At 45.9% G+C, this 52,962-nt stretch carries 54 protein-coding genes, 9 tRNA genes, 1 rRNA gene, 1 pseudogene and 1 riboswitch; of the genes and pseudogenes, 58 read left to right on the top strand and 7 right to left on the bottom strand.

The window, feature by feature from the left end:
* Positions 1 to 325 precede the first annotated feature (325 nt).
* The 21 genes from AB1L08_RS08645 (at position 326) to AB1L08_RS08545 (ending at position 19,920) form a co-directional block, all read left to right on the top strand.
* Positions 326 to 820: a sigma-70 family RNA polymerase sigma factor gene (locus AB1L08_RS08645; RefSeq protein WP_413064260.1), complete on the top strand. Its 495-nt coding sequence runs from the start codon at positions 326 to 328 to the stop codon at positions 818 to 820.
* A 108-nt stretch (positions 821 to 928) separates the two neighbouring features.
* Positions 929 to 2,506 (top strand): PucR family transcriptional regulator, encoded by a 1,578-nt coding sequence (locus AB1L08_RS08640; protein ID WP_413064259.1) that lies wholly within the window; start codon positions 929 to 931, stop codon positions 2,504 to 2,506.
* A gap of 154 nt (positions 2,507 to 2,660) precedes the next feature.
* A complete protein-coding gene (locus AB1L08_RS08635; protein WP_413064258.1) occupies positions 2,661 to 3,596 on the top strand; it encodes a DUF1177 domain-containing protein in 936 nt (311 codons plus the stop codon).
* 22 nt (positions 3,597 to 3,618) lie between these two features.
* Positions 3,619 to 4,425, top strand: coding sequence for a nitrilase-related carbon-nitrogen hydrolase (locus tag AB1L08_RS08630; RefSeq protein ID WP_413064257.1), 807 nt, complete (start codon positions 3,619 to 3,621; stop codon positions 4,423 to 4,425).
* 21 nt (positions 4,426 to 4,446) lie between these two features.
* The gene (locus AB1L08_RS08625) at positions 4,447 to 5,775 is read left to right on the top strand and encodes a purine-cytosine permease family protein (RefSeq protein ID WP_413064256.1); all 1,329 of its coding nucleotides are present in this window, start codon (positions 4,447 to 4,449) and stop codon (positions 5,773 to 5,775) included.
* Positions 5,776 to 5,874: 99 nt separating this feature from the next.
* Positions 5,875 to 6,969: an S-methyl thiohydantoin desulfurase family protein gene (locus AB1L08_RS08620; RefSeq protein ID WP_413064255.1), complete on the top strand. Its 1,095-nt coding sequence runs from the start codon at positions 5,875 to 5,877 to the stop codon at positions 6,967 to 6,969.
* On the top strand, positions 6,969 to 8,531 hold the full coding sequence (locus AB1L08_RS08615) for a hydantoinase/oxoprolinase N-terminal domain-containing protein (protein ID WP_413064254.1): 1,563 nt from the start codon (positions 6,969 to 6,971) through the stop codon (positions 8,529 to 8,531). Before AB1L08_RS08620 ends, AB1L08_RS08615 begins: the two co-directional genes overlap by 1 nt.
* Positions 8,532 to 8,684: 153 nt before the next feature.
* Positions 8,685 to 9,020 (top strand): L,D-transpeptidase, encoded by a 336-nt coding sequence (locus tag AB1L08_RS08610; RefSeq protein ID WP_413064253.1) that lies wholly within the window; start codon positions 8,685 to 8,687, stop codon positions 9,018 to 9,020.
* 83 nt (positions 9,021 to 9,103) lie between these two features.
* Complete coding sequence (locus tag AB1L08_RS08605; protein WP_413064252.1) at positions 9,104 to 9,733, top strand: histidine phosphatase family protein; 630 nt, start codon at positions 9,104 to 9,106, stop codon at positions 9,731 to 9,733.
* A gap of 36 nt (positions 9,734 to 9,769) precedes the next feature.
* A riboswitch (cobalamin riboswitch) is annotated at positions 9,770 to 9,950 on the top strand.
* Between the two features lie 127 nt (positions 9,951 to 10,077).
* A complete protein-coding gene (locus AB1L08_RS08600; protein WP_413064251.1) occupies positions 10,078 to 11,043 on the top strand; it encodes an ABC transporter substrate-binding protein in 966 nt (321 codons plus the stop codon).
* A gap of 87 nt (positions 11,044 to 11,130) precedes the next feature.
* Complete coding sequence (locus tag AB1L08_RS08595; RefSeq protein WP_413064250.1) at positions 11,131 to 12,603, top strand: adenosylcobinamide amidohydrolase; 1,473 nt, start codon at positions 11,131 to 11,133, stop codon at positions 12,601 to 12,603.
* On the top strand, positions 12,600 to 13,562 hold the full coding sequence (cbiB, locus tag AB1L08_RS08590) for an adenosylcobinamide-phosphate synthase CbiB (protein WP_413064249.1): 963 nt from the start codon (positions 12,600 to 12,602) through the stop codon (positions 13,560 to 13,562). The genes AB1L08_RS08595 and cbiB overlap by 4 nt, the downstream gene beginning before the upstream one ends.
* A complete protein-coding gene (gene cobD, locus AB1L08_RS08585; protein WP_413064248.1) occupies positions 13,537 to 14,616 on the top strand; it encodes a threonine-phosphate decarboxylase CobD in 1,080 nt (359 codons plus the stop codon). The genes cbiB and cobD overlap by 26 nt, the downstream gene beginning before the upstream one ends.
* On the top strand, positions 14,598 to 15,155 hold the full coding sequence (locus AB1L08_RS08580; protein ID WP_413064247.1) for a bifunctional adenosylcobinamide kinase/adenosylcobinamide-phosphate guanylyltransferase: 558 nt from the start codon (positions 14,598 to 14,600) through the stop codon (positions 15,153 to 15,155). Before cobD ends, AB1L08_RS08580 begins: the two co-directional genes overlap by 19 nt.
* On the top strand, positions 15,152 to 15,898 hold the full coding sequence (locus tag AB1L08_RS08575) for a cobyric acid synthase (RefSeq protein WP_413064246.1): 747 nt from the start codon (positions 15,152 to 15,154) through the stop codon (positions 15,896 to 15,898). The genes AB1L08_RS08580 and AB1L08_RS08575 overlap by 4 nt, the downstream gene beginning before the upstream one ends.
* Positions 15,895 to 16,662 (top strand): adenosylcobinamide-GDP ribazoletransferase, encoded by a 768-nt coding sequence (gene cobS, locus AB1L08_RS08570; protein WP_413064245.1) that lies wholly within the window; start codon positions 15,895 to 15,897, stop codon positions 16,660 to 16,662. Before AB1L08_RS08575 ends, cobS begins: the two co-directional genes overlap by 4 nt.
* Positions 16,620 to 17,246, top strand: coding sequence for a histidine phosphatase family protein (locus tag AB1L08_RS08565; RefSeq protein ID WP_413064244.1), 627 nt, complete (start codon positions 16,620 to 16,622; stop codon positions 17,244 to 17,246). The genes cobS and AB1L08_RS08565 overlap by 43 nt, the downstream gene beginning before the upstream one ends.
* Entirely contained in the window at positions 17,198 to 17,617 is a 420-nt protein-coding gene (locus tag AB1L08_RS08560) for a hypothetical protein (RefSeq protein ID WP_413064243.1), read from the top strand. The genes AB1L08_RS08565 and AB1L08_RS08560 overlap by 49 nt, the downstream gene beginning before the upstream one ends.
* A gap of 521 nt (positions 17,618 to 18,138) precedes the next feature.
* Entirely contained in the window at positions 18,139 to 18,732 is a 594-nt protein-coding gene (locus tag AB1L08_RS08555; protein ID WP_413064242.1) for a cob(I)yrinic acid a,c-diamide adenosyltransferase, read from the top strand.
* The gene (locus tag AB1L08_RS08550) at positions 18,722 to 19,210 is read left to right on the top strand and encodes an ECF transporter S component (protein WP_413064241.1); all 489 of its coding nucleotides are present in this window, start codon (positions 18,722 to 18,724) and stop codon (positions 19,208 to 19,210) included. Before AB1L08_RS08555 ends, AB1L08_RS08550 begins: the two co-directional genes overlap by 11 nt.
* On the top strand, positions 19,207 to 19,920 hold the full coding sequence (locus AB1L08_RS08545) for an ATP-binding protein (RefSeq protein ID WP_413064240.1): 714 nt from the start codon (positions 19,207 to 19,209) through the stop codon (positions 19,918 to 19,920). Before AB1L08_RS08550 ends, AB1L08_RS08545 begins: the two co-directional genes overlap by 4 nt.
* On the opposite strand, the gene splB is transcribed toward AB1L08_RS08545, so the two are convergent.
* Positions 19,913 to 20,941 (bottom strand): spore photoproduct lyase, encoded by a 1,029-nt coding sequence (gene splB / locus AB1L08_RS08540; RefSeq protein WP_413064239.1) that lies wholly within the window; start codon positions 20,939 to 20,941, stop codon positions 19,913 to 19,915. The genes AB1L08_RS08545 and splB overlap by 8 nt on opposite strands.
* A gap of 70 nt (positions 20,942 to 21,011) precedes the next feature.
* Entirely contained in the window at positions 21,012 to 21,254 is a 243-nt protein-coding gene (locus tag AB1L08_RS08535; RefSeq protein ID WP_413064238.1) for a transcriptional regulator SplA domain-containing protein, read from the bottom strand.
* 260 nt (positions 21,255 to 21,514) lie between these two features.
* Between AB1L08_RS08535 and AB1L08_RS08530 the strand changes: the two are divergent.
* From AB1L08_RS08530 to AB1L08_RS08505, 6 genes and pseudogenes are all read left to right on the top strand, one after another.
* Positions 21,515 to 22,138 (top strand): annotated as a pseudogene (locus AB1L08_RS08530) (sigma 54-interacting transcriptional regulator); the annotation flags it as partial.
* A gap of 432 nt (positions 22,139 to 22,570) precedes the next feature.
* Positions 22,571 to 23,749, top strand: coding sequence for a formamidase (gene fmdA / locus AB1L08_RS08525; protein WP_413064237.1), 1,179 nt, complete (start codon positions 22,571 to 22,573; stop codon positions 23,747 to 23,749).
* 14 nt (positions 23,750 to 23,763) lie between these two features.
* Positions 23,764 to 24,033 (top strand): zinc ribbon domain-containing protein, encoded by a 270-nt coding sequence (locus AB1L08_RS08520; RefSeq protein ID WP_413064236.1) that lies wholly within the window; start codon positions 23,764 to 23,766, stop codon positions 24,031 to 24,033.
* Positions 24,034 to 24,502: 469 nt separating this feature from the next.
* A complete protein-coding gene (locus tag AB1L08_RS08515; RefSeq protein ID WP_413064235.1) occupies positions 24,503 to 24,889 on the top strand; it encodes a ferritin-like domain-containing protein in 387 nt (128 codons plus the stop codon).
* A 131-nt stretch (positions 24,890 to 25,020) separates the two neighbouring features.
* Complete coding sequence (locus AB1L08_RS08510) at positions 25,021 to 25,539, top strand: hypothetical protein (protein WP_413064234.1); 519 nt, start codon at positions 25,021 to 25,023, stop codon at positions 25,537 to 25,539.
* Positions 25,540 to 25,872: 333 nt separating this feature from the next.
* A complete protein-coding gene (locus AB1L08_RS08505) occupies positions 25,873 to 26,061 on the top strand; it encodes an Lmo0850 family protein (RefSeq protein WP_413064233.1) in 189 nt (62 codons plus the stop codon).
* A gap of 47 nt (positions 26,062 to 26,108) precedes the next feature.
* Here the strand turns inward: AB1L08_RS08505 and AB1L08_RS08500 are convergent, their stop codons facing one another.
* From AB1L08_RS08500 to mgtE, 3 genes are all read right to left on the bottom strand, one after another.
* A complete protein-coding gene (locus AB1L08_RS08500; RefSeq protein WP_413064232.1) occupies positions 26,109 to 26,699 on the bottom strand; it encodes a YqaA family protein in 591 nt (196 codons plus the stop codon).
* A gap of 117 nt (positions 26,700 to 26,816) precedes the next feature.
* Positions 26,817 to 28,109: a hemolysin family protein gene (locus tag AB1L08_RS08495; protein ID WP_413064231.1), complete on the bottom strand. Its 1,293-nt coding sequence runs from the start codon at positions 28,107 to 28,109 to the stop codon at positions 26,817 to 26,819.
* Between the two features lie 181 nt (positions 28,110 to 28,290).
* Positions 28,291 to 29,649, bottom strand: coding sequence for a magnesium transporter (gene mgtE, locus AB1L08_RS08490; RefSeq protein WP_413064230.1), 1,359 nt, complete (start codon positions 29,647 to 29,649; stop codon positions 28,291 to 28,293).
* A 199-nt stretch (positions 29,650 to 29,848) separates the two neighbouring features.
* On the opposite strand from mgtE, the gene AB1L08_RS08485 reads away from it, so the two are divergent.
* From AB1L08_RS08485 to AB1L08_RS08460, 6 genes are all read left to right on the top strand, one after another.
* The gene (locus AB1L08_RS08485) at positions 29,849 to 30,619 is read left to right on the top strand and encodes a hypothetical protein (RefSeq protein ID WP_413064229.1); all 771 of its coding nucleotides are present in this window, start codon (positions 29,849 to 29,851) and stop codon (positions 30,617 to 30,619) included.
* Between the two features lie 261 nt (positions 30,620 to 30,880).
* Positions 30,881 to 31,927, top strand: coding sequence for a D-alanine--D-alanine ligase (locus tag AB1L08_RS08480; protein ID WP_413064228.1), 1,047 nt, complete (start codon positions 30,881 to 30,883; stop codon positions 31,925 to 31,927).
* 12 nt (positions 31,928 to 31,939) lie between these two features.
* On the top strand, positions 31,940 to 33,343 hold the full coding sequence (locus AB1L08_RS08475; protein ID WP_413064227.1) for a UDP-N-acetylmuramoyl-tripeptide--D-alanyl-D-alanine ligase: 1,404 nt from the start codon (positions 31,940 to 31,942) through the stop codon (positions 33,341 to 33,343).
* A gap of 151 nt (positions 33,344 to 33,494) precedes the next feature.
* Complete coding sequence (gene cshA, locus AB1L08_RS08470; protein ID WP_413064226.1) at positions 33,495 to 34,937, top strand: degradosome RNA helicase CshA; 1,443 nt, start codon at positions 33,495 to 33,497, stop codon at positions 34,935 to 34,937.
* Positions 34,938 to 35,429: 492 nt separating this feature from the next.
* A complete protein-coding gene (locus AB1L08_RS08465; RefSeq protein WP_413064225.1) occupies positions 35,430 to 35,906 on the top strand; it encodes a PH domain-containing protein in 477 nt (158 codons plus the stop codon).
* A complete protein-coding gene (locus AB1L08_RS08460) occupies positions 35,899 to 37,353 on the top strand; it encodes a PH domain-containing protein (RefSeq protein ID WP_413064224.1) in 1,455 nt (484 codons plus the stop codon). The genes AB1L08_RS08465 and AB1L08_RS08460 overlap by 8 nt, the downstream gene beginning before the upstream one ends.
* Here the strand turns inward: AB1L08_RS08460 and AB1L08_RS08455 are convergent.
* A complete protein-coding gene (locus tag AB1L08_RS08455; RefSeq protein ID WP_413064223.1) occupies positions 37,331 to 37,933 on the bottom strand; it encodes a rhomboid family intramembrane serine protease in 603 nt (200 codons plus the stop codon). The genes AB1L08_RS08460 and AB1L08_RS08455 overlap by 23 nt on opposite strands.
* Before the next feature lie 95 nt (positions 37,934 to 38,028).
* Between AB1L08_RS08455 and acpS the strand changes: the two genes are divergently transcribed.
* The 14 genes from acpS to AB1L08_RS08385 all read left to right on the top strand — a co-directional run bounded on the left by acpS (position 38,029) and on the right by AB1L08_RS08385 (position 50,473).
* Positions 38,029 to 38,427, top strand: a complete 399-nt coding sequence (gene acpS, locus AB1L08_RS08450) for a holo-ACP synthase (RefSeq protein ID WP_413064222.1) — start codon at positions 38,029 to 38,031, stop codon at positions 38,425 to 38,427.
* A 355-nt stretch (positions 38,428 to 38,782) separates the two neighbouring features.
* Entirely contained in the window at positions 38,783 to 39,799 is a 1,017-nt protein-coding gene (locus tag AB1L08_RS08445) for a LolA family protein (protein WP_413064221.1), read from the top strand.
* 175 nt (positions 39,800 to 39,974) lie between these two features.
* Positions 39,975 to 41,132, top strand: a complete 1,158-nt coding sequence (alr, locus tag AB1L08_RS08440; RefSeq protein ID WP_413064220.1) for an alanine racemase — start codon at positions 39,975 to 39,977, stop codon at positions 41,130 to 41,132.
* Positions 41,133 to 41,315: 183 nt separating this feature from the next.
* Entirely contained in the window at positions 41,316 to 41,597 is a 282-nt protein-coding gene (locus AB1L08_RS08435) for a CopG family ribbon-helix-helix protein (RefSeq protein ID WP_018709208.1), read from the top strand.
* A gap of 4 nt (positions 41,598 to 41,601) precedes the next feature.
* Complete coding sequence (locus tag AB1L08_RS08430; protein ID WP_077111417.1) at positions 41,602 to 41,952, top strand: type II toxin-antitoxin system PemK/MazF family toxin; 351 nt, start codon at positions 41,602 to 41,604, stop codon at positions 41,950 to 41,952.
* A gap of 1,321 nt (positions 41,953 to 43,273) precedes the next feature.
* Positions 43,274 to 44,110 carry an STAS domain-containing protein gene (locus AB1L08_RS08425; RefSeq protein WP_413064219.1) on the top strand — a complete coding sequence of 279 codons (837 nt, stop codon included), beginning with the start codon at positions 43,274 to 43,276 and terminating at the stop codon, positions 44,108 to 44,110.
* On the top strand, positions 44,107 to 44,463 hold the full coding sequence (locus AB1L08_RS08420) for an STAS domain-containing protein (RefSeq protein ID WP_413064218.1): 357 nt from the start codon (positions 44,107 to 44,109) through the stop codon (positions 44,461 to 44,463). The genes AB1L08_RS08425 and AB1L08_RS08420 overlap by 4 nt, the downstream gene beginning before the upstream one ends.
* Before the next feature lie 3 nt (positions 44,464 to 44,466).
* The gene (locus AB1L08_RS08415; RefSeq protein WP_413064217.1) at positions 44,467 to 44,868 is read left to right on the top strand and encodes an anti-sigma regulatory factor; all 402 of its coding nucleotides are present in this window, start codon (positions 44,467 to 44,469) and stop codon (positions 44,866 to 44,868) included.
* A gap of 15 nt (positions 44,869 to 44,883) precedes the next feature.
* Entirely contained in the window at positions 44,884 to 45,891 is a 1,008-nt protein-coding gene (locus AB1L08_RS08410; protein WP_413064216.1) for a PP2C family protein-serine/threonine phosphatase, read from the top strand.
* A 74-nt stretch (positions 45,892 to 45,965) separates the two neighbouring features.
* Positions 45,966 to 46,295: an STAS domain-containing protein gene (locus AB1L08_RS08405; RefSeq protein ID WP_413064215.1), complete on the top strand. Its 330-nt coding sequence runs from the start codon at positions 45,966 to 45,968 to the stop codon at positions 46,293 to 46,295.
* Positions 46,296 to 46,769 carry an anti-sigma B factor RsbW gene (rsbW, locus tag AB1L08_RS08400; protein ID WP_413064214.1) on the top strand — a complete coding sequence of 158 codons (474 nt, stop codon included), beginning with the start codon at positions 46,296 to 46,298 and terminating at the stop codon, positions 46,767 to 46,769.
* Entirely contained in the window at positions 46,747 to 47,541 is a 795-nt protein-coding gene (gene sigB / locus AB1L08_RS08395) for an RNA polymerase sigma factor SigB (RefSeq protein ID WP_413064213.1), read from the top strand. The genes rsbW and sigB overlap by 23 nt, the downstream gene beginning before the upstream one ends.
* Positions 47,538 to 48,134, top strand: coding sequence for a PP2C family serine/threonine-protein phosphatase (locus AB1L08_RS08390; RefSeq protein WP_413064212.1), 597 nt, complete (start codon positions 47,538 to 47,540; stop codon positions 48,132 to 48,134). Before sigB ends, AB1L08_RS08390 begins: the two co-directional genes overlap by 4 nt.
* A 164-nt stretch (positions 48,135 to 48,298) precedes the next feature.
* The gene (locus AB1L08_RS08385; protein WP_413064211.1) at positions 48,299 to 50,473 is read left to right on the top strand and encodes a Tex family protein; all 2,175 of its coding nucleotides are present in this window, start codon (positions 48,299 to 48,301) and stop codon (positions 50,471 to 50,473) included.
* A 24-nt stretch (positions 50,474 to 50,497) separates the two neighbouring features.
* Here the strand turns inward: AB1L08_RS08385 and cmpA are convergent, their stop codons facing one another.
* Positions 50,498 to 50,611: a cortex morphogenetic protein CmpA gene (gene cmpA, locus AB1L08_RS08380; RefSeq protein WP_413064210.1), complete on the bottom strand. Its 114-nt coding sequence runs from the start codon at positions 50,609 to 50,611 to the stop codon at positions 50,498 to 50,500.
* 82 nt (positions 50,612 to 50,693) lie between these two features.
* Between cmpA and AB1L08_RS08375 the strand changes: the two genes are divergently transcribed.
* The 11 genes from AB1L08_RS08375 to AB1L08_RS08325 form a co-directional block, all read left to right on the top strand.
* On the top strand, positions 50,694 to 51,137 hold the full coding sequence (locus tag AB1L08_RS08375) for a SprT family protein (RefSeq protein ID WP_413064209.1): 444 nt from the start codon (positions 50,694 to 50,696) through the stop codon (positions 51,135 to 51,137).
* Positions 51,138 to 51,238: 101 nt separating this feature from the next.
* Positions 51,239 to 51,329 (top strand) — tRNA-Ser (locus AB1L08_RS08370).
* Positions 51,330 to 51,341: 12 nt separating this feature from the next.
* Positions 51,342 to 51,413: transfer RNA gene (locus AB1L08_RS08365), tRNA-Glu, on the top strand.
* A 181-nt stretch (positions 51,414 to 51,594) separates the two neighbouring features.
* Positions 51,595 to 51,670: transfer RNA gene (locus AB1L08_RS08360), tRNA-Asp, on the top strand.
* Positions 51,671 to 51,736: 66 nt separating this feature from the next.
* Positions 51,737 to 51,811, top strand: a tRNA-Gln gene (locus AB1L08_RS08355).
* 5 nt (positions 51,812 to 51,816) lie between these two features.
* Positions 51,817 to 51,889 (top strand) — tRNA-Lys (locus tag AB1L08_RS08350).
* 87 nt (positions 51,890 to 51,976) lie between these two features.
* Positions 51,977 to 52,063, top strand: a tRNA-Leu gene (locus tag AB1L08_RS08345).
* Positions 52,064 to 52,069: 6 nt separating this feature from the next.
* A tRNA-Arg gene (locus tag AB1L08_RS08340) sits at positions 52,070 to 52,146 on the top strand.
* A gap of 23 nt (positions 52,147 to 52,169) precedes the next feature.
* Positions 52,170 to 52,246, top strand: a tRNA-Pro gene (locus AB1L08_RS08335).
* 15 nt (positions 52,247 to 52,261) lie between these two features.
* Positions 52,262 to 52,335: transfer RNA gene (locus tag AB1L08_RS08330), tRNA-Gly, on the top strand.
* 85 nt (positions 52,336 to 52,420) lie between these two features.
* A 16S ribosomal RNA gene (locus AB1L08_RS08325) occupies positions 52,421 to 52,962 on the top strand; the annotation flags it as partial.

Raw genomic sequence — 52,962 nt, 5'->3', positions numbered from 1 at the left:
TGTAATCATCCATAAATCCCCCTAAATCATGATAAACACAGTTAAATTATCCCATATTTATCAAAATTTAGGGGGTAAAATAAGTGAATTATCTCGAAGAATTTTTACTCCTCAAAGCTGAACTTTCAACGTGCTTTAAAAATGGATAAAACTTCAATTTCCCTATAGCAACATGAACAAATTCAGCCCGTTTTTTTTTCCAAAAAGCGATTTTTGACCCTATTTCCGAAAAAATGTCTGCTCGATCAATAACAAGCTTTCCGATAAGTTGGATATACCCGGGAATACAACGGAGAGCGCGCTTTCCAGGAAGGATTTTTCCGGAATGGAAAGGTTTGAAGAGCTGGCTGTAAAATATGAGCCGATGATTTATCATGTTATTCATTCGCTTCATATTTACAAAAACAGGGATGAGTTTTATCAAACGGGGCTGATTGCCTTATGGGAGGCATATTTGCGGTTCGATGCAGAGAAAGGAAATTTCGGCACGTACGCCTATTCCTTTATAAAAGGCCGCATGCTGACAGAGTTGTCGAAACAGCGCCGAAACGAAGTGCGTACCGTGTTTCCGAAGGAGGAAACATTTTGGGACATGAAGAAGGATGATAATGACTGCCGGCCGCTTGAACTGTTGACACTGCTTTCATATTGTCACGGGCTTACGGAAAAGCAGAAACAATGGGTCGTATATACGTTTTATGACGGCATGTCTGTAAGGGAAATTGCCGAAGTTGAAAAAGTGTCCCAATCGGCGGTGAAAAAATGGAGGGCCGGGGCAATGGAAAAAATCAGGGTGAATATTGAAGAAGGATTATGTTGAGGATCGGAAAGGGGCGGGTCCAAGGTCAAGGTTGACCCGCCCGGTATTTTAGTCAGATTCTGTTCCTTTTTGTATAATAAAAAAGAAGGAATGGAAAGGAGAATCTCGGTGAACGTTCGTAAGGTGTTGGAGGTTGCACGGACAATGGATGGGAGCCAGTTGGCAGGAAAAGGGGGCCTGGAGCGGAAGGTCCGTTTTATCGAAGTGATGGAAGTGCCTGAAGTGGAGTCGTGGGCGACAGAAGGTGTCCTCGTTATTACAAATTTTTATTCTGTAAAAGATGATGATAACCAACAAGTGGCGATCATCCAGGCTTTGATCAAGAAAAAAGCAGCCGGGATGATCATCAAATTGGGAAGGTTCGTTGAACATCTGCCGCCAGAATTAATCGAATTGGCTGACAAGAACAAATTTCCAATTATCACGATTCCAAAAGATGTCGCATACATTGATCTGCTTACACCGCTTTATGAGATGCTGCATGACGAGGGAGATGCACCTGCTGATAATGATGCACTGCATTCATTCAAAGACATGAAGTTTGATTCCGTCGAAAAAGCTTTGGAACATCTGTCGACGATTTTAAACGGCAGCGCTGTCTATATTGAAGATGCACAAGGGCTGCTTTTGTATGCCAGCGGCAGGTTTTTTCGCGATCCATGGAGGAAGGCCGCCGTTCTGTTTTCCGCACCTGCTCACCAAACATACAAAGAGAACTTGAAAAAGTGGAAAAATCGCATCGAAGACGATGGCCATTCTTTCATTTATTTGCCGGGGAAATTGAGCCGGCTGATCATTCCGCTTTATACAAGGAATGAGATTTTTGCGTTTATCCATTTGCCGTCTCATCATCAAACGCTCCTAAATTCATTAAGTAAAAAATCGATAGAGGCGATCCAGCGTAAAATGTATGAAATATTGATGTCTGAATGGATCGAATTGCAAAAGCAATGCATGTCGCAGGCAGACGAATTCCAAAGATGGATCGCCGATACAAGCAATCGACAGGCAAAAGTGGTTCTTTACTTTCAAAATGACCGAACGTTCCTCCCGGGTGCTTCCAGGATCTTGGATTACGATTGCTTGCTGCAAAAAAAGTGGAAAAATCTGATTGAAGAGATACCAAAGGTGGAAACATCTATCGTATTCGAAAGACAGAACGGAATGTACGCACTCGTGACCTTTTCTGAAATGCTTCCGATGGAACAGCTTGCCGATGAAATTGAACAAATGCTTGGGCGCTTTCCCATACAAGGAACACATGTGGGAATCAGCCCGGTTTTTTATCATTATGACGAGCTGGAGGAAAAAATCGGGGCCGTAACAAAGATGATGGATTTCGGGCGCGAATTTCATCCGGGGAAAAAAATTTATTCTTATCATGAAATTGGCATCTATGAATTTTTAATCAAATTGAGCCAGGAATCTACCGCACTGGAATATGCCGATCAAATGCTTGGGGCACTCGATCAGGAGGATGATTCGGATTTGATGGAAACGCTCATTGTTTATTTGCGGGAAAATGGAAATGCTTCAAAAGCGGCCGAAAAACTGTTTATTCACCGAAGAACGATGACAAATCGGCTTTTAAAAATTAAAGCCCTGCTGAATATGGATCTGGATAACCCTGAGCATATATTTATATTGCAATTTTGCTTGAAGATTAAAAGGTTGAATGAGCAATAAGCTTGTTCGGCTTTTTTTATGCACAAAATGGGCATCATCAGATGCCAATGAATTCCCACTCTGTACATATACAAGGAAACCCTAAAAACTTATAATTTTTGTCAATAACACAAATAATAGACAGAATCTTTAGATGAAGGGAAGCCGCATAGAGATGTCTTTGAAATATACGATGGAAATCATGGAGTTATTGGATGATCCGAAAATCAACGGTCAAATGATTGTCAATTTGTTTAAAGGTATGCCGCACTGTGAAGCTTCTTTTGAAACCGTTACAGGAGCAGAGGGAGCTTCGACAGAATTTGTTAAAATCCTGATCAAAGGAACAGAGGGGAAAAGGGAAGGCGGATCAGCCCCGACATTGGGAATTGTCGGAAGACTCGGAGGACTTGGTGCCCGCCCGTCCAGGATAGGGTCCGTTTCCGACGGGGACGGCGCCATTGCCGCCGTCACTGCTGCGTTTAAGCTCGTACAAATGGCCGCAAAGGGAGACCGTCTTCCGGGTGATGTGTACGTTACGACCCATATCTGCCCCGATGCCCCGATTGTACCGCATGAACCGGTCGATTTTATGGGATCGCCCGTCGATATGATGGTCATGAACCGCCACGAAGTACTGGAAGAGATGGAAGCGATTCTTTCGATTGATACGACGAAAGGCAACAAAATCGTTAATCATTTGGGGTTTGCCATTTCTCCAACTGTAAAAGAAGGTTATATATTGCGATTCAGCGATGATCTTTTGCGCATCATGGAAATCACGACGGGAGATTTTCCGGTAACTTTTGCCGTGACGATGCAGGATATTACACCGTACGGTAACGGGCTGTATCATTTGAACAGTATTTTACAGCCATCCGTTGCGACGGATGCCCCGGTTGTTGGTGTTGCGATCACGGCCAAATCAACGGTCCCGGGATGCGGAACGGGCGCCAGCCGCGAGGTGGACATCGCTGAAGCCGTCCGTTTTGCCATCGAAGTGGCCAAGGAATACACGAGAGGGAAATGCGAATTTTATCACAAAGAGGAATTTGCACGGATAAAAGCGTTATACGGCTCAATGAAAAGATTGCAGACGCTTGGCAAATAGTCTTCGGAAAGGAGCATGAAAGATGAGCGAGAGAAAAGTAAACATCGGGATTATCCAGTTTGCCGGCATACTCGGCGATGTCAAATACAACGTTAAAAAGGCATCCCGCCAGATTAAACAGGCGGCCGAACAAGGGGCCAATATTGTGTGTCTGCCCGAACTTTTTTCAACTGGCTATAATGTTGATTTGCTCGGAGACGATATGAGCATGCTTGCCCTCAAATACTTTGACTATACTGTGGAAAAAATGGCGGCTGCGGCCCGTGAAAATAACGTGTATGTGATCGCCCCCTTTGGCGAAAAGCGGGAATTGGAAGGCATTTTGTATAACTCGGCACTCGTTTTTGACGACGAAGGAAAACAGATCGGAAGCTTTGCAAAAACGCATCTTTGGGCAAAGGAAAGACTGTATTTTAAAGAAGGCTCCGATTATCCGGTGTTTGCTACGAAATACGGCAAGTTTGGGATTGCGATTTGCTATGACATCGGTTTTCCGGAATCATGCCGTTCTCTGTGCCTGAATGGTGCCGAATTTGTATTTATGCCTTCGGCATGGAGAGTTCAGGATAAGGATATGTGGGAATTGAATGTTCCCCAGCGCGCATTGGAAAACATCTTTTTCACGATCGGGGTAAACCGCGCTGGCCGCGAAGGGGATTTGCAATTGTTTGGCAAAAGCCTTGTGTGCAACCCGAGAGGGCATGTGATTGCACAGCTTCCGGAAGATGAAGAGGCTGTCGAAGTGGTGACGATCGATTTGGGTCAACTAAACACATTCAGGACGCAAATTTCCTATTTGCGGGATAGAAAACCTGATATTTACAATTAATAAAGAAAGGTGGAGAAAGGTGTGAAAAAAGAAGAAGATTTGACGATTGCGGAAAAGTATGATGATTATGCGTTATCAAGGGTGCCGACAAGTGAGAGAAAACATTGGTTTGGCATTGCAACGATGCGTTTTGGCCAAATTTCCGCATTATCCCAGTTTTTGCTTGGGGCTGCTCTTGGTTACGGGATGGATTTTTGGACCGCTTTTTGGGCCATTACATTGGGAGCGGTTATTTTGGAAGTTGTGTCCATCTTCGTCGGGGTTGCCGGCATGAAAGAGGGGATGAGCACGACGTTGTTGGTCAGATGGGCAGGCTTCGGCAAGCTGGGTTCCATTTTGTTGAGCCTTGTGATTGCCATCTCCATGATCGGCTGGTTTGGGATTCAAAATGAAGTGTTTGCCAACGGAATCCACCAAATTGTCGGCGGACCGGTTTGGCTCTGGTCGATTGTGACGGGCGTTTCCGTGACGCTCATCGTTTTGTTTGGCATTTTGTCTTTGGGATTTACCGCTTATGTAACCGTGCCGTTGTTTTTACTTGTCGTTTTCTATTCAATCAGCAATGTGTTAACCCAATTTTCAATTGGAGAATTGATCAATTTGCCTGTTCCCGGGCCGGAGATCCCGCTGGCCGTCGGTGCAAGTATGGTAGCAGGCGGGTTTATTGCCGGTGCCATTATCACTCCGGACATGAGCCGGTTTAACCGTTCCGTCGGCGACGTCATTAAGCAGACGGTAATCGGGATTACGTTTGGGGAATATATTATCGGTTTGATTGGTGTACTACTTGCCCATGCGGCCAAAACGTCCGATGTTATTTCCATTGTTATGGGGACGAGCGGAGTCATTGGAACCATCGTGTTAATTACAGCTACGCTAAAAATTAATGACTGGAATCTATATTCTTCTTCATTGGGTGTTGTAAACCTGATCGACCTTGGTTTTGGAAAGCGCGTCAACCGGACGGTTGTTACGATCATTCTTGGATTAATCGGAACGCTGTTTTCCGTGCTGGGCATTTTGAGCGCATTTGAAAGCTTCCTCGTTTTGCTTGGTGTTGCGCTTCCGCCTGTTGGTGGCATTTTGACGGCTGAATATTTTATTGTAAAACGCTATGCGAAAGAACTGAAAGAGTCGCGTGAAAAAGGTGTTCTTCCGGACTCGTACGAGGCATGGAACCCGGTGACCCTTGTCGCGTGGATCGCTGCCATTATTGTCGGATTGACGATCGACTGGGGCATTCCTTCCGTCAACTCGCTCGTTGCCGGCGGCGTTTTATACTGGCTGATCAGCGTTTTTGTCAACCGCGGAAAAAAAGTGACATACGGCGAGGTAAAGACATACCAATAAAGGGATTTTGGCAGATCATTTCATAATAGGGCATAATTTAGTAGATGGCTAAATTGCCTCCTAATTGATACTAAAAAACCAGCAAAGAGGGATCAACATATGAGATTTATTGGAAAAGAAGAAATTGAAGATATTGCTGTTGGTGCAGCATTGCTTGGAACCGGAGGGGGAGGGGATCCCCATATCGGAAAGCTGATGGCGCTGCAGGCAGTGGAAGAAAACGGGCCGATCAAGCTGTTATCGATTGATGAAATTGGCGACGGTGATTTAGTCGTTCCAACAGGCATGATGGGCGCGCCGACCGTTATGGTAGAAAAAGCGCCGAGCGGTGCGGAAGCATTGACGACATTTAAAACGCTCGAGTCGTATCTTGGGGAAAAAATTGTGGCAACGATTCCGATTGAAGCTGGCGGCATTAATTCGATGCTTCCGTTGGCACTTGCAGCTACGCTCAAACTTCCTGTCGTCGATGTCGATGGAATGGGTCGTGCTTTTCCGGAACTGCAAATGACGACCTTTTATTTGGACGGGGTGTCCGCAACACCTTTGGTCATTGCCGATGAAAAAGGAAATGCCTCGCTTTTAAATACGATTGATAATATGTGGGCGGAACGAATCGCGAGAAACGCCACAATCCAAATGGGCGGCTCCGTCATGATGGCGATTTATCCGATGAGAGGTAAAAATTTAAAAGAAAGCGGCATCCATAATATTTTACAGCTGGAGGAAGAAATCGGCCGCTCGATCCGCCTTGCCAAAGCGGAAGGCTATGACCCGATCGGAAAAGTGCTCGAACTGACGAACGGCTTTGAGTTGTTCCAGGGAAAAGTGACAGATATTAACCGCAAAACGGAGACCGGTTTTACAAGGGGAATGGCGACGATTGAAGGGCTGGCCGGTTATAAAGGCGAAGCGCTCGAACTTCGCTTCCAAAATGAGCATCTGATTGCGAAAACGAAAGACCGGCTGTTGTGTGTAACGCCTGATTTAATTGCAGTGCTGGATGCGGAAACGGGCCTTCCGATCACAACGGAAGGGTTACGATACGGTGCGCGCTGCGTTATTATCGGCATGCCGTGCGATCCGAAATGGAGAACGGAAAAAGGTATTGAAACGTGCGGTCCGGGTTATTTCGGTTATGATGTCGATTATGTCCCTGTTGAGCAGCTAATGACGGAAGGAGCTGGGAAATAATGAGCATTTATCGAATTGGCATTGATGTCGGCGGTACGAATACGGATGCGGTTATTTTGGATGAAGATTTTAATGTGATAGCAGAAACGAAAACGCCGACAACAGAAGATGTCAGCTCCGGGATTTATAAAGGGATGCGGGAAGTGATAAATGCTTCCAATGTTCCGCTTGACGCCATCAAGTATGCCATGCTGGGGACCACCCATGCGACAAATGCCATTGTGGAAAGGAAAAGATTGAATGCCATCGCGATCATTCGCCTCGGTGCTCCGGCAACGCTTGCGGTAAAGCCGCTCATTGGCGTGCCTGATGACTTGCGGGAAACATTGGGGAAACATGTATACATTGTACAGGGCGGCCACGAATTTGACGGACGGGAAATCATGCCGCTCGATGAAAAAGCACTGTACAGAATCGCGGAAGAAGTGAAAGGCCATGTTGATTCCGTTGCCATCACTTCCGTGTTTTCGCCGGTATCGCGCGATCACGAAGAACGCGCTGCCGAAATCATGAGAGAAGTGATGGGCGAAGATTTGCCAGTTTCGTTATCATGTGAAATTGGCAGTGTCGGCCTGCTTGAACGGGAAAATGCCACGATTTTAAACGCTTCGGTCGTAAATGTCGCCAAAACGACGATCAACGGCTTTGTCAATGCGTTAAAAGAAGAAGGCATCCACGATGCCCGCATCTTTTTGGGGCAAAACGACGGAACGCTCATGTCTGTTGATTATGCGTTAAAATACCCGATTTTAACGGTTGCCTGTGGACCGACGAACAGCCTGCGGGGGGCTTCGTATTTGTCCGGGCACGACAATGCGATCGTAGTGGATGTCGGCGGAACGACAACGGACGTCGGCGTCCTGGTCGGTTCTTTTCCAAGGGAATCCTCCCTGGCTGTTGAAATTGGCGGAGCTCGGACAAACTTCCGGATGCCTGACCTTGTTTCTGTCGGATTGGGCGGCGGAACGATTGTCCGGATCAAAGGAAACGGAGAGTTTACGATCGGCCCGGACAGTGTCGGCTACCGTTTAACGGAAAAAGCGCTCGTTTTCGGCGGTGATACACTGACAACGACAGACGTTGTTGTGGCGCTCGGAAAAGCGGAGATCGGTGATCCGGAAAAAGTCCGCCATTTGGATCGTGCGTTATTGGAGGCCGTTTATGAAGAAATGACTTCCATGGTGGAATTGGCAATCGACCGCATGAAAACAAGTGCTGATCCGGTGCCGGTCATCCTGGTTGGCGGCGGCAGCATCCTTGTACCGGAAGCATTAGAAGGAGCGTCGGAAGTCATCCGTCCTACAAACCATGGAGTCGCCAATGCGATCGGTTCGGCGATTGCCCAAGTAAGCGGGCAGGTCGAAAGGGTATTTTCCCTGGATGAGCTTGGCCGGGAAAAAACACTGGAGCTCGCCAAACAAATGGCGATCGACGAAGCCATCGAGGCAGGGGCTGATCCCGATCGTTGCGAAATCGTCGATATTGAAGATGTTCCGCTTGCCTACCTGCCGGGAAATGCTACGCGTGTCAGGGTAAAGGCAGCCGGGGATTTGGCGAAGTAATATTGATTTTAATAAGAGGAGCCTGCCGGAAATTGTTTCCTGCAGGCTTCATTCATTGTTGGAAGCAGATAAATGAAGGCTCTCGTCATTTTCAGGGGGCTTTTTTCTTATGCCCTACATACGATATTCCAAAATCACTTTGGGGGATTTGAAATGGCTAAATGGATTGATGTTTCAACAACGAAACACCAGCTCAAACTTTTTGACGGGAACAAGCTGATCAAGACGTATCCGATTGCTGTCGGCAAAATGTTAACCCCGACGCCATACGGAAATTTTGCGGTCATCAACAAGCAACGGAATCCGGGCGGACCGTACGGTGCGATGTGGATCGGGTTGTCAAAACCCCACTACGGGATTCACGGGACGAATAACCCCTCCTCCATTGGAAAAAACGTTTCCCGTGGATGTATTCGCATGCATAACCATGACGTCCTGGACCTTTCCCGCAGAATCCCGATCGGAACCCGGGTGTTGATTCATAAATAGGGGCAGAAACCTTCTTTTCTTTTATGGATGAGTAGGCTATTCTTAAGAAAAGAGAGTTCATTGTCATTTGAAAGAGGGTACTTATGCTATATTTATATTTTGTGAGACATGCGCAAACGGAGTGGAATGTAGCGGGCAGAATTCAGGGCCGCCAAGATTCCGGTTTGACGGAAAAAGGGATAGAAGATGCCAAGCTGCTTGGAGAAAGATTCAAAAATATGAATTGGCAAGCGGTTTATGCGAGTCCGAGCAAGCGGGCCTTAAAGACGCTCGAGCTCATCCGTGGAGAAAGCTTTTCTTCCTATATTGTTGATGAGCGGCTCATGGAGATGGATCTCGGGGATCTGGAAGGAAGGACGATGGAAGAAATCAAGGAGCTTTACCCCGAGCAATATCATCATTACTGGCATCAACCGGGCCAATATGCTCATACGTCCGGAGAAAACTTTTACGATGTAAAAGATAGAGTCGAAGTTTTGATCAGGGAGCTGCTCGCCGCCTATCAATCCGGCCATGTTTGCATTATCACCCACGGGGTTGTCGTGAAAATGGTACAGTTAATTTTCCGTGATCTTGATATGGATCAGCTTTGGCAAACTCCCTATATCGAGGGAACAAGCGTTACAGCCTTAAAAGTGGTCAACGGCCAGATAGAAATCCTTTCAGAAGGGGATTTGAGCCACCTTTCAAAGAAAGATTCATCTGTACATTGAGAGGAGATCATGTATACTAAAGATGAGGCCAACAATTTTATATGGATAGAATAAGGTGTCTGACAAAAAGACTTAATAGGGAAGTTGGTGAAAATCCAACGCGGTCCCGCCACTGTGAATGGGAGTGTGCTGTTTATCCACTGTGTATCATGCATGGGAAGGAACAGCGATCACGATGACCATGAGCCAGGAGACCTGCCTGATTCTTCGCGCCATAACCTACGAGGATAGGGAGGTGTATCGGTAGAATTCGTTCTCTTGCATGGAACGATCTATCATCATCTGCACATCTCTCACGAAGAGATGTTTTTTTGTTTTACAAAGGAATGTAAGGGGGAAAAAAGGTGAAAAAATTACACGTTTTATTTTTATCCATTTTCATGGTTTTCGGCCTTATGGCCGGGTGCAACCAGGCTGCCGAAAATGAAAAAACGGATCAACCGGCAGACCAAAAAACTGCACAATCGGAAAAATCGGCTTTTCCGGCCACATTGACCGATGGCAACGGGGAAGAATTCACGATTGAAGAGAAGCCCGAGCGGATCGTTTCCGTACTTCCGAGCAACACAGAAATTGCGTTTGCCCTTGGGTTGGGTGATAAAATTGTCGGGGTGTCCGACCATGACAATTATCCTGAAGAAGCTGCCCAGAAGGAAAAAATCGGCGGCCTTGAGTTGAACATTGAAAAAATCCTTTCCTTGGAACCGCAGCTTGTGCTTGCCGATCCGTCCAACGATCAAAAAGCCTTGCAGCAATTAAAAGATGCGGGCATTCCTGTTCTGGTTGTGAACAGCGCAGAGAATCTGGATGATGTCTATAAATCCATCGAAATGATCGGCACAGCAACTGGTGCAGTGGATGAAGCGGAAAAAGTCATTGAGGAAATGAAGAGAAAAATTGCGGATATTGAAACCAAGGTACAGGGGATAAAAGACGAAGACAAGAAAAAGGTTTTTATTGAAATATCTCCGGAACCGGAAATTTACACAGCAGGAAACAATACGTTCATGGATGCGCTTTTATCCGTCATCCACGCAGAAAATGCTTCTAAAGAAATCGACGGTTGGCAGCAGGTCAACGAAGAAGCTGTCATCAAGATGAATCCGGATGTCATTATTGCGACATATGGTGATTTTGTGGACAACCCGGTTGATCAAGTATTAAAACGTGACGGCTGGGGAGATATGACAGCCATGAAGGAAAAGCAGGTTTTTGCTGTCGACTCTGACCTCATCAACCGTCCCGGACCCCGTTTGCCGGATGGAGTGGAAGCACTGGCCAAAGCGGTTTATCCGGATGTTTTTAAGTAGTTGACGGAAAGGGCAGGAACCCCCTCGCCCTTTCCATTCGTGCAAATGCATAGCAGCCTTATACTAAGCATGAAAGAAGAGATTCCCATGATTGAAGTCATTCAAGCTTCCGGAGGCTATTGGAAGAAGCCTGTCGTCAAAGATGTTTCTTTTCAAGTACAAAAAGGGGAATTTTTCGGCATTATCGGTCCGAACGGAAGCGGCAAAACGACGCTCCTCAAAATGATGAGCAACACGATGCCGCTTCAATCGGGCGAAATCATGCTCGACGGCCGCCCCATTTCGTCTTTTTCATCGAAGGAATTTGCCAGATTGACGGCTGTCCTGCCGCAAATGTCAGATTTGGCTTTTAACTATACCGTGAAAGAAACCGTTTCTTTAGGGAGGTATGCCCATCAAAAAAACTTGTTTCACACTTTTGCTGAAGAAGATGAACAGATTGTTGGAGAAGTGATGGAGCAGACAGGGGTTCTTCATTATGGCGATACGCCGTTGGAGGAACTCTCGGGCGGGGAAAGACAGCGCGTATTTTTGGCACAGGCTTTGGCGCAAAAACCGAAAATTCTTCTTTTGGATGAGCCGACGAACCACTTGGATTTGGCATATCAAAAAGAGCTGCTCGATTTATTGAAAAAGTGGACGCTGGAAGAAGGACTCACAGTCGTTTCCGTGTTCCACGATTTGAATTTGGCCGGGCTGTACTGTGACCGCCTCCTGCTGTTGCATGAAGGGGAGAAGCAAATATGCGACTCCCCTGATGAAGTGTTAAAAGAAGGACGAGTCCGGCTTATTTACAAAACCAATATTGAGAAATATCCTCATCCAAAAGTGCCGAAGCCGCAGATGATGCTCGTTCCGGATAAATGTCCAAATGGACGGATTCCGTTATTTCTTCGGGAAAGCATGCTGGAAGTATCGAGTGAGAAAATCACGTTTCAGTCCCCGGTCCCGCTGCGGACGATGTCGTCGGGTGTCACCGGCTCGGGTGTAGGCTGGCACCGGTCCTTTGTCAACCGGCATGTGGATAAGCACTATCAATGCGATAACTTTAAGGAAGAGATGATCCATTACTTAAAAGAGCATGGTTTTGACCCAAATGAAACGGTTGGGATGATGACAGCGGTCCATTTGCAAGATGTTTCCCATCACATTTTTGAAGAAGACGGCCTGTCAGTGCTTATTGTCGTGACGGCAGGTGCCGGGAATGCTGTCGATGTGTCGCTGGGTGAAACCCGCGGATTTATTGTTTCTCCCGGAACGATAAATACGTGGGTATTCGTGAACGGAAAATTAACCGAAGAAGCGTTTATTCAAAGCGTTATGACCGCAACGGAAGCAAAGGTGAAAGCGCTCCATGAATGTCATGTTGTGGATCCTTTGACAGGCACGCCGGCGACAGGAACATCCACGGACAGTATTTTAATTGCGGCGACTCAGGAAGGGCCGTTTCTTCCTTTTGGCGGCTCGATCACGCCGCTGGGCAGGCTGATTGGAAAAGGCGTCTTTTTTTGTACAAAAGAAGCATTGCACAATCATTTGAAAAGGGGCGGCAATCATTGACGGCTCATTTGACGGCCATCGTCCTGGCTTTTTTCATCGATTTGGCCGTTGGGGATCCTCCCCGCTGGCCCCATCCTGTTAAATGGGTTGGAAAGATGATTTCTTTTTTGGAACGCCTCTGGAATCTGGGGGAAAACCGGAAATTAAAGGGAACAGCAATGGCCGCGGCTGTCATCGGCATTGTATTGGGTGCGAGCTTTTTTCTCGTCCTGCTTTGTTACAACCTTCATCCCGTTATCGGAATTCTTGTTGAAGCCGTCATGATTTCAACTACCATTGCGCAAAAAAGCCTGGGGGAGGCCGCCCGCGAAGTGTATGGGCCGTTACGGTCCGGAGACCTCCCGGAAGCGCGGAAAAAGCTATCGTATATCGTCGGCCGTGATACAGAGGAGCTTCCGGAGGCGGAAATCGTCAGGGGAACCGTCGAGACGGTTGCCGAAAATACAAGTGACGGGATTACGGCCCCGCTTTTTTGGGGTTTTGTCGGCGGAGCGCCGCTTGCGCTCGTTTACCGTGCGGTTAATACGTGCGATTCAATGGTCGGCTATCAAAATGATCGCTACCGGGAATTTGGCTGGGCATCCGCGAAATTGGACGATCTGTTGAACTGGGTTCCGGCCAGGCTTACAGCCATTGTGATGATGTGTGTCACGAAACCGGTGAAAACATCGTATCGCAAAGCGTTGTCCGTTTTGTTCCGGGATGCCAAAAAGCATCCGAGCCCGAACAGCGGCTGGGGGGAGGCGGCTGTTGCTGCACTCCTCGGCATCCGCTTGGGCGGGGTGAATGTTTACAAGGGAAAAAAATCGTACCGGGCGGAAATGGGCGACAGCTTGGAGAGCTTGGAAATTCACCATATACCGCAGACAGTGATGATCATGGAGCGGACATCCCTGGCATTTCTGCTGCTGCTGTTATTAGGAGGAGTCGCATGTGAATTGGCCTTTACACGGATCTAATCCGAAATATATATATGAATCCCTTCATCTATCCAGTCCCGGGCATGTGCTGGATTTCAGCGTGAATCTCAATCCGTTCGGGCCGCCCCCTTCCATCAAAGAACATTGGGAGAGCTGGCTCGATCATATCGCAGATTATCCTGATCCGAAGGGTGAAAGACTTGTTGAGTTGATTGCCGAAAAGGAGCGGGTACAAAAAGAGTCGATTCTTTTGGGTAACGGCGGAGCGGAGCTTTTTACCTTGCTTGGGCAACTGTTGGCGGAAAAACGGGTCGTCATCGTCCAGCCGACTTTTACGGAGTATGAAAAAATATGCCGGGCCCACGGGTGCCATGTATCTTTTTTTCAACTGGAGGAGGGAGATGGCTGGAAGCTTCACACGGATCTTTTACTGGAAAAAATAAAAAATGCCGATGCTCTGTTTGTATGCCATCCGAACAATCCGACAGGGACGGCTTATCCGGAATCCGTTTTGCTGGAAATACTGGCGGCCTGCCAGACACATGACTGCTTTTTCATCGTGGACGAAGCATTTGCAGATTTTCTTGACGAAAATCGTACGCTTGCATCATATATCAAGCATAACGCCCATCTCATCATTGTCCGCTCGGTAACAAAAATGTACGCGATCGCTGGTCTAAGGCTCGGGTTTTTGCTTGCTTCTCCACAAGTAGTTGCCAGATTGAGAAGCTTTCAGCCGTATTGGGCTGTCAATGCTCTCGCCTTGCTGGCCGGGGAGCATTGCCTGCAGGAAGAAGGGTATGCCGGGCAAACCCGCCAATGGATCGGGAGGGAACGCCAGCGCATTTTTGAATCTTTGTGGTCTGCCGGCTACATCTTGTCCGCCAGCAAAGTGAACTTTTATTTGTTAAAGGATCCGTCGCTCGATGATCAATTCCCGCTTTTTATTTTTTTGCTGAAAAAAGGAATTGTCCCGCGGCACACGATGAATTACCCTGGTCTTGAAGGACGCTGGCTCCGGTTCGGGGTGAGGCAGGCAAAGGAAAATGATATTCTTTTGGAGGCTTTATGGCAATGGAAACATCAACGCTGATTTTTATTACCGGAGGTGCAAGGAGCGGAAAAAGTACGTTTGCAGAGCGGACTGCGGCAAGTTTGGCGAAAAAGGAAAGGTGCAGTTTGCATTATATTGCCACAAGCAGGCCAGCGGATGAAGAGATGGAGCAGCGAATCCGCCGGCACAAGGAACAAAGAATGGAAAGCGGCTTTGAGTGGAAAACGTGGGAATGCCCCACAGATTTGAATGCTGTTGTTTCCCATTTTGGCCCGAAGGATATCGTGCTGCTGGATTGTTTGACGATTTTGCTGGCGAATGAGTTATTTTCCGATAGGCACAAAGAAGAACAGGTGATGGAAGCGATTTTACCGCCTATCGCTGACTTGAAAAATAGATGCCGGGCACTTGTGATTGTTTCGAATGAAGTGCTCAACGAGCCGCTGCAGGGCCAGCTGCCCACCCTGACATATGCCCGGCTGCTTGGACGCCTGCACCGGGAGCTTGTTCAAAGGGCGGCAGCAGCCTATTTGGTGGAAGCGGGAATTCCTGTGTTGATGAAGGGGATAAAACCATGAAGATCATGATTTTGGGGACAGCTTCAAATGCCGGAAAAAGTTTCATCACCTCGGCGATTTGCCGATTGTTGAAAAAAGAGGGATGGAAGGTGTCTCCCTTTAAATCCCAAAATATGACAAAAAATACGTTTTTAACGAAAGAGGGCCATGAAATCGGCTTGTCACAGGCAATTCAGGCGAAAGCTTCAGGGATTGAACCGCTTGCCTTCATGAATCCGATTTTATTAAAGCCGGTGGACGGGCGGACGGAGGTCATTTTGTGCGGCAAAAAGACAGATTCGTTTTCATATGAAAAGGGATTGGCTGCGATTGAAGAATCACTGCACGAATTGGCAAAACGTTATGATGCCATCGTGCTGGAAGGGGCAGGAAGCCCGGTTGAAGTCAATTTAAGAGAAAAAGAGCTTGCCAATATGAGAGTGGCAAAAATCGCGGATGCTCCCGTTCTGCTCGTGGCCGATATCGACCGCGGCGGGGTGTTTGCCAGTATTGTTGGAACGCTTGAACTGCTTGCGCCGGAGGAAAGAAAACATATAAAAGGCATCATCATTAATAAATTCCGCGGCAACGTTTCGCTGTTTCAAGACGGAGTGCGGTGGATTGAGGAGAGGACCGGCATTCCTGTTGTCGGGATCGTTCCCTTTATGGATGCCGGGCCGTTGGAGGATGTGGCCGAAAGCATCAAAGCGCATCTCGACTGGCCGCGGATTAAAGAGATCATGGTGCGGTGGAACAGGCGATGAGAAGCTATTGGTTCGGTTTCCTTATCGCGCTTCAGTTTTTTACTTCCATTCCGATCCGCAAAGAAATACCGATGAATCCGGTGTATGTCGAGCGTACCGTTCGGATGTTGCCGCTTGTGGGAATCCTTCAAGGCGCGATCTATTCCGGCTGCGTATACATTCTGTTGGAATGGTCGCCGTTTTCGGATTTGGCTGCGGCATTCACCATTTGGCTTCTGGCCATTGCTGTAACGGGCGGACTTCATCTGGATGGCTGGATCGATAGCAGCGACGCGTACTTTTCCTATCGGGACCGGGCAAAACGCCTTGAGATTATGGCCGATCCGCGGATCGGCGCTTTCGGTGTCATCAGTGTCATCGTACTGCTGGCAGCCAAATTCCTCTTTATGTATGAAGTTGTTCAAAAGGCAGAGGGTATGACGTATGTATGGATCATGGCGATTCCTTTTTTGGGAAAAATGGTTGCCGGGCTTATGCTCATGTTTGCGCCTGCAGCGAAAAACGAGGGTCTTGCCCATTTTTTTCAACAGGCATGCCGGCGCCAAACGGTGTGGATGTACCCTGTTTATCTGTTCTTTTTTCTGTGGAATAAAGAAATGTTCTTGATGATGATTTCTGCATTTTTGCTCTTTGTCATAGGGAGAAAAGTAGCGGTCAAGGCTTTTGGCGGGATAACCGGTGATGTCGTCGGGGCGGCTGCGGAAGGGACGGAAGCTGGATTATGGATGATCGTCTGGTTGTTACATTATGGCGCCACGGGATGACGGATGAGAATGAGAGGGCGGCCTATATTGGCCGGACCGATTCTCCCTTGAATGAAAAAGGGAGAAAGATGGTGCAGAAGTTTTCAAAGCATGTGGCGCGGCCCGATCTTATTTTTTCCAGCAGTGCCATTCGTTGCCTGGAAACAGCCCAACTGTTATTCCCGGGGCAAAAAATTGAGCAGTTCGCCGAGTTACAAGAAATGCATTTTGGCGATTGGGAAGGAAAAACATATAAAGACTTGAAGCATTTAACGTCTTACCAAGCATGGCTGGATGACCCTTTTTCAAGAGGGCCCGATGGAGGAGAATCGTTTGCGCAGTTTACGGAACGTGTGCAAGCAGGCTGGCATTTAATAAAAACGCACAGCGTGGCATGTCGTGTAAAAAACATTGCCGTCATTACGCATGGGGGAGTGATTCGCTCTTTGTTGTCGGCTTTTGCGCCGGAAAAAAAAGCTTTTTTTGAGTGGCGTGTCCCGTTGGCAGGCGGATATGAATTAGTGTGGAAAAAGGAAGATTTCAGGAGGGATGGGGCATGCATTTCGTTACGGGAGGTGCCTTTAACGGAAAAGCCGAATGGGTAAGGACATTTTACAGGCTTCATGATCAAAATTCCAGCCGCTGGTACTCCGCTTACCGGGGGGATGCCCTTCCGAAAGATCTTCCCGGGAGCCGTCTCGTTGTGCTGGAAGGCATCGAGCAATGGATTTTGCAAACGGGTGAAGCATTTAACCGGAATGCGGGCAAAGAATGGCTCGCAGCCTGGCTTGCTTGGGAAAAAAGTGGGGAGCGAAAAATCGTTTTAATCGGAACGGATATTTCTAAAGGAATTGTGCCGATGGAAAGAGAAGTAAGAGAGTGGCGTGATGTGACCGGCAGGTTTTATCAAGATGCAGCCAAATGCTGTAACCGGTTTGATTGGATCTGGTATGGTGTCGCAAAACGTTTGAAATAGACATTTGAAAAAGTCGCGAGTAATTCCGGAATCCTAATAGTATTTTTGGAAAAGTCGCGAGTATTTCCGAAAACGCGAGAGTAAATCGGAAAAGTCGCGAGTATTTCCGAAAACTCGATAGTAAATCGGAAAAGTCGTGAGTATTTCCGAAAACTCGATAGTAAATCGGAAAAGTCGCGAGTATTTCTAAAAAACTCGATAGTAAATCGGAAAAGTCGCGAGTATTTCTAAAAAACTCGATAGTAAATCGAAAAGGTCGCAAGTATTTTCAAAAACGCGATAGTAAATCGGAAGGGTCGCGAGTATTTCTAAAAAACTCGATAGTAAATCGAAAAGGTCGCAAGTATTTTCAAAAACGCGATAGTATTTCGGATTAGATGCAAGTATCCGGAAAGTATTTCGAATTAGCCCAGAGTATTTCCATTTTGGATCGTAATCCCGGCAAAATGCGGTATTTTCCATAATGGGTCGAAGTCGGAAGATGAAAGTAAGCGATTACCATTTTTGGGGAGGGGAAAACGTTGAAAATTTATACGAGAACAGGAGACAAGGGTAAAACGAGCATTATCGGCAGCCGGGTAGATAAAGACGATATTCGGGTTGAGGCGTACGGAACGGTCGACGAGCTGAACGGTTTTGTCGGGCAGGCAATGGTAGAGCTTGATCGCGAATTATTTTCGGATGTGCTGGCAGATTTGGAAAAAATCCAGCATGAACTGTTTGACTGCGGCGGAGATTTGGCCAGCGTTTCAAAAAAACGGCCTTTGAAACTGACTGAAGAAGCGATCACCTACTTGGAAGAGAAAATTGACAAGCTTGTGGAGGAAGCGCCGAAATTGGAGCGGTTTATTTTACCGGGAGGCACGAAACCCGCTGCATCCATTCATATCGCCCGAACAGTGACAAGAAGGGCGGAGCGCCTTGTTGTGAAATTAATGAAGCAAGACGAGTCCCTTTCTCCGGTCACTTTACAATATTTGAACCGTCTATCCGACTATTTCTTCGCGCTTGCCCGGGTAATTAATTTCCGGTTGAATGTACCCGATGTCGAGTATATAAGAAGTGCAAATGTATTTCGTGACGGGAAGCGCAAGGAGAAGAAGGATGAGCGTTAAAAAGACCAGTTTGCTCGCGTTGTTTCTGGCCCTGTCAGTCATCGGGGCTTCGATTAAAATTCCTTCCTTTGTTGGAAGCATTGCATTGGACGCCCTTCCCGCACTCCTTGCCGCAGCACTGATCGGGGGAAGGCCCGGCAGCCTCGTGGCAGGCTTTGGCCACCTGTTATCTGCATTGATCGCCGGGATGCCGCTGGGCCCGGCGCATTTCCTCATTGCCTTTGAAATGGCGGCCATCGTTTGGCTGTTTTCTTGGATATACCGGACTGGGAAAAAGAAAACGGCAGCCATCGTTTTTATTCTAAGCAACAGCCTGATCGCTCCTTTGCCGATGGTTTTTCTTTTCAACACGGCGTTTTATGCGGCAGTCGTTCCTTCTTTGCTCGTTGGCTCGGCATGCAATGCCTTTGCAGCGCTGCTTGCCATACCGAGGTTTGAAGTCATTTTTCAAAAAATGGTTTGGGGATCGGCAAAATGAAGAGGGACGTTGCCATCATCCCGTTTGATGACAGGCTGGAACTTGTTGTGGCTTGTGACAACAGCGGAGCGATCGGAATGAAGCCGCACGATCAAGTGGCTGTTTCCTATACGGCCGTTTCCTATTACAGCTTTCGCGTGGCTTATATGGAGTGCGTTTCGGCGGGAGCTGTCCCGTTTTCAGTTGTTATGTATAACTTTTGCGGAGATGAAGCCTGGCATTCCCTTAAGTCAGGGATTGAAAAAGGAATTTGTGAACTGGAGTTGGAAGAACTTGCCATCACCGGAAGCACAGAAACAAATTTTTCGTTGAATCAGTCAGCGGTCGGGATGACCGTTCTGGGGAAAAGAGAGAGAAGGAAGGAAACTCCTTTTCGTTTTACAGAACGTATGAAAGTGGCCGTGATCGGAAAACCGCTAGTCGGGAATGAAGTCATGGAATCAGGCGGGGACGTGGCCCCGCTCCGGCTTTTTCGATGGTGTTCGCGCCAAAAAAAGGTGCTGGCCATTTTACCTGTTGGTTCCAAAGGCATTTTGCATGAATTAAGAGAGCTTTTTGCGGACAACTCTGTTCAGTTTTCCTGCGATCTGAACATGGAAAAATCAGCGGGTCCTTCGACCTGTTTTATCGTCGTTTATGACGAAGCGGCAGATGACACCATTCGGGTTCACAGCAAACGGTTGTTTCACCCGGTACAAGTGATTACGTAAAGTATTCAATTTTTCCGTCCGGGAAATATGTTTCGATATACTTGAACAGCGTTTCTTTCATGTCCGTCTCTTCTTCTTTCGGATAAATATATTTGCCAATCCCGTATTTGCCCCACTTATAGCGGCGTTTTTCTTCGTCCAGCTCAAGTTTTGTCATCGGGTAGTTTTTTTGAATCACCCTCTTGGCCGGCTTTGTAAAGCGGTGCTGAATCAATTCAAACGTGACCCCGTTTTTCGCCTCATCAGGAAGTTCGGCGCTCAAACGTTCAAAAAGCTGTCTGTATCCTTCCTGCCAACCCTCGTGCAAATAAATCGGCGCGATGATGAATCCAAGCGGATATCCTGCATGGGCCACCTTTGCGGCGGCTTCGATTCGGTCGTTCAGACGGGATGTCCCCGGTTCAAAATATTTGATGACATACTCCGCATTCATGCTGAAGCGAAAGCGGGTCCGCCCGTTATGCTTGGCATTAAGCAAATGGTCAACCGTATTAAATTTTGTCACAAACCGAAGCCTGCCAAGATCCGATTGCCCGAAATATTCGATCGCTCTTTTCAGCGTATGCGTCAAATGGTCAATCCCGACAATATCCGATGTACAGGACGCCTCAAATCGTGTAACCTCGGGGGCCCGCCCATCCATATAAGCTTGTGCTGCCTGCAAAATGTCATCGACGTTGACATACGTTCGAATATAGGGCTTGCTTCCCATTGTTGTTTGTAAATAGCAATAATGGCAATGTCCCATACAACCCGTCGCAAACGGAATCGCATATTCGGCCGAAGGCTTGGATGTGTCAAATTTCAGCGTCTTTCTTAGACCAACGACGAGTGTCGATTTCGCAATCCGGTACCTTTGAAAATCATTTTCTCCCGGAAAATTGCGGATTTGGTTGTGTGACGTTGTATAGCGGATTTCCGTTCCCAGATCTGTAAATTTTTTAAACAGCTGCTGTCCGAGCGGAAATTCCAGTGCTTTTGGCTCGAAATAAACGAGCTGCGGCATAAACGGCTTCACCAATGAATATCTCTCCTTTTGCTTGGAGTATTTCACCCCATGCTACATGAGGCCTTTTTGAATAGGGAAAAAATCACTCAACTGAGCCAAAGTAATAGTCATAGGCCTTTTCGGCCTCTTCTTCGGAACGGTAGATCGCCATCTCTTCCGTTAATGGATAGTACGTTTCATACAGGAAAACGGCAAGCTCGCCGGGGTGGTCGGGATCGTTGACAATGGCCGCCTCCTGGATCATGGCGACATTTTGTGTATGAGGGTTGCGGTATAGGACATATACGATGTCTCCGGGCGAATAAGAGGGTTCGAATATATTCATGAATGGTCTCTCCTTTTTACCGTTATTATGGCTTGGAATAATGGTTACATACGGGGTTGCCCATACTTTTTATCATTGGGAAATAAATTTGCTCCCGCAGGGTTCAAAGAATGGCGAAATGAGAAGAAGCATTTTCTTTTAATACCGTGACAAAAGACCTATATCTTTTTTCAATACCCTTTAAATAAAAGAAGTTTCAATTTTCCCAACGGTCGATTTATAATGTATTTATGAAATGTTTGAGGTGATCCAAATGATTTTTTTTGGATGAAATTGGAGAAATGCCATTGGAAATGCAAGTGTTGTTATTGAGAGTCTTACAGGAGAATGAAGTGGTCCGGATCGGCGGACATAAAGTGATTCCTGTTGACGTACGGATTATCGCTGCAACGAATAAAAATTTGCACGAAGAAGTAGAGAAAGGAAATTTCCGGGAAGACCTGTTTTTCCGGCTGAATGTTATTCCGATTCATCTTCCTCCCCTCCGGGAAAGAAAGGAAGACATTCCGCTGCTGTCAGCCTGCTTTATTGAAAAATTGGCCGAACGTTTGGACAAGCCTTTTATTCGGGTTTCCCCTTCGTTTTATGATACGCTGCTGCTTTACGAATGGCCGGGCAATATTCGTGAGCTGCAAAATATTTTGGAACGGGCCCTTGTCAGGGTAAACGGCTGCGAACTTGGAATGGAAGTACTGCCCGTTGATTTATTCGGAAAAATGTTTCCGGAAAAAAACAGGGACCTTCCTCTAAAAGATGAAATTAAAAAGCAGGCGTTAATCCGCTCCATCAAGCTGTGCAACGGAAACTACAGCCTCGCGGCCAAACATTTGTGCATCTCGAGAAGCACTTTATACAGACAAATGGAGAAATATGGGGTTCGCTAAATGAATGTCCCATTTTGGTGCAGTGTCCCGTTAAAAATGAGACGGAATGTACCAAAATGGGACATTTTGATTACGTAAACCCTTTGTTTATCAGGTCAAAGTATTGGAATGATTTTTGCTTGATAGTTGGAAAGAACACATCAGAATTTTCAATTTGGCCGATGTTCCCGGCACCCCAAAATAATGGGGCAATCACGAAGAGGATATACGGAACGCGGCATAAAAGTCAAGTTCCATGGAAGAAGAGACAGGTAGCTGCCCTGACGGGACGAGGTCCGGAGGGGAAGTGTCCCTGGCCCGGCAAACCATTCCAGCCCGCATATAGTTATTATCAAAACAGTTTTACTTATTGGAATTTTGTAATATAATGGGGTTGCATATATTTTTTTCATCCCAAGAATGTCTAAAACTCATTTAGGGAGGAAGTTAAGCATGCCCAAAACGATGTTTAAGCTGGACCTTGGAAAACCAATGGAGGAACAGGCCCATCCGGGCCATAACCGGTGGCACCCTGACATTCCAGCCGCCTTTTCTGTCGATCCGGGAACGGCCTTTCGGATGGAATGCAAGGAATGGACGGATGGCCAAATTCAAAATAATGACAGTCCGAACGATGTCAGGGGGGTCAATCTTGAACGGGTCCATGTATTGAGCGGGCCGGTATACGTGAATGGGGTGAAGCCGGGAGATTTGTTGGTCGTCGATATTTTGGATGTGGGTGTTTTTCAAGAGTATGAATGGGGATTTAATGGCATTTTTGCAAAAGAAAACGGCGGGAGCTTTCTTGTCGACCATTTCCCGGAAGCACAAAAATCGATTTGGGATTTTGAAGGGATTTATACGACTTCACGGCATGTGCCCGGAGTCCGGTTTGCAGGAATCATCCACCCGGGACTCATCGGGGTGGCACCATCGCTGGAATTGTTGCGGGAGTGGAACAGGAGGGAGGAAGCATTAAAGGCAACAAATCCGGATCGGGTGCCGCCGCTTGCCAATCTGCCTACTCCGGAAAGCGCCGTTTTGGGAACGCTCAAAGGCGCTGATTTCGACCGGGTTGCCAGGGAAGGAGCACGGACCGTGCCTCCAAGGGAAAACGGCGGAAACTGTGACATCAAAAATTTGTCCAAGGGCTCAAGAATTTTCTTCCCCGTGTTTGTGGATGGGGCAAAGCTGTCGGTTGGAGATCTCCATTTTTCGCAGGGGGACGGGGAAATCACCTTCTGCGGCGGAATCGAGATGTCGGGATGGATCGACCTGAAGGTGGACGTCATTAAAGGCGGAATGGAAAAACACATGATTAAACACAACCCTGTTTTCAAACCGGGACCGGTCGATCCTTTATATTCGGATTTTCTCGTCTTTGAGGGCGTCTCTGTTGATGAAAAAGACGGAAAGCAGCACTATATGGATGCCAACACAGCTTACCGAAGGGCATGCCTAAACGCGATTGAATTTTTAAAAACACTTGGATATACGGGAGAGCAGGCATATATGCTTCTTAGTTCGGCACCGGTTGAAGGCCATGTTGCGGGCATTGTCGATATTCCGAATGCCTGCTGCACGGTTGCGATTCCGACGCAAATTTTTGAAAAAGACATCTTGCCGGGATAACAGGAGGATACATCTTGCCAAGCTATACATTTCACTGTCATGATTGCGGAAAATTTACACTGGTTTTTCGGAACACGGAAGGAAACCGGATGAGTGCCGGGTGTCCGGAATGCGGCCTGGCGGCAAAACGGGTATTTTTGCCGCCCAATTTATATTCAATGCCGCAAATTTTAAAAACGAGAATCGAAAAGGGAATGGAACCAAGGCGGATGAGCCGAAAGGAACTTGGCCCCCGCCTCCCGAAAAAAAGCTCGCCCGCAGCAAAACGCCCGTGGCAGGCTTGAGGGGAGGAGGGATTGGAGCGCTGCTTTTGTTCACACAGTTTAGGCGGGGGCCCTTCCAACCTAATCGGTGTTACGAGAAACGCTTTCGGCAAGAAAGGGGCATTACACTTGGAATGCCCGTTTCCGAGGAAATGCCGCTCATATTGAATAATATTTTGAAACGGCTCTTGAAATAGCGGACAATGCCCGGGAAAAACTGCTTGCATTTCCATTCAGAAAAAAATAAGAATACTCTGGATTTTTATCTCCTCCTGGAGTTGAAGGCAGAGGGGTGCCCCTGCTTCTTCTCCAGGGGTTTCTTTGTGTTGTCAAGTCTTTGTACGGAAATCAGGACTGTCAAGGTGCGGCTCAAATATAAAGCTCCCCCCCTGCGCCTTGGGCAAACACCTTGAGACAAAAATTGCATACGATATAACAGTAAAAAAGGAGAGGAAGATATGAGCTGAAACATTTTACGGTTGACCAGGGATTGATTAAGGAAATTGCAAAAGCCGTCAATGGAGAATACAGCGCCATACAGTGTTATACGAAATTGATCGAGATGGCACCGAAAGAGAAAGAAAAAAGTATCATACGAGAAATTCGGCAAGATGAAATGCGTCATTTTCATGAGTTTTCCGCGCTTTTTATGTCGATCGCAAATCGTCAGCCAGTCCCCGAAATGAGTGAAAAATGTCCAGGGGAATATCGCGAAGGACTAAGGTTTGCATTTGAAGATGAACAAGAAACTGTTGATTTTTATCATCATATAGGGGACCGGGCAAACCACCCATATGTTAGGGATGTGTTCCGGAGGGCCGCCGCAGATGAGCAGAATCATGCAGTTTGGTTTTTGTCGATGTTGACGCCCATGTAGAAAACATTGCTCTCTTTTTTTTTTGAAAAAACGTGACAAAACTTCCTTCCAATCTACATTATTAGAGAGAGGACAAGCCGCCCGGATGAAGAATATGTATTAGTACAAATGATAATCGGGGAGGGTCTGGTTTGGAAAAAGAAGTGTTTACTTCCGAGGCAGCGAAGGCATTGGGGATTGGGGTCAGCACCCTCAGAAATTATGCGGTTGTCCTGGAATCAAAGGGTTACGGTTTCCAACGTGGAGCAAATAACGGGCGGATTTTTCGGGAAAAAGATTTGGAAAACATAAAAGAAATGACAGAGAAAATTTCCAAGGAAGGCATGACGGTGGAACAGGCGGCGGAGGTTACGGCGGCTCAAGCGGCCAACCGGGGAGAGCGGGTTCCCGCGGTTGAAGATAAAGAGATCACGATCGGAAAGTTGTCGGAGAAAATCCACTATTTGGAAGAGCAACAAGCCAAATTGGCAAATATTAATGAAACGCTGACAGTACAAATAGAAAGACTCACAGAAAAAATGAAGGAGCGTGAACGTGACCAGCTTTTGTTTGAACGTTTGGAGGAGACCAGAAATAAAAAGAAAAGAAAAGGCATCGCTTTTTTTCGTACATTCATGACATTTTCGGAAAAAAAATATCTCCCCAAATAAAGCAAACGAATTCGTTTGCTTTATTTGATTTTACAAAGGATACATATATCCTACTACTCTTTTTCAAAAGGAAGAACCATCATGAGCGAGAAAAGGAAAATGGAAGGAACTTGGGATAAAATGAAAGGAAAAGCAAAAGGCCGCTTTTCTGATTTGCATCCAAGCGAGTAAAAGGGAAGAGGCTGTCTTGCCAAAATGACAATGGAATTTTTCCCAAATGGGTTTATTCAGGAAAAAACAGGGTATACATAATAAAAACTCTTTATGATTTAATAGAAATTTTGTGAATTATTTTTGCAAGCGATACACACTGCATGAATATTAAGGTAAAATATGATTAGGTGTCAAATTCCAAATGAGGTGGTCTTTTTGCAAAGAGATCATGAGCAACTTGAAAAAATGATCAATAGTCTTACGGAGATGGGAGTGAACATTTCAAAGACGAAATCGAGGTTCGAGCTATTTGAAGTTCTTGCCGAAACGGAAACAATACCGGGTTATACTACTGAATACCTTTTTTAGATATAAAGCAATGAGGCGGATATGACATAATCCGCCTTCATTTATGCTTACCTTTTGTTGGCCGTTTTCCTCCTTGAGATCACATGGTAAAGAATGAAAATGAGAATAATCGCCGCTCCAATTCCCAATGTTAACACACCGAGGTTTTCTTCAATAAACGGCTTTGCTTTGACGCCCAAAGTGGCGATCAAAGCAGCTTCGAGGAAGAAGCGGCCGCCTCTTCCGATGATTGACCAAATCACAAGGGTCCGGATTTTGATATTGGAAATTCCCGAAAAAATAGTAAATACTTTGTAAGGCACCGGTGTCAGGGCGGCGATTAATATGGCCATGGCTCCGTAACGTTCAAAGTAATATTCTACCTTTTTAATATTGTCTGCTTTGATAAAGCGCATTAAAACAGGTCTTCCGAGCTTTTTTCCGATATACCAGCCAAGTAGGGCGCCCAGGACGGATGAAGCGGTCGTATGTAAAGCGTATAGCCACACTCTATCCGGGTCGGCAAACGCCATTGGAAGAAATAAAACTTCCGGAATGATCGGTGAAAAAGAAGAGTCGGTAAAAGAAACAATCCACAGCCCGATCAGGCCGTATTCCATCAGCCACTCTTCTATAATGGCCAGCCAGTCATGAATCATGAACATATACTCCTTTAAGCAAATCTAAAAGAAGTATAGCACTATTGCCGACGTTCGTCAGCATCAATTATGGCACTTTGTCGAAATAAATCATTTCCTGGGCAATAAAAGGGGAAATCAAGAAGGTGTTACCTCGATCACCTGTATATGGTTGCCGTCCATGGATTTCACATGAAATTTGTATCCTTCCGCTTCGATCGTATCGCCTTCTTCCAAATCGTATTTTTGTGTCAGAAGCCAGCCCCCAATCGTATCAATATCTTCGCATTCGAGATGAGTTGCCAAAAGATCGTTCACTTCCTCTATTAAAACTTTGGCATCAAGGAGATAATGCTTTTCCCCCTGTTTTCGGACATCTGAAATTTCATCTTGATCAAACTCATCCCTTATGTCTCCAACAATCTCTTCCAATATATCTTCTACCGTTACAATCCCTGCGGTTCCGCCGTACTCGTCAAATAAAACGGCCATGTGGTTTCGTTCTTTTTGCATGGTGACAAGGAGTCTTTGGATGGGAATCGTCTCAATGACACGGATAACCGGTTTTACATATGGTAAAATCGGCTGGTTGTCCGTACAATTTCCTTCGATGCAGTCGGTTAAAAATTCTTTTATGTTGACAACACCAATAATACTGTCTTTATCTCCGTCCGTAACGGGGTATCGGGTAAAACGCTGCTCCTTAATGACTTTTATAATTTCACTGACGGTGGCAGCTTTATCGATCGTCAAGACTTCTGTTCTTGGAACCATGATTTCCTTTGCTACCCGGTTGTCGAATTCAAAAATCCGGTTCACATACCGGTACTCCGACTGGTTGATTTCCCCGCTTTTCAAACTGTCCGATAAAATGATCCGAAGTTCTTCTTCGGAATGGGCGATATCTCCTTCCGAAGCGGGCTTGACCCCGAATATCCCTGCTACAAGGCGTGCTGCGCCGTTCAACAGCCAAATAAAAGGAAACATGATTTTATAAAACCAAATAAGCGGTGAAGCAACCGCAAGGGCAATTTGTTCCGCCTTGTGGATGGCAAATGTTTTCGGTGCAAGCTCCCCCAAGACGACATGGAGGAATGTGATCAGGCTGAATGCGATGACGAATGATAAGGCACCAGCCAGGGACTCGGGAATGTTCAGCCTTTCAAAAATGGGCGTTAATATGACTTGAACCGTCGGCTCTCCAAGCCAGCCGAGTCCAAGAGCGGTTACGGTGATGCCAAGCTGGGTTGCCGACAAATATCCGTCCAAATTCGTCACAAGGCGCTTGGCTACAGTCGCTCTTTTATTCCCTTCCGCTATAAGCTGATCGAGACGGGAACTTCTGATTTTAACAATGGCAAATTCCGATGCGACGAAAAATGCCGTTAAGCAGATGAGTATGATGACCAGGAATATTTTAATCGCAAGCAATGGAGCGTCCCTGTGCCGGATGCTAACTCTTCATCCGGACGGGACTTCACCTCCCATTGAAAAAGTCTGTTCCATGTATCCCTACTTTACCCCCAAAAAGGACATTTTTATCACGATTAGGCAGATTTTTTGGCAAGTGCTTGTTGCCAAAAGGAAGTGGCTTCCCCGGCAAAGGCCGGATTTAAGTCAGCTTGCTTAAAAAATGGGAAGCTATTGAAAAATAGGTCATTAACGAAAATATGTCGTTAATGGTTGTAATCAATGGACCGGATGCTACGGCCGGATCCATTTTCAGTTTGTATAAAATAAGCGGTATGACCGTTCCGGCAAGTGTTCCCAAAATCAATGTCAGGAAAAGGGAGCCGCCAATAACGATGCCAAGATACATATTGCCTTGCCAAATAAAGGCAATCAATGAAATGAGGATTCCGCACGTAACGCCGATCCAAAGGCCCACCCGGAGTTCCCTGAAAATCAGTTTAAGGGCAGCCTTAAGGTTAATATCCCTTTCGGCCAGGCCGCGGACAACAACGGCAAGAGACTGTGTCCCCGTATTGCCGGTCATGCCCGCAATAAGTGGCATAAAGAATGCCAGCGCCACGACCTGTTCAAGCGTGTTTTCAAATTTGGAGATAATGCTTCCTGACACCAAGCCGATAAATAAAAGGATGATGAGCCATGGAAGCCGCCTGTATGCCGCTGTAAACGGTCTTGTGTCGAAGTCGATTTTTTTGCTCGTAGCGGAAATTTTGCTAATATTGCCGGACGCTTCATCTATGATCGTGGATATCATGTCATCAAAAGTGATGATGCCAACGAGTACTTCATCCTCATTTACGACAGGCAACGCGGTAAAATCGTATCGCTGCAATAGCCGGATGATCTCGTTGCGCTTTGTCATGACCGAGACACAAATGATTTGGTCCACCATAATATTTTTTACTTTTTCATCAGGCTCGGAAATGATTAGATCTCTGTAAGGAATACTTCCAACAAGCCGCCCGTTGTCGTCGGCGACGTATACATGGTTGACGCTTTCGGCATACATGGCCATTGTTTTTACTTTTTCTACAGCCTGCTTCACGGTGTAGGTAGCATGTATCGAAACATAACGGTTGGACATTAAGCTGCCGGCCACATCTTCCGGATATTCAAGCATTTTTCGCAAGTAAGCAGCTTCTTTTTCTTCCATTTCCGATAAAAAGATTTCAACGTCCGCTTTCGGATAATGGCGAAATAACCGTGTAAGAAAATCAACATTTAAAAGCGCCAGCACGCGGTTTGCCTTTTCAGGGCCGATTTTGCTCAACAGTTCAAGCTGGTGTCTCGTATTTAATTTTTGAATCATGCTGGCCAGGGCGGAAATATCGAGGTGATGAAGCATGGCGGCCCGGTGCCGTTCCGGAAGGTTTTGAAAAACAACTGCCATATCGTACGGGGTGCTGTTTTCAAAAATGTCATTGATTTCGTCAAACTTTTCATCTTTTAACTTTTCAATGATGAGCAGTGTTTCTTCTTTTTCATGCTTTTTTGTTTTCATGGGCATTCACCGCTTTCGCTTTTTCGGAAAATAACACATTCAATTTAGACATTTACCCGAATTGGTGCGGCTTTTAAACTTTAAGGCTTTTAGAATTGGTGAAATTTGTAGTAAATATGTAATACTAGAACAAATTATTTTTGATATTATATAGATATACCAATAGGTTTATCGTTGATCTGATGTGGAGGAAGTATCGTTGAGAAATCATTCTGGCGGGAAAAATTTAATATATGTACATATGAACCATACACACAAGTATGTTTTGTCGTATGGCATTGAGTTTCCCGAATTTATGGGCAACATCCCTTTTAAGCCGGCAAATCTTTTATTGCTGAAGCATAAATTTGAGGACGGATATTTTAATATGCATACGCTTCTTCATTATGCATCGGAAGAAAGCATTCAACAGCTCGCAAATGATGATGTGTACCGGTATGGGGATTTTTGCTGGGTGGATTTTACGGATGAGGATGGTTTAAATGAGATGGAAAGTCAGTCATTGGCGGAACTTTTGTATTTAAGCCATATGAAAACCCCGCTTAGACCGCCATTTTATCGGATTCTCGGAAATCAGTACGCCTATCTCGCCCAGGAAGATGGTTTTTTTAATAAAATCTATTATAAGCATTGGGAGCATTTTTACGGGATGCTGGGGGGTGTCTTGTCAACCAGGATTCATCCCAAAAGGGAGCTTTCGTTCTTTGGGAGATTGAGAAGCCGGTCGATTCCTCCTGTCCCGCTGGAAGTATTGCAGCCTTACAGTCATTTTATGAGGGAGGGGCTCGCATTTTCTATTGAAAAAGTTGCGGTTGACAGGCAAAGGGCCGTCATTCCGATTTGGGTGATCGGTGATTTTAACGATATGGACGAGATGATCGAGGAGTATGAAATACGGAGCAGAAGGGCGCCTGAAGGAAGACTCGTCCTTGACAGGAGAAACAGCGAATGGCAGGCGATTATTTATTAAAACAAAAGTTGGGCAGAGAAATTCGCTTCTCTGCCTATTTCTTTTAAGCAGGCCGGGCAGCCGTACCGGTAACTGTTTATAGAATCTGAATAAATAAGGTGAAGCACGATCATCATGAGGAAAAAAGTCCTTTTCCACCCTCCCTGCACGCCCGCCTGTCCAAAAACATATTTTAAACTGGGCTGATGAAATCCATTTGTTTTTCATCAAATCATGTTAAAATAAAAGACATGTCAGGAAGATGGGGGATGGAAAAAGAAAATGAAATTGTGTTTATTATATGGGGGAAAATCCGCAGAGCATGAGGTTTCGCTGCAAACAGCCAAAGCGGTGATCGGGGCGCTTGATAAAAACAAATTTGATATTTATCCCATTTTTATTTCCAAAAGCGGCCAGTGGATTGAAGGGCCGAAAATCACGGAAGAGATTACAAATATAGAGCAGCTGCAGCTTTCAAATAAAGACTCCTCAGATATCATTCCATCGAGCCTTCATACCGGCTACGACGTTGTTTTCCCGCTTTTGCACGGGCCGAACGGCGAAGATGGCACGATTCAAGGCTTGCTGGAAGTGTTGAATATCCCATATGTAGGAAACGGGGTGCTTGCATCATCAGCCGGCATGGATAAAGTGACAATGAAAAACCTGTTTGCACAGGCGGGGCTGGAGCAAGTAAAATACGTTTCGTATATCAGGAGCGCCTGGGAAGCTGGCCGCGATGCCGCTTATGACGAAGTGGAAGCCCGGATTGGCTACCCATGCTTTGTAAAACCGGCCAATCTCGGATCGAGTGTCGGCATCAGCAAATGTGAAAACCGGGATGAATTGATCGCTGCATTTGAAGACGCCTTCCGCTACGATCGGAAAATCATCATAGAGCAGGGAGTAACGGCGCGTGAAATCGAAATCGGCCTGCTTGGCAATGATGAGGTTTCCTGCTCGGTTGCAGGTGAGATTGTCCCTAAAAAAGCATTTTACGATTATGAGGCAAAATATCAGGACGGATCCACTGAGCTCGTGATTCCGGCTGATATTTCCGAGGCGCAGTATGCCAAGCTCCGCGACATGGCAGTTACAGCGTATAAAACATTGGATTGTTCGGGACTGGCACGGGTTGACTTTTTCATAACGGAAGACGGCCAGGTGGTTATTAATGAGGTGAATACGATGCCCGGATTCACTCCGGTCAGCATGTTTCCGCTCCTATGGAAAAATACGGGGCTTTCTTATCCTGAACTGATTAAACGGCTTATTGATTTAGGCATAGAGCGTTTTGAAGAAAAACAAAAGATTGTCCATACATTTTAAGGAGGTATTCCGTTGATCGAAAGAACGATAGGGCAAATCTCCGGCATGATCGAAGCAAGAAACGACCTTTCGGCATATGCCGATGTCCCGATTAAAGGGGCTTCCATCGACTCCAGAAAAATCATTCCCGGCAACCTTTTCGTTCCATTAAAAGGCGACAAAACGGACGGTCACCAGTTTGTCGAAAAAGCATTTGAACAGGGGGCCGCGGCCTCTCTTTGGCAGGAGGACGTTCCGCATCCGCCGGAAGGCAAGCCGATGATCATCGTAAAAGATGTCCTCAAAGCGCTGCAGGAGCTCGCCAGGGCATACCGGAACGAGCTGACAGCCAAAGTGGTCGGCATTACCGGCAGCAATGGAAAAACAACGACGAAAGACTTAGCGGCGTCCATGATGGGCGAAACATGCCGCGTCCAAAAAACAGCAGGCAATTTGAACAATCATATCGGTTTGCCGCTTACGATTTTATCTTTAAAGGAAGATACGGAGATCGCCATCCTTGAAATGGGGATGAGCGGAAAAGGGGAAATTTCCCTTTTAACACATATTGCCAAGCCGGATGTGGCGATCATTACCAACATCGGAGAAGCCCATTTGCTTGATCTCGGGTCAAGGGAAGCCATTGCCGATGCGAAATTTGAAATTACGGAGGGCCTAAAAGAAGGCGGCCTGTTCATTTATCCGGGAAACGAGCCGCTTCTTGTACAAAGGGCTAGCCGGCTGAAACAGGTACGCCTCAAAACGTTTGGAGAGACCCCGGATAATGATCTTTATCCGCTGCATATACATTTGGAGGAAAAAGGAAGCACCTTTGCGGTTTCCGGTTATCCGGATGAACCATTGTTTCTTCCGGTCGCGGGAAAGCATAATATCATGAACGCTTTGGCCGCCATCCACGCTGCGAAAGAATTTTCCGTCCCGTTTTCCGATATAAAAGAAGGTTTGAAATCCGTCAAATTGTCTACGATGAGAATGGAATGGAGAAAGGGCCCGAAAGGTTCCACAGTTTTAAATGACGCCTATAATTCAAGCCCGACGGCGCTCCGTGCCGTGATCAAATTCATTGAATCAATGGATGAAAGAAGAGAAAAAATACTTGTGCTTGGCGATATGCTGGAACTTGGCGAAGACGAGAAAAAATTTCACCGGGAAATCGGGGAAGAAATCAATCCCGAAAAAATCGAGTATGTTTATACATACGGCAGGCTTGGGAAAAGTATTGCGAAGGGTGCAGAAGAAAACTTCCCGGAAGGACGGGTATTTTCCTTTCAAGATCAGGAAGAGTTGATTGCGGCTCTTCTTGAGAAAATAACCGGCAAAGAAATCATCGCCGTGAAAGCTTCCAGGGGAATGAAAATGGAAAAAGTGGTGGAAGCTTTAACGGTGGAAGGTGACGAACAACCAAAAACCAAATAATGGTAAAATGCCTGAAATGCTTTGACGCCAAAAATTGTAATCGGCCATCTTTAATGATAGAATAAGCAACATCGTTTACAATTTTTCGCGAGCGGCTCTTAAAGTAAGTGAGGCATTTTGCCTCATACTTTTTAAAGGAGATTGAGAAGCATTGACGAAGTTTTCAGATTTGAATTTAAGCCCGGCTATTTTAGAAGCGGTCAACAGAATGGGCTTTGAAGAAGCAACGCCGATACAGGCAAAGACAATTCCTCTTAGCATGGAGGGGAAGGATTTAATCGGCCAAGCCCAAACGGGTACAGGAAAAACGGCCGCATTTGGTATTCCGCTTATTGAAAAAATTGATGCAAAAAATTCGACAGTCCAAGGAATTATAATAGCTCCGACGCGAGAGCTTGCGATCCAGGTATCAGAAGAGCTGTATAAAATCGGCATGGATGCACGTGTCCGTGTGCTTGCTATTTATGGGGGATCCGACATCCAACGGCAAATTCGCGCGTTGAAAAAAGGTCCGCATATCATTGTCGGAACACCGGGACGGATTCTGGACCATATTAACCGCAGAACACTCAAACTCAACAACGTGCATACGCTTATTTTGGATGAAGCGGATGAAATGTTGAATATGGGCTTTATTGATGATATTGAAGCCATATTGAAAACTGTGCCGGATGAAAGGCAGACATTGCTCTTTTCCGCCACAATGCCGGATCCGATTCGCCGCATCGCCGAACGGTTTATGAAATCGCCTGAAATCGTTCGGGTCCAGGCCCGCGAAATGACTGTGCCTTTAATTGAACAATATTTTATTAAGGTGCCTGAAAGAGAGAAATTTGATGTCCTATCCCGTCTGCTTGATGTGCAATCCCCCGAGCTTGCGATAGTCTTTGGCCGGACGAAACGCCGTGTTGATGAACTGGCGAACGCCTTGACCGTCAGGGGGTATACAGCCGAAGGGATTCACGGTGATTTAACCCAGGCGAAGCGCTTGTCTGTTTTGAAAAAATTTAAGGAAGGCAGGGTCGATGTACTTGTTGCAACCGACGTTGCCGCCAGAGGCCTGGATATTTCGGGCGTCACGCATGTTTATAACTATGACATCCCGCAAGATCCGGAAAGCTATGTTCACCGGATTGGGCGGACGGGACGCGCCGGAAAAGAAGGAATGGCCGTTACGTTTGTCAGTCCACGGGAAATGGGCTACTTGCGCATTGTCGAACAGACAACGAAAAAACGGATGCAGCCGATGCGTCCGCCAACCTGGGATGAGGCACTCGAAGGACAGCAGCGCGTTGCGGTGGAAAAACTGGGCGAAACGATTCAGGAAGGCGGTCTGGATGAGTACAAAGCGAGTGCCAAAGATTTATTGACCGAGTACGATGATGCTGTTGAAATCATTGCCGCTGCACTTAAAGTGATTACAAAGGAACCGGACAAAACACCTGTCCATATTACGGAAGAAAGGCCGCTCCCTGCAAAAAGGGACCATTTTGGAGGCGGAGGGCGAGGCAGACGCGGAAAACCGGGCCAGCAACCATACAAAGGACACCGGAAACCGCAGCGCCGCACGAGCAACCGCAGAACTTCCTACTAGACCAAAAGCAGTCAAGTATGGCAGCTTGAAGCTTTTGAAAAATTTATTGTATCTGCCATAATGAACCGCCCTGTGAAATAGGGCGGCCGCACATAAGAGCACGCTCAAAAAGCGTAGGCGATCACCATTTGAAAAAAACAATCGGAGGGCTGGAATCTTCCGGTTGTTTTTTTTGTGACACGATCCAGTTTTACGCCAATACGATCCTAAGACCTGAAAATACGCTCGAGCGCTGCCCAAATACGATCCGAACCCCGAAACCGCTCGAGTTTTGCCCAAAGACCATCCAGAACCTTAAAATACGCTCCGTTTTTGCCCAAATACGATTCGGACCCCGAAATACGCAAATACGATCCGGAAAACCCGAACCCGCTCGAGTTTTGCCCAAATACACTCCGGGTTCATTTTTTGTTTTTCAAGGTGCAAAATGACCCATGACATGGTACGATCATTTCGTGTGTATTGTTTCGAGAATGAGGAGGATTTTATGGTATGAAAATGCCGTCAAAAAGAATATCAAAGCGCGGATTAAAAGTGTGGCGGATCACGGGAGGAATACTTTCCCTTATCGCTTGGGTCATTGCCATCGGTGTGGGAGTGGCGGCTTATCATTTTGATTGGCCTGTGTGGATCGTTATTGTAACCGGACTGCTGGCTCTGGGAGAAACAGTCAGCACGATATGGATCATACCTTCGATCAGATGGAAACGGTGGCGGTATGAGGTAAACGAGCATGAATTGGAACTCCAGCACGGCGTGATTTTTGTTCATCGGACGCTTGTCCCCATGGTCAGGGTCCAGCATGTTGATACGTCACAGGGACCAATTTTAAAAAAATATGACCTTGCGACCGTGTCTATTTCGACTGCCGCGACTACCCACGAAATACCGGCAGTGGATGTGCGGGAAGCGGAAGAATTGCGCCGTCTGATTTCGGCTTTGGCAAGGGTGGCAAAAGATGATGTCTGAACCAAAACGGCTCCATCCAATTACCATTTTTTACGAAATCATCACGACCTTAAAAGAAATGATTGTTCCGTTTATATTATTTGTCGTCATTGGCAGGCCGGGCGGTGACTCCCTTTGGAACAAGGTTCCGCTGCTGATTTTCTTGATTTTAATCGTGGTGACCATCGTTTCCGGAATTGTAAAATGGCTTCGGTTTACATATTGGCTTGAAGATCATGAATTGCGGATTACCCAAGGGCTGTTCGTCAAGAAAAAAAGATACATCCCTTTTGAGCGGATTCAAAGTTTGGATTTATCGGAAAGCATCTTTCATCGTCCTTTCCAGCTTGTAAAAGTAAAGGTGGAAACAGCGGCTTCCAGCGACAACAAGGCGGAGGCGGAACTGACGGCCATTCGCAAAGAAGAGGCCGCCGCTTTGCAAAAAATCATTGCGGATGCCAAGCGGGGAAATAACGAAGAGGTTTTGGAGGAAAAAGTGAATGAAGCGGTCATTTATAAAATAACTGCGCCTCAACTGCTGTTTCTGGCTACTACCTCGGGACGGGCGGGAGTTGTCATTTCCGCTTTTCTGGCTTTTGTCTTCCAATTCGATGATTTTATTCCTTATGAAAAATTATTTAATGAAATGCAGGAGCTCATTCGCTACGGGGTGATGTTTATTTCGGCCATTGTACTTATAGTCCTTGCCATAGCCTGGCTCATTTCCGTATTGATCGCCTTGTTTAAATACAACGATTTTACCGTCAAAAAAGTGGAGAATGATTTGATTATTACGCGCGGGCTGCTGGAAAAAAGAACAACGACCGTTCCGCTGCACCGGATTCAGGCTTTGAAAATTACCGAAAGTCCGATCCGCCAGCCGTTCGGATTCGCGAGCGTAACGCTTGAAAGTGCAGGGGGAACTGCATTGGAACAGGACAGCGCATCGATTGCCCTGCTGCCTGTTGTAAAAAAGAGCCGGATTCCCGATATATTGGGAGAGGCGCTCCCGGAGTTTTCCTTTGTGACCGATTTGAAGCCTGCTCCAAAGAAAGCTTTAAGGCGATATTTATTTATCAAAATGATGATCGCGTTAGCGGCCGCCGTTGCCCTGTCGGTCATATTTTGGCCGTACGGATTACTGGGCGCCATACTCATCGGAGGAGCAGCGGCTTTGGGCTATGCCCAGTACCGCTCTGCCGGCTGGAATATACATGGCCGGCAATTGACGATGCGGTTTCGGACGATTGAACAGCATACGATGCTCATGCAAAAGAATAGAATCCAGGCCCTTGACATGAGCGTAAACTGGTTTCAAGATCGTGCCGGGCTTGCCGGTATGGACGCCAAGGTAAAATCGGGGGAAGTGTTTCAAAGGGCGCATATCCCCCATATGGAACGGGATGAAGCCCAAGAAATATATAGATGGTACAGTCACAGAAATGTTACCAAAAGCGAACCGGTTTGATATGAATCACTAAAGCGCCGATCAAAAAGCCGGCGATCAGGCCGAAAATGTGGGCTGTTATATTGATGCCTGACTGAAAAAACGTCATGATGACCCCAAGGGCGGCCATCGGAAGAATCACTTGCTTGCCCTGCGGGGGCATCGCCCCTTTTTTTAAAAAAATGATGGCCAAATAGATGCCGAAAAGGCCGAAGATCGCCCCGCTTGCTCCAAGATGGGTATAGTACGGGGGGTTCAGCAGGTAAGTGGCAATATTGGCTGCCATTCCGCACGCCAAATACACGAAAATAAACAGCCATTTTCCAAGCGCGCGTTCCAGGGCAGGACCGAATAATACGAGAGAAAAAGAATTGAATAAAACATGGGCGAAACCCGCATGCAGAAAAATGGGGGTTACAAGCCGCCAATACTCGCCCATTCCGATGTATATATTAACCCCCACGAGCGATTCGAAAATCAGCTTGCTGGGGAAAAGCGGAAGCTGGATCGATAGAAAGAGAAATAGGTGAATGGCAACGATTATGGTAACAACCGGGTAAAAATGTATAAACTCTTTAAAAGACTCGGTACGAGCAAACATGAGTGTCTCCTTTCGGGTTTTTCAAAAAAATGAACACGTATGTTGTTTCTCTCATTATATTAAACAAAAATGATTAGTAGAAGGGATGTGCCGCTGTGATCTTTGGAATCGGCCTGGATCTCGTGGAGCTGGACAGAATTGAGCGGCTCAGGCGGAGCCGGCGGCGGTTTCCGCAGAGAATTTTAACGAAAAAAGAACTTGTGCAATATGACGCCTTGCCCGAAAAGCGGAAAACCGAATTCCTTGCGGGAAGGTTCGTGGCAAAGGAGGCGTTTGCGAAAGCATTGGGGACAGGGATCGGAAAAGAAGTGTCTTTTCAAGATATTGAGATAGGCGCGGAGCCGAACGGGAGGCCGTTTTTTGTGAAACCTGCAACAAAAAGGAAATCCCATTTGTCCATTACACACACAAAGAAGTATGCTGCGGCACAGGTCATACTGGAAGATAAAGTGACCTTTTCGGATAGTAAAGCAAGCGTATTGGATAACAATTAGCCTTTTTCGGATAATAAAGCAAGCGTATTGGATAACAATCAGTCTTTTTCGGATAATAAACGTGCGCATTGGTTTACTCATCTCCCTCTTTGAATCATAAACCACGCAATCTGGACAAAAACATTGTTTGTACACTTCGGCAAAGCCTGTTCAGGGATGATCGCTTTTCTTTATCATATTGTCCACGGTTGTCTCATATATTTTTAATGCGTCAGGAGAGACGGGGCAGGGCCCGGAATGATTGCCACGTTATGCGGAACGCTCGCGGAAAAAACGGATGCCGGCCAATGATCCCGGGCTTCCGGCCTCCTCTCTTCTTTTTATGTGGAAATGAGACAACAAAGGGGTTGAAGGAATGAGAAAGGGGCTATGGCTATTTGGAGGATTGTTGCTGGCGATGCTCGTACTTTCGGCCTGCGGAGCAAAATCAAAGGAGGATGTGACGAAAGGGCTGGATAAAAAGGTTGGGGAGTTGAAAGGGTACAAGGCAAAGGCCAAGATGACGCTGGAGGTCGGGAATGAGCCGCAAGTATACGATATAGATGTTTGGCATCATAAGCCGGGAGATTACCGGGTACATTTGAAAAATGCCAAAAAGGAACAGAGCCAGATGATTCTTCGCAATAAAAGCGGAGTCTACGTACTGACTCCTGCGCTAAACAAGAGTTATCGGTTCCAGAGTGATTGGCCGAAAAACAGCAGCCAGGCGTATTTGTATGAGTCGCTAGTCAAGGATGTCTTGGCGGATAAGGATGCGAAGTTCAAATCGACGAAAGAGCATTACATTTTTGAAACAAAAACACGCTACCAAAATCAAAAAATGCTCCCGACCCAGGAAATTACTTTCCACAGAAAGACATTGGAGCCGGTCAGTGTGAGGGTAATGGATACGGATAAAAATCCGGTCGTCACCGTTGAATTTACGAAAGTGGATTTTGATGCAAAGTTCGATGACGATGCGTTTGACACGAAGAAAAACATGACGAGCGCACAGCTTGAAGTTCCGGTTTTAGCTGATTTGAGCACAAAAGAGTTTACGGTGAAGTATGCGCTGGCTGAGATCCCAGGGGTTAAGCTTAGCGAGGAAAAGGCAATCGAAACGGATCGGGGCAAACGTGTGATTTTGACGTATGAAGGTGAAAAGTCATTTACGCTCATACAGGAAAAAGCGGAAGTGGTTCCTACGGCTTCCATGGAAACAGTCGATATGGACGGGGAAATGGTGGATCTCGGGTTTGCTGTCGGAGTGATGAACGACCATTCAATCGTCTGGAGTGAAGACGGAGTGGATTATATGCTTGCGTCCACTGACCTAACCGAAGAAGAGCTGGTGTCGGTTGCCCGTTCCGTTCAGGGAGACACGGTAAAATAAGTATTTACGAAGACAGTCACATTCTTGTGGCTGTTTTCTTATGAAACGGAACGTTTTGGAATGAATTTCCTGCAATGATATTTGAAATTCCCAAAAAATCATTTGACATATGCATGCCCTAATTGAATAATCAATACTGTGAAGTCGATCTGATTTCCTGGGGAGAGTGACTTGTTTGAATGAAAAAATTCAATTTTTCCGTGATACGTGGACGGAGATTGATTTAGATGCTTTGTATGACAATGTTAAGATGATCCGGAATGCGTTGCCTCGGGAAACACACATGTTTGCCGCCGTGAAGGCAAACGCATATGGCCATGGGGCTTTACAGGTTGGGGCAGAAGTTTTGCGGGCAGGGGCTCACGGTTTGGTTGTCGCATTACTCGATGAAGCAATCTGGTTAAGAAATAACGGCATAGAAGCACCGATTCTCGTGCTCGGTGCTATCCGGCCGGGCGACGCCGGAATGGCTGCCCGCCATAATATTGCCGTACCTGTTTTTCAAAGGCACTGGTTGGAGGAAGCCGGCCGGTCGATCAAGGACGGAGACAAATTGAAAGTCCATATAAAATGTGATACTGGCATGGGGCGAATCGGCCTCAGGGGAGCCGGTGAGCTGAAAGAAATTGAAAAAATTGTCTCCAAATCGGACAAGTTTTTATTGGAGGGCATTTTTACACATTTTGCGACTGCAGATCAACTTGAAGAAAGCTATTATCAACAGCAGCTCGCCAAATTTAAACGTCTTGTTGAACAATTGGACACTGTTCCGCCGTACGTGCATGCCGCAAACAGTGCGGCCGCCCTTTGCCATCATGATTCCTTGTTTAACGCCGTGAGAATCGGAATTGCCATTTACGGTCTTTCACCCTCGGATGAAAGACATTTTACCCTTAAAACCCGCCAAATTCTTTCATGGCATACGAAAATCGTTCATGTCAAAGAACTCCAGCGTGGTGAAAGCATCGGATATGGAGCGGGTTACAAGGCCCGGGAAGACGAGTGGATCGGCACAATTCCGGTTGGATATGCGGACGGCTGGCTCAGGAAGCTGGAAGGCCACCCCGTCATTGTTGAAGGCGAATTTGCCCCGATTGTTGGCAGAATTTGTATGGACCAAACGATGATCCGTCTTCCCCGGCATTTTCCGGTCGGAACAGAAGTCACTTTGATCGGCGGCCGGCAGGGCCGGTTTATCTCAGTGGAAGATATTGCCGAAAAGCTTGATACGATCAATTATGAAGTAACATGCTCGATTAATTTTCGTGTTCCGAGGGTGTATAAACGGGGAAAAGAAGCTGTCGAAATCGAAAATCAACTTTCCACGCATTGAATAAAATTTCTGAAGAAAAAAGAAGGAATTCGGCTAAAAAGGGAGAATTTATGTATAAGGAATTCTTTGCCGGGCCGATAATAGAAAAAGAATCCCAAATGTTCTTTGCAGGCTCACTGTTTGATGGTATGATTATAGGTGATTTGAATTAAAAGGCTTGTATTGATGGTGGAGGTGTGGTTTGTGTCTGAATCCAGCGCAACAACTGAAATTATTATTCGTTTACCACAGCAACTCTTGGCGGAGCTGGACGGATTTGTTGAACAGGAAAACGTAAACCGAAACGAATTCATTTACCGTGCTACAAAAATGTATATTCGCGAACGGAAAAAACGCCACATAGTTGAATCAATGAGACGCGGCTACATGGAAATGGCCAAGATCAATCTGGCTATTGCATCGGAGGCTATACAGGCGGAATACGAGGCAGAGCATACTGTCGAACGGCTTGTAAGCGGGGGATGATCTATTGGGCGTTAAGCGGGGCGATGTATATTTCGCCGATTTATCCCCGGTAGTAGGCTCGGAACAAGGGGGAGTCAGGCCGGTGCTTGTGATCCAAAACGATATTGGAAATCGGTTCAGTCCCACAGTGATTGTTGCGGCGATCACTGCACAAATCCAAAAAGCTAAGCTGCCTACGCATGTGGAAATTGATTCAAAGCGTTATGGTTTTGAACGGGATTCAGTCATTCTGCTTGAACAGATCAGAACAATCGACAAGCAGCGTCTAACTGATAAAATTACACATCTGGACGAAGAAATGATGGAAAAGGTAGATGATGCCTTGCAAATCAGTTTGGGCCTCATCTCTTTTTAAAGTATTTAGCTTGTAGAGAAATTAGGTGTCATTATTCTCTACAAGCTTTTTTTATATTGATGTAACAGGATGGGCCCAAGCAAGACAGATTTTATTTTTCAATATAAGGATGCTTTCGCTATAATCATTTTTGTTGCAGAAAACATGCTCAAATACATAGAGTTGATCGGAATCTTCAAAATAGCTGACCGAGCCACGGGCAAAATCACCATTCGGTTTTTACAAGAAAAATATAAATAAATCACAAAACGGCCACGCGTATAACATAAGAATATTTTCCCTTTAGCGTTTAAAGTTGCTGTATTTAAAGCCGACAATTTTAGACATTTTAGGATTTTGTCCAATGAATTCTGTTTCAGTCTTTTTTATCATACTCCAACATCCGTTTCTTCCACAGTGCCGCTTGTTCTTCCTTCCCTTCTTCCCGCTTGTACCCGTTTTACCATCCACTATGGTCACTTCCACTGCTTCATTCGTCCATTCACTGGACGGATTCACCTTTATGGTTCCGGATCCATATCGATTTCCAATTTCATTTTCGAGATTCCAAAATGTTCATAAACTGTTATCCATCTGAAACCTCTCCCCATTGAAATGGGGAGGTTCCGTGAGCCTAAAGGGTCACGGTTCCGTTCCATTGCGACAAATCGCAATGGCGTGTGTGTACTTTGTGCTTTTCCCTTCCGGATAAGATTCTGGCTGCCTATTTCAAGGCGTTTTTTTAATATATGAACTTGAAAAATCTCCGTTTTAAGGAATAGTTCTACGACGCCATATTTACTTGGACCTCCGAACATAAGTTCTGTATTAATAATATAATATTTAAAAAATAAAAGCAAGGGCCGATTTCTTTTTTTAACCTATGTTTCTGGCATTCATCCCGACATTGAAATACCGGGCCTTCTGCCAGTCGTTCGAAAATTGTCCAATAAATAACTGGATCATGCCACGGCGGCCATATCAATCAATAAAGTCATCCTTGTTTTGCTATAATTTATATTGAAATATGTGCCCTTTTCTTATTAAAAATGGCTGGGAAATCGATTCGTTCATTCCTTTCAAAAGGATTTGACCATAATGGATTAGTCGGAAAAGTCATACCCGGCACGACAGCCAAGTTGTCTGGCTCGTCTTTTACGCCTTCCAAACACTCCATGATGTAAAAATACGCAGAAATGAAATTGCGTTTGGCTACTGATTATTATTGGAAATATTTGTAAAATATTATGGTGATAAATTGTTTTTTTGGGCCTGATATTGTTAAAATAGGGTTATTGATACCATTGAAGCTAAGGAGCTGTACGAATAGGAGGAAATTCGGGTGAATATGGAAGTCGCCAATTTTTTTAAAAAGCATGAGGACGAATTGCTGGAAGACTGGGTCGTGGAAATGAAGCAGCTCGGCAATGATGGGCCCTTAAATGTTATTTCGGAAGAAAAATTTGAAAGCATGAGCAGGGAGTTTTTCGAAATTGCCGTTTCCAATATCGTAGATTCAGAGAATCATTACGAAATGAAAGTCGAAAGATTTACGGAACAAGTTGTCAGGATTGGCTGGCCGCTTACCTTTTTAATATCCGGCCTGCAAGTAATGAAGTCCCTTATCTTTGACTGGATGAGGAAAAAAAATAACTATGGGGCCGATGATCTGGCGAAGCTGTTTCATGAGATAGAAAATTGGATATCCCCATTGAGCAGTCAAATCGTCGAATCATATTCCAATAGTTGGGAGAAAACAGTTTTTTTGCAAAAAGTGGCGCTTCAGGAGTTGTCCGCTCCATTAATACCCGTATTCGAAAAAATTTCCGTTATGCCGCTCGTGGGAACCATTGACACGGAAAGGGCGAAGCTGATCATGGAAAATTTGCTTTGGGGTGTTGTCAAGCATCGGGCGGATGTTGTTCTGATTGATATCACCGGGGTTCCTGTCGTCGATACGATGGTGGCCCATCATATCATTCAGGCGGCGGATGCGGTCAGGCTTGTAGGTTCAAAATGCATGATCGTGGGAATTCGTCCGGAAATCGCCCAGACAATGGTTAATCTCGGCATTCACTTGAATCAGATTACGACGACTAGCACGTTACAAAAAGGGATAGAGAAAGCACTGGCCTTTACGAATAGAAAAATTGTGGTACTTGAGGAGGGTGCTGAGTGAGAATACCAATCTTAAAACTTCGTGATTGTTTACTGGTTTCCATTCAATGGGAACTCGATGACCAGACAGCTCTGCAGTTCCAGGAAGACCTTCTAAATAAAATTCACGCGACCAATGCCAGAGGAGTCGTGATTGATATTACTTCCCTTGACATGATTGATTCTTTTATTGCCAAAGTGTTGGGCGATGTGATGGAAATGTCGAAGCTAATGGGAGCCAAAGTAGTCATTACGGGAATACAGCCCGCCGTTGCCATTACGCTGATCGAATTGGGTATTCGCATGGAAGATGTGACTACAGCTCTGGACTTGGAAAATGGCTTGGATAAATTACAACAGGAACTGGGGGATTAGCCTATGGAGCTGCAGTCCTTTGTAACAATATCAAATGAATGGGACATCGTAGCAGTTCGCCAATTAGGCAGAAATGCAGCAAAGGAACTGGGCTTTGGGGTAGTTGACCAGGCAAGAATAACTACTGCAATCAGCGAATTGGCTCGGAACATTTTTTTATATGCCGGTGAAGGGAAAATATGGATAGAAAAAGAAATATTGGATGAAAAAAAAGGAATTAAAATTATTGCGCAAGATCAAGGACCCGGGATTGAAGATATTCGCAAAGTAATGCAGGACGGATATTCCACTTCGGGGGGATTGGGAGCGGGTCTTCCAGGTGTCAAAAGGCTGATGGATGATTTTAATATAGAGTCCAAACCGGGGAAAGGCACATTGGTAACAGCGGTGAAGTGGCTCCGGTAAAGGGAGTGATTCGTAATGGGGTTTTGGAAGACGAACGTACCAAAGTACAAGGATATTATCCGCAAATATATAATCGATAAAGATGAAAATGTTCTATACCAAGCGCAAAAACTGAGCCGAAAATTAATTGAACATCAAATTGCGCCGGAGGAAGTCATTAGTCTCCACAAATCAATTATGATGGAAGGAAATTACCCCGCAGGAAAAATCATTGATTCATTTGACGTACTTCTGGAAGTCATGATGGGCTACGGGCTCGCATACAGGGAGCATCAAAGCCTCAGAACAGAGCAGCTTGCATTGAGGAACGAAATTGAAGTAGCGGCAAGTATGCAGGAAACGTTGCTCAGGACCTCCATTCCGTCGGTATCCGGGGTGGATATTGGGGCGATCAGTGTGCCGGCAAGAAAAATGAATGGAGATTATTTTCACTTTGTTTCGGACGAAGACTACCGCGTCGGAATTGCTATTGCTGATGTTATTGGAAAAGGGATACCTGCAGCCCTGTCGATGTCGATGATCAAATACGCGATGGACAGCCTGCCGGAAGAAGATTACAGCCCCGGCTCCGTGTTGAAAAGTCTAAACCGGGTAGTGGAGCAAAACGTTGATCCCAGCATGTTTATAACGATGTGCTACGGCACTTATGATGCAAAGACACATCAATTCTGCTATGCCACCGCGGGACATGAACCGGGATTTTTTTATAAGGCAAAAAACAAAGAGTACATAGATTTCTGCGGAAGAGGATTGTTGCTGGGGATTAATAAAAATACAGAATATAAAGAATACGAAGTCCGAATAGAACTGGGGGATATGATTATTCTCATGTCCGATGGCGTAACTGAATGCCGGACAGACGACGGTTTTATTGAAAGGGATGACCTTACAAGTTACATCGACCAATATATTCATCTTCCGGCCCAGGAAATCGTAAACAATGTTTACAAAGATTTGGAAAGACTGCAGGATTTTGAGTTGCGGGATGACTTTACGTTAATCATCTTAAAAAGAATAAATTAAAACAAGTTTATTTTTCTAAAATGAGGGTAAGTGTAAAGAGCAACAATTCAGCAAATGTATAGGGGTGGGTACTTGTGAATGTTTCTATAAAAATGACAGAAAACGACAACGCAGTTCACGTGTCTTTGTCTGGGGAAATTGATGCCTATACGGCTCCGAAAGTCCGGGACGAATTGATGAAGCATGCCAACAAAAAGGGGATGCAATTGGTCGTTGATCTGTCGGAAGTTACATATATGGACAGTACGGGACTTGGGGTGTTTGTTGGACTATTTAAACAGCTTCGTACAAACGAGGGAGATTTAACGTTAACCGGAATGTCGGAAAGATTGCAGAGATTGTTTGACATTACCGGACTGGCAGATGTGATGGACATCAATACCGAGGTAGAGGGTGGAGTGTAAATGGAGGCAGCTTTTGATTATATTGAGATGAAGGTTCCAGCCAAGCCGGAGTATGTTGGTGTCATACGTTTAACCCTTTCGGGAATTGCAAGCCGAATGGGCTTTTCGTATGAAGCGATTGAAGATATTAAAATAGCCACGAGTGAAGCGGCCACCAACGCTGTCCAGCATGCTTACCGGACAGAAGAGGGCGGAGAGGTCGTGATTGGCTTCGTCCTTTACGATAACCGTTTGGAAGTCATGGTATCAGATTCCGGAAAAAGCTTTGATATGAAAGAGACGCGTGCAGAAACAGGTCCGTATTCCAATAGAGATCAAGTGGAATTTTTGCGTGAAGGAGGCTTGGGTCTGTATTTAATCGAGAGCCTGATGGATGAAGTGAATGTACAGCTGAATAAAGGCGTCAGCGTGTTTATGACAAAATATCTCGAAAGGGAGCAGGTGGAGATGGATGTCGAAAAAATCTCAACCTGATAGTACCAAAAATGAAGTAAATGAATGGATCAAGGCGTTTCAGCTCCATGAAGACCAGGAAGCCCAGAACAAGCTTGTCCTGCATTATAAAAATCTCGTGGAATCCATCGCCAGGAAATATTCCAAAGGCAAGTCCCATCATGAAGATATTTTCCAAGTGGGAATCATCGGGCTTTTGGGGGCAATACGCCGATATAATGAATCGTACGGAAAGTCTTTCGAAGCTTTTGCCATTCCGACGATCATCGGAGAGATCAAACGATTTTTGCGGGACAAGACTTGGAGTGTCCATGTACCCCGTCGGATTAAAGAGCTAGGTCCCAAAATCAAGACGACTGTCGAAGAATTAACGAACAAACTGCAGCGTTCCCCGCAAATTCATGAAATTGCCGAACATTTGGAAGTGACGGAGGAAGAAGTATTGGAAGCAATGGAAATGGGGAAAAGCTACCAGGCGCTGTCAGTCGATCATTCTATCGAAGCGGATGCGGATGGAAGCACCGTTACGCTGCTTGATATTATCGGTAATGTGGACGACGGGTATGAAAGGGTCAACCAGAAGCTTGTTGTTGAAAAAGTTTTGCATGTGTTGACTGAAAGGGAAAGGAAAATTATTCAATATACGTACTTGGAAAACTTAAGCCAAAAGGAAACCGGTGAGCGGTTGAAAATATCCCAAATGCACGTATCCCGCCTGCAAAGGCGAGCCATTAAAAAGCTTCAAGAAGCCATTTTTGCAGAACCAATCGATACGGAGAAATCAACCTTATGATCCACTTCAAACATGAACAGTTGGAGGCATATGCCTTCCAAATGGCAAAGGAAGGCAACCATTATTGCGGTGACAGTTTTTATATGACAGCGAGCGATGACTATTTTCTTTGTGTCCTTGCGGACGGGCTGGGAAGCGGAGAATATGCGTACGAGTCTTCCCGGGCAGTTACTTCGGTCGTGCAGTCAAATCCCGAAGAAGACGTGCATACATTAATGGAATTCAGCAATCGGGTATTGCTGAATAAAAGGGGGGCGGCAGTCGCCATTTTAAAGGTCGACTTTGCCCACCAAATGTTTGAATATAGCTGCGTCGGAAATATTCGTTTTTATGCATACACGCAGACAGGCAATTTCATTTATCCCATGCCCGTAACCGGGTATATGTCAGGAAGGCCGCAAAAAATTAAAACGCAGTCTTTTTCATATGAACCACAATCGAGGTTTCTCATCCATTCTGACGGATTTGCGCAATTACAGTCAAAAAAGCTTTTGAATGCTTATGCATCGATGTCAACTCTTGCAAATAAGTTGAAATCATCCCAAGCAAGCAAAACAGATGATGTTACATTTATTGTAGGCAACCTGCTTTGATGAGCGGGTTTTTATTTTTGCCTCGGCCCGTATCCAAAATGAAGGGTTCTTGGGGAGTTGCTTTTTCAGTAAGTATTATGACAAAATCGTATCATTCGAATAAGTTGGCGAGATGCATTTAAACAGGGTAGAATAAAGTGATCTTACTGAAGCGGGGGGTACAAATGACAGTAACTGAACAAAAAAATGAAAATCTGCTCGTCCAAAAACTGGCGGGAAGCCTCAAGCTTTCCAAAAAGCATGTAGCCAGTGTTATCCAATTGCTTGAAGAGGGAAATACCGTTCCGTTTATTGCCCGCTACCGAAAAGAAATGACCGGGGCACTTGATGAAGTTCAAATAAAAGATATTATGGAAGGCTGGCATTACATACAGAATTTGGAACAACGGAAAGAGGACGTCATCCGGCTGATTGATGAGCAAGGAAAATTGACGGAGGAATTAAGGCAGCAAATTGTCCGCGCAGACAAGCTGCAAACTGTTGAAGATCTATACCGCCCTTATAGACAAAAACGCCGTACAAAAGCTACAGTCGCAAAGGAAAGGGGGCTTGAGCCGCTTGCTGATTGGATGTGGAGTTTTCCAACGGAAGGAAATCTTGAGGAAGAAGCCGCGAAGTATATCAACCCCGAAAAAGGGGTGGAAGATGCGGCCGCAGCGATTCAAGGTGCGAAAGATATTTTAGCCGAAAGAGTATCAGACGATGCTGCTGTCCGCCAATGGGTGCGGAAAGAGACATTCCAATCGGGGCTTGTCATTTCATCCGTCAAAAATGAAGGCAAAGACGAAAAATCCGTGTATGAAATGTACTATGAATATGAAGAACCTGTAAAAAAAATTGTTCCTCACCGGATTCTTGCATTAAACCGCGGGGAAAAAGAGGATGTATTACGGGTTTCCATCAAGCCCAATACGGAAAAAGTCATTGATTATTTAAAAAGAACCTTTATAAAAAATGCCGCTTCCATCGTTGCCGGGGAAGTGGAAGAAAGTATCGAAGACAGCTACAAGCGCTTGATTGAGCCGGCGATTGAACGCGAAATCAGAAATGAATTAACCGAAAAAGCGGAAGATCGGGCGATTCATATTTTTTCGGAAAACCTGAGAAAACTGTTGCTGCAGCCTCCTTTAAAAGGAAAAGTTGTGCTTGGTGTCGATCCCGCCTACCGGACAGGTTGTAAACTGGCTGTCGTTGATGAAACCGGGAAGGTGCTTCATATAGATGTCATTTACCCTCATCCACCAAATCCCAAGCCGGACGCAGCGAAAGAAAAAATGGGCGGGGTCCTGAAAAAATTCAACATCGAAATTATCGCGATCGGAAACGGGACGGCTTCCCAGGAAACCGAGCAATTTACTGCCAACTTATTAAAGGAATTAAACTTGGATGCAAGCTATATAATTGTCAATGAAGCCGGGGCAAGCGTCTACTCCGCATCCGATCTTGCGAGGGAAGAGTTTCCGGATCTGCAAGTTGAAGAAAGAAGCGCCGTTTCCATTGCCCGCAGGCTCCAGGATCCGCTTGCCGAACTCGTTAAAATCGATCCGAAATCTGTCGGTGTCGGCCAATACCAGCATGACGTTTCGCAAAAGAAATTAAATGAACAGCTTGCCTTTGTTGTCGAAACAGCAGTAAATCAGGTCGGTGTCAATGTAAATACAGCATCGTCATCATTGCTGCAATATGTTTCAGGATTAAGCAAAACGGTCGCAAATAATATCGTGAAGCACCGTGAGGAAAATGGCAAATTTACGAGCAGGGCCGAGCTCCAGCATATCCCCCGCCTCGGAGCGAAAACATATGAACAGGCGATCGGGTTTATGAGGATTTTGGATGGGGAAGAGCCGCTTGATTCGACTCCAATCCACCCGGAAAGCTATCCGGAAGTAAAACAACTGCTATCATCGATCGGTTTTACAACGGCGGATCTTGGTTCGGAAAAGCTGATTGAAGCGCTGAAGAATGTATCAGTCGAGGAAACTGCGAAAGAACTCGGTCTTGGGGGGTTGACACTTCGCGATATTATCGATTCTTTAATGAAGCCCGGCCGCGACTTGCGGGATGAATTGCCAAAACCGATTTTAAAGACAGATCTTTTAAAGCTTGAAGATTTGACGCCAGGCATGGTACTTCAAGGAACAGTGAGAAACGTCGTTGACTTTGGCGCCTTTGTTGATGTTGGCGTAAAAGAGGACGGACTTGTCCATATTTCGAAGCTGAGTGACCGGTTTGTCAAACATCCGCTCGATGTTGTTTCTCTTGGGGATATCGTCACGGTTTGGGTTGAAAAAGTGGATGTGCAAAAGGGAAGATTATCCCTTACAATGAAAAAGCCTTAAAGAACAGAAAGGAAACACTGCCTATTATGAGCAGTGTTTCTTTCTGTAAAAAAACCAACATTGATTAAGAAGTTTAATTTGATACCGGTCTTTTTTTAAAAAAGCCTTTTGCATTTGATTTTGAAGCCAGCCAGGCATTTTTTCGTATCCTCCCGAGTGAGAGTTTTGGTATCATTAGGTTATGATAAAAAAGGTTATCCCGTGCGTAAGGGGGAAAGGCATGACAGACGAACAACTGCAATCATTGACAGAAAAAATTTCATTGGAATTTTTTCAAAAACCATTTAAACATAAAGCCGTTTTCAATCCGCGTTTGAGGACATCGGGCGGCCGCTATTTACTTGCGAACCATTATATAGAAATCAACAGAAAATATTATGAAGAGCACGGACTGGAAGAGCTGAAAGGCATCATCAAGCACGAATTGTGTCACTATCATCTCCATCTTGAAGGAAAAGGATATAAGCACCGCGACCGGGAATTTCGGGAACTGCTGAACAAAGTGGGAGCTCCGAGACATTGTTCACCGCTTTCCGAAAAGAAAAATTTAACCAGGCGGATATATGAATGTACGCGATGTGGACATATTTATACCCGGCAGCGCAGGGTGAACACGAACCGCTATTTTTGTGGAAAATGCAAAGGAAAACTTTTTGAAAAGTAACAAGGAAAAAATGCCGTTTTTCCCTTGACAGGTTATCAATGACTGATTATAATCGTAAGAGCCATTCAAGATAAGCTGTACAGAATGGCCATTACTTTTACGGGGAAGTACTCAAGAGGCTGAAGAGGCGCCCCTGCTAAGGGCGTAGGTCGCGTAAGCGGCGCGAGGGTTCAAATCCCTCCTTCTCCGCCATTTTTTTATGTCGGCCCCTTGGTCAAGCGGTTAAGACACCGCCCTTTCACGGCGGTAACACGGGTTCGAATCCCGTAGGGGTCATACGAAAATGCCGAAGCGCCTGTTCATTGACGTACAGACTGGAGTAATTGAAGCCCCTGTTCATCGACGTACAGACTGGAGCAATTGATGAGATAAAGGAAACACGGCGACGAGAAGGAGCCAATGTTGACTTATTGCCAGTCGATAAGCGCTGAAGCTGGGATAAACAGAAGCAATATCAGGTCCCGTAGTGTAGCGGTTAACATGCCTGCCTGTCACGCAGGAGATCGCGGGTTCGATTCCCGTCGGGACCGCCATTTGAAAAAAAGTGATTGACATAATCCGTGATGTTTTGTATAATAATAATCTTGAACAACAATCGATGGGCTATAGCCAAGCGGTAAGGCAACGGACTTTGACTCCGTGATTCGCTGGTTCGAATCCAGCTAGCCCAGCCAAATAAGAGCCATTAGCTCAGTTGGTAGAGCATCTGACTTTTAATCAGAGGGTCGCAGGTTCGAATCCTGCATGGCTCATTGATCTTTCCTGGAAAGATCTTCTGGTAAAAATATTGATTGACACTTTGTTGATAGTATGATATGATATTACTTGTCTTTGAAAGAGCGGTCGTGGCGGAATCGGCAGACGCGCTAGGTTGAGGGCCTAGTGGTAGCAATACCGTGGAGGTTCAAGTCCTCTCGACCGCACCAAAATTTGCGCCCGTAGCTCAATTGGATAGAGCGTTTGACTACGGATCAAAAGGTTAGGGGTTCGACTCCTCTCGGGCGCGCCACGTATTTCTGCCAATCTATGAAACGGGAAGTGGCTCAGCTTGGTAGAGCACTTGGTTTGGGACCAAGGGGTCGCAGGTTCAAATCCTGTCTTCCCGACCATTGGACAGAGAACATGCGGGTGTAGTTTAGTGGTAAAACTACAGCCTTCCAAGCTGTTGTCGTGGGTTCGATTCCCATCACCCGCTCCAATTGTTGTTTGCTCTTTGAAAACTGAACGAAACGAAACGTCAATAATCATTAATTTGTCAGCTTGAATATGAGCTAAGCAAACTTTTACATGAGAGTTTGATCCTGGCTCAGGACGAACGCTGGCGGCGTGCCTAATACATGCAAGTCGAGCGGACAGAAGAGGAGCTTGCTCCTTGGAAGTCAGCGGCGGACGGGTGAGTAACACGTGGGCAACCTGCCTGTAAGACCGGGATAACTTGCGGAAACGTGAGCTAATACCGGATAATTTCTTTCTTCGCATGAAGGAAGGTTAAAAGACGGTTATGCTGTCACTTACAGATGGGCCCGCGGCGCATTAGCTAGTTGGTGGGGTAACGGCCTACCAAGGCGACGATGCGTAGCCGACCTGAGAGGGTGATCGGCCACACTGGGACTGAGACACGGCCCAGACTCCTACGGGAGGCAGCAGTAGGGAATCTTCCGCAATGGACGCAAGTCTGACGGAGCAACGCCGCGTGAGTGAAGAAGGCCTTCGGGTCGTAAAACTCTGTTATCAGGGAAGAATCCGTTCCGGAGTAACTGCCGGTGCGTTGACGGTACCTGACCAGAAAGCCACGGCTAACTACGTGCCAGCAGCCGCGGTAATA

This window comes from Siminovitchia jepli (genome assembly GCF_047228825.1).
Taxonomy (GTDB): Bacteria; Bacillota; Bacilli; order Bacillales; family Bacillaceae_C; genus Siminovitchia.
The sequence above is the reverse complement of the archived record's forward strand: the minus strand, read 5'-3'. Positions and strand labels throughout refer to the sequence as shown.

Coding starts and splice junctions, on each gene's coding strand:
- AB1L08_RS08645 (WP_413064260.1), top strand. CDS start 326: ATGGAAAGGTTTGAAGAGCTGGCTGTAAAATATGAGCCGATGATTTAT.
- AB1L08_RS08635 (WP_413064258.1), top strand. CDS start 2,661: ATGTCTTTGAAATATACGATGGAAATCATGGAGTTATTGGATGATCCG.
- AB1L08_RS08630 (WP_413064257.1), top strand. CDS start 3,619: ATGAGCGAGAGAAAAGTAAACATCGGGATTATCCAGTTTGCCGGCATA.
- AB1L08_RS08620 (WP_413064255.1), top strand. CDS start 5,875: ATGAGATTTATTGGAAAAGAAGAAATTGAAGATATTGCTGTTGGTGCA.
- AB1L08_RS08615 (WP_413064254.1), top strand. CDS start 6,969: ATGAGCATTTATCGAATTGGCATTGATGTCGGCGGTACGAATACGGAT.
- AB1L08_RS08610 (WP_413064253.1), top strand. CDS start 8,685: ATGGCTAAATGGATTGATGTTTCAACAACGAAACACCAGCTCAAACTT.
- AB1L08_RS08605 (WP_413064252.1), top strand. CDS start 9,104: ATGCTATATTTATATTTTGTGAGACATGCGCAAACGGAGTGGAATGTA.
- AB1L08_RS08595 (WP_413064250.1), top strand. CDS start 11,131: ATGATTGAAGTCATTCAAGCTTCCGGAGGCTATTGGAAGAAGCCTGTC.
- AB1L08_RS08580 (WP_413064247.1), top strand. CDS start 14,598: ATGGAAACATCAACGCTGATTTTTATTACCGGAGGTGCAAGGAGCGGA.
- AB1L08_RS08575 (WP_413064246.1), top strand. CDS start 15,152: ATGAAGATCATGATTTTGGGGACAGCTTCAAATGCCGGAAAAAGTTTC.
- cobS (WP_413064245.1), top strand. CDS start 15,895: ATGAGAAGCTATTGGTTCGGTTTCCTTATCGCGCTTCAGTTTTTTACT.
- AB1L08_RS08565 (WP_413064244.1), top strand. CDS start 16,620: ATGGATGATCGTCTGGTTGTTACATTATGGCGCCACGGGATGACGGAT.
- AB1L08_RS08560 (WP_413064243.1), top strand. CDS start 17,198: ATGCATTTCGTTACGGGAGGTGCCTTTAACGGAAAAGCCGAATGGGTA.
- AB1L08_RS08550 (WP_413064241.1), top strand. CDS start 18,722: ATGAGCGTTAAAAAGACCAGTTTGCTCGCGTTGTTTCTGGCCCTGTCA.
- AB1L08_RS08545 (WP_413064240.1), top strand. CDS start 19,207: ATGAAGAGGGACGTTGCCATCATCCCGTTTGATGACAGGCTGGAACTT.
- AB1L08_RS08535 (WP_413064238.1), bottom strand. CDS start 21,254: ATGAATATATTCGAACCCTCTTATTCGCCCGGAGACATCGTATATGTC.
- fmdA (WP_413064237.1), top strand. CDS start 22,571: ATGCCCAAAACGATGTTTAAGCTGGACCTTGGAAAACCAATGGAGGAA.
- AB1L08_RS08505 (WP_413064233.1), top strand. CDS start 25,873: ATGATTAGGTGTCAAATTCCAAATGAGGTGGTCTTTTTGCAAAGAGAT.
- AB1L08_RS08500 (WP_413064232.1), bottom strand. CDS start 26,699: ATGATTCATGACTGGCTGGCCATTATAGAAGAGTGGCTGATGGAATAC.
- mgtE (WP_413064230.1), bottom strand. CDS start 29,649: ATGAAAACAAAAAAGCATGAAAAAGAAGAAACACTGCTCATCATTGAA.
- AB1L08_RS08480 (WP_413064228.1), top strand. CDS start 30,881: ATGAAATTGTGTTTATTATATGGGGGAAAATCCGCAGAGCATGAGGTT.
- AB1L08_RS08465 (WP_413064225.1), top strand. CDS start 35,430: ATGAAAATGCCGTCAAAAAGAATATCAAAGCGCGGATTAAAAGTGTGG.
- AB1L08_RS08460 (WP_413064224.1), top strand. CDS start 35,899: ATGTCTGAACCAAAACGGCTCCATCCAATTACCATTTTTTACGAAATC.
- AB1L08_RS08455 (WP_413064223.1), bottom strand. CDS start 37,933: ATGTTTGCTCGTACCGAGTCTTTTAAAGAGTTTATACATTTTTACCCG.
- AB1L08_RS08445 (WP_413064221.1), top strand. CDS start 38,783: ATGAGAAAGGGGCTATGGCTATTTGGAGGATTGTTGCTGGCGATGCTC.
- AB1L08_RS08415 (WP_413064217.1), top strand. CDS start 44,467: ATGGAGCTGCAGTCCTTTGTAACAATATCAAATGAATGGGACATCGTA.
- AB1L08_RS08410 (WP_413064216.1), top strand. CDS start 44,884: ATGGGGTTTTGGAAGACGAACGTACCAAAGTACAAGGATATTATCCGC.
- rsbW (WP_413064214.1), top strand. CDS start 46,296: ATGGAGGCAGCTTTTGATTATATTGAGATGAAGGTTCCAGCCAAGCCG.
- sigB (WP_413064213.1), top strand. CDS start 46,747: ATGTCGAAAAAATCTCAACCTGATAGTACCAAAAATGAAGTAAATGAA.
- AB1L08_RS08390 (WP_413064212.1), top strand. CDS start 47,538: ATGATCCACTTCAAACATGAACAGTTGGAGGCATATGCCTTCCAAATG.
- AB1L08_RS08385 (WP_413064211.1), top strand. CDS start 48,299: ATGACAGTAACTGAACAAAAAAATGAAAATCTGCTCGTCCAAAAACTG.
- cmpA (WP_413064210.1), bottom strand. CDS start 50,611: ATGCCTGGCTGGCTTCAAAATCAAATGCAAAAGGCTTTTTTAAAAAAA.
- AB1L08_RS08375 (WP_413064209.1), top strand. CDS start 50,694: ATGACAGACGAACAACTGCAATCATTGACAGAAAAAATTTCATTGGAA.